General features: G+C 64.7%; 60 protein-coding genes, 1 tRNA gene and 1 pseudogene (2 of these 62 running past the window's edge). 43 read left to right on the top strand and 19 right to left on the bottom strand.

The window, feature by feature from the left end; genetic code table 11:
- Positions 1-1,144, bottom strand: the 5' portion of a protein-coding gene (locus tag EDC62_RS07475) for a ribulose-bisphosphate carboxylase (protein ID WP_124222251.1). Its footprint begins 236 nt before the window's first position; 1,144 of the gene's 1,380 nt are visible here — the first part of the coding sequence; its start codon is at positions 1,142-1,144; its stop codon lies beyond the left edge, outside the window.
- Positions 1,145-1,290: 146 nt separating this feature from the next.
- Entirely contained in the window at positions 1,291-2,202 is a 912-nt protein-coding gene (locus tag EDC62_RS07470; RefSeq protein ID WP_124222249.1) for a LysR family transcriptional regulator, read from the bottom strand.
- Positions 2,203-2,368: 166 nt separating this feature from the next.
- Here EDC62_RS07470 and EDC62_RS07465 point away from each other — a divergent pair, with 166 nt between their 5' ends.
- The 21 genes from EDC62_RS07465 to soxB all read left to right on the top strand — a co-directional run bounded on the left by EDC62_RS07465 (position 2,369) and on the right by soxB (position 22,657).
- A complete protein-coding gene (locus tag EDC62_RS07465) occupies positions 2,369-3,100 on the top strand; it encodes an HAD-IA family hydrolase (RefSeq protein ID WP_124222247.1) in 732 nt (243 codons plus the stop codon).
- Positions 3,101-3,142: 42 nt separating this feature from the next.
- Positions 3,143-3,835 carry a ribulose-phosphate 3-epimerase gene (gene rpe, locus EDC62_RS07460; protein WP_124222245.1) on the top strand — a complete coding sequence of 231 codons (693 nt, stop codon included), beginning with the start codon at positions 3,143-3,145 and terminating at the stop codon, positions 3,833-3,835.
- Between the two features lie 35 nt (positions 3,836-3,870).
- On the top strand, positions 3,871-4,965 hold the full coding sequence (locus tag EDC62_RS07455) for a class 1 fructose-bisphosphatase (RefSeq protein ID WP_124222243.1): 1,095 nt from the start codon (positions 3,871-3,873) through the stop codon (positions 4,963-4,965).
- 33 nt (positions 4,966-4,998) lie between these two features.
- On the top strand, positions 4,999-5,577 hold the full coding sequence (locus tag EDC62_RS07450; protein WP_124222241.1) for a rhodanese-like domain-containing protein: 579 nt from the start codon (positions 4,999-5,001) through the stop codon (positions 5,575-5,577).
- A 29-nt stretch (positions 5,578-5,606) separates the two neighbouring features.
- Entirely contained in the window at positions 5,607-6,488 is an 882-nt protein-coding gene (locus EDC62_RS07445) for a phosphoribulokinase (protein ID WP_124222239.1), read from the top strand.
- Positions 6,489-6,508: 20 nt separating this feature from the next.
- Positions 6,509-8,602, top strand: a complete 2,094-nt coding sequence (gene tkt / locus EDC62_RS07440) for a transketolase (RefSeq protein ID WP_124222237.1) — start codon at positions 6,509-6,511, stop codon at positions 8,600-8,602.
- Between the two features lie 17 nt (positions 8,603-8,619).
- Positions 8,620-9,327, top strand: a complete 708-nt coding sequence (locus EDC62_RS07435; RefSeq protein ID WP_245968800.1) for an HAD family hydrolase — start codon at positions 8,620-8,622, stop codon at positions 9,325-9,327.
- Positions 9,328-9,356: 29 nt separating this feature from the next.
- Positions 9,357-10,367, top strand: a complete 1,011-nt coding sequence (gene gap / locus EDC62_RS07430; protein ID WP_124222235.1) for a type I glyceraldehyde-3-phosphate dehydrogenase — start codon at positions 9,357-9,359, stop codon at positions 10,365-10,367.
- 21 nt (positions 10,368-10,388) lie between these two features.
- Complete coding sequence (locus EDC62_RS07425) at positions 10,389-11,588, top strand: phosphoglycerate kinase (protein ID WP_124222233.1); 1,200 nt, start codon at positions 10,389-10,391, stop codon at positions 11,586-11,588.
- A gap of 81 nt (positions 11,589-11,669) precedes the next feature.
- Positions 11,670-12,707: a class II fructose-bisphosphate aldolase gene (gene fba / locus EDC62_RS07420; RefSeq protein WP_124222231.1), complete on the top strand. Its 1,038-nt coding sequence runs from the start codon at positions 11,670-11,672 to the stop codon at positions 12,705-12,707.
- A gap of 363 nt (positions 12,708-13,070) precedes the next feature.
- A complete protein-coding gene (locus tag EDC62_RS07415) occupies positions 13,071-13,391 on the top strand; it encodes a hypothetical protein (RefSeq protein ID WP_124222229.1) in 321 nt (106 codons plus the stop codon).
- A gap of 162 nt (positions 13,392-13,553) precedes the next feature.
- Entirely contained in the window at positions 13,554-14,129 is a 576-nt protein-coding gene (locus tag EDC62_RS07410) for a DUF302 domain-containing protein (protein WP_124222227.1), read from the top strand.
- A 54-nt stretch (positions 14,130-14,183) separates the two neighbouring features.
- Positions 14,184-15,464 (top strand): OmpP1/FadL family transporter, encoded by a 1,281-nt coding sequence (locus EDC62_RS07405; protein WP_211330954.1) that lies wholly within the window; start codon positions 14,184-14,186, stop codon positions 15,462-15,464.
- A 129-nt stretch (positions 15,465-15,593) separates the two neighbouring features.
- Positions 15,594-15,911: an ArsR/SmtB family transcription factor gene (locus EDC62_RS07400; RefSeq protein WP_124222225.1), complete on the top strand. Its 318-nt coding sequence runs from the start codon at positions 15,594-15,596 to the stop codon at positions 15,909-15,911.
- A gap of 136 nt (positions 15,912-16,047) precedes the next feature.
- Complete coding sequence (gene soxC, locus EDC62_RS07395) at positions 16,048-17,334, top strand: sulfite dehydrogenase (protein ID WP_124222664.1); 1,287 nt, start codon at positions 16,048-16,050, stop codon at positions 17,332-17,334.
- The gene (locus EDC62_RS07390; protein ID WP_124222223.1) at positions 17,318-18,397 is read left to right on the top strand and encodes a c-type cytochrome; all 1,080 of its coding nucleotides are present in this window, start codon (positions 17,318-17,320) and stop codon (positions 18,395-18,397) included. The genes soxC and EDC62_RS07390 overlap by 17 nt, the downstream gene beginning before the upstream one ends.
- Before the next feature lie 85 nt (positions 18,398-18,482).
- On the top strand, positions 18,483-18,938 hold the full coding sequence (gene soxY, locus EDC62_RS07385; RefSeq protein WP_124222221.1) for a thiosulfate oxidation carrier protein SoxY: 456 nt from the start codon (positions 18,483-18,485) through the stop codon (positions 18,936-18,938).
- A 57-nt stretch (positions 18,939-18,995) separates the two neighbouring features.
- Positions 18,996-19,307 (top strand): thiosulfate oxidation carrier complex protein SoxZ, encoded by a 312-nt coding sequence (soxZ, locus tag EDC62_RS07380; protein WP_211330953.1) that lies wholly within the window; start codon positions 18,996-18,998, stop codon positions 19,305-19,307.
- Positions 19,308-19,372: 65 nt separating this feature from the next.
- The gene (gene soxA, locus EDC62_RS07375; RefSeq protein WP_124222219.1) at positions 19,373-20,173 is read left to right on the top strand and encodes a sulfur oxidation c-type cytochrome SoxA; all 801 of its coding nucleotides are present in this window, start codon (positions 19,373-19,375) and stop codon (positions 20,171-20,173) included.
- A gap of 17 nt (positions 20,174-20,190) precedes the next feature.
- Positions 20,191-20,853, top strand: a complete 663-nt coding sequence (soxX, locus tag EDC62_RS07370; RefSeq protein WP_124222217.1) for a sulfur oxidation c-type cytochrome SoxX — start codon at positions 20,191-20,193, stop codon at positions 20,851-20,853.
- Positions 20,854-20,917: 64 nt separating this feature from the next.
- Positions 20,918-22,657, top strand: a complete 1,740-nt coding sequence (soxB, locus tag EDC62_RS07365; RefSeq protein ID WP_124222215.1) for a thiosulfohydrolase SoxB — start codon at positions 20,918-20,920, stop codon at positions 22,655-22,657.
- Between the two features lie 64 nt (positions 22,658-22,721).
- On the opposite strand, the gene EDC62_RS07360 is transcribed toward soxB, so the two are convergent.
- Positions 22,722-22,796, bottom strand: a tRNA-Arg gene (locus tag EDC62_RS07360).
- A 142-nt stretch (positions 22,797-22,938) separates the two neighbouring features.
- Here EDC62_RS07360 and EDC62_RS07355 point away from each other — a divergent pair.
- Positions 22,939-23,484: a hemerythrin domain-containing protein gene (locus tag EDC62_RS07355; protein WP_124222213.1), complete on the top strand. Its 546-nt coding sequence runs from the start codon at positions 22,939-22,941 to the stop codon at positions 23,482-23,484.
- A gap of 25 nt (positions 23,485-23,509) precedes the next feature.
- Here EDC62_RS07355 and EDC62_RS07350 read toward each other — a convergent pair whose 3' ends face one another.
- The 3 genes from EDC62_RS07350 to EDC62_RS07340 are packed head-to-tail and all read right to left on the bottom strand — an operon-like array spanning position 23,510 to position 26,164.
- The gene (locus tag EDC62_RS07350; protein ID WP_124222211.1) at positions 23,510-24,697 is read right to left on the bottom strand and encodes a vWA domain-containing protein; all 1,188 of its coding nucleotides are present in this window, start codon (positions 24,695-24,697) and stop codon (positions 23,510-23,512) included.
- Between the two features lies 1 nt (position 24,698).
- Positions 24,699-25,325, bottom strand: a complete 627-nt coding sequence (locus EDC62_RS07345; protein WP_124222209.1) for a GNAT family N-acetyltransferase — start codon at positions 25,323-25,325, stop codon at positions 24,699-24,701.
- Positions 25,322-26,164, bottom strand: coding sequence for an AAA family ATPase (locus EDC62_RS07340; RefSeq protein ID WP_124222207.1), 843 nt, complete (start codon positions 26,162-26,164; stop codon positions 25,322-25,324). Before EDC62_RS07340 ends, EDC62_RS07345 begins: the two co-directional genes overlap by 4 nt.
- Before the next feature lie 107 nt (positions 26,165-26,271).
- Here EDC62_RS07340 and EDC62_RS07335 point away from each other — a divergent pair, with 107 nt between their 5' ends.
- Positions 26,272-26,940, top strand: coding sequence for a c-type cytochrome (locus tag EDC62_RS07335; protein WP_124222205.1), 669 nt, complete (start codon positions 26,272-26,274; stop codon positions 26,938-26,940).
- A 305-nt stretch (positions 26,941-27,245) separates the two neighbouring features.
- On the opposite strand, the gene EDC62_RS07330 is transcribed toward EDC62_RS07335, so the two are convergent.
- A complete protein-coding gene (locus EDC62_RS07330; RefSeq protein WP_124222660.1) occupies positions 27,246-27,680 on the bottom strand; it encodes a DUF1841 family protein in 435 nt (144 codons plus the stop codon).
- Between the two features lie 81 nt (positions 27,681-27,761).
- Here EDC62_RS07330 and pcaF point away from each other — a divergent pair, with 81 nt between their 5' ends.
- Positions 27,762-28,964, top strand: a complete 1,203-nt coding sequence (gene pcaF / locus EDC62_RS07325; protein WP_124222203.1) for a 3-oxoadipyl-CoA thiolase — start codon at positions 27,762-27,764, stop codon at positions 28,962-28,964.
- A 35-nt stretch (positions 28,965-28,999) separates the two neighbouring features.
- On the opposite strand, the gene EDC62_RS07320 is transcribed toward pcaF, so the two are convergent.
- Complete coding sequence (locus tag EDC62_RS07320) at positions 29,000-29,641, bottom strand: trimeric intracellular cation channel family protein (RefSeq protein ID WP_124222201.1); 642 nt, start codon at positions 29,639-29,641, stop codon at positions 29,000-29,002.
- A gap of 104 nt (positions 29,642-29,745) precedes the next feature.
- On the opposite strand from EDC62_RS07320, the gene EDC62_RS07315 reads away from it, so the two are divergent.
- The 4 genes and pseudogenes from EDC62_RS07315 (at position 29,746) to EDC62_RS07305 (ending at position 31,836) form a co-directional block, all read left to right on the top strand.
- Positions 29,746-30,501 (top strand): sulfite exporter TauE/SafE family protein, encoded by a 756-nt coding sequence (locus EDC62_RS07315; RefSeq protein WP_124222199.1) that lies wholly within the window; start codon positions 29,746-29,748, stop codon positions 30,499-30,501.
- Positions 30,502-30,536: 35 nt separating this feature from the next.
- Positions 30,537-30,669: pseudogene (locus EDC62_RS13300) on the top strand (arginase); the annotation flags it as partial.
- Positions 30,670-30,737: 68 nt separating this feature from the next.
- Entirely contained in the window at positions 30,738-31,358 is a 621-nt protein-coding gene (locus EDC62_RS07310; protein WP_124222197.1) for a ParA family protein, read from the top strand.
- 25 nt (positions 31,359-31,383) lie between these two features.
- A complete protein-coding gene (locus tag EDC62_RS07305; protein ID WP_124222195.1) occupies positions 31,384-31,836 on the top strand; it encodes a MaoC family dehydratase in 453 nt (150 codons plus the stop codon).
- A 163-nt stretch (positions 31,837-31,999) separates the two neighbouring features.
- On the opposite strand, the gene trmL is transcribed toward EDC62_RS07305, so the two are convergent.
- Positions 32,000-32,461: a tRNA (uridine(34)/cytosine(34)/5-carboxymethylaminomethyluridine(34)-2'-O)-methyltransferase TrmL gene (gene trmL, locus EDC62_RS07300; RefSeq protein ID WP_124222193.1), complete on the bottom strand. Its 462-nt coding sequence runs from the start codon at positions 32,459-32,461 to the stop codon at positions 32,000-32,002.
- 26 nt (positions 32,462-32,487) lie between these two features.
- The gene (locus EDC62_RS07295; protein ID WP_124222191.1) at positions 32,488-33,198 is read right to left on the bottom strand and encodes a ComF family protein; all 711 of its coding nucleotides are present in this window, start codon (positions 33,196-33,198) and stop codon (positions 32,488-32,490) included.
- Positions 33,199-33,219: 21 nt separating this feature from the next.
- Here EDC62_RS07295 and EDC62_RS07290 point away from each other — a divergent pair, with 21 nt between their 5' ends.
- The 8 genes from EDC62_RS07290 (at position 33,220) to EDC62_RS07260 (ending at position 39,592) form a co-directional block, all read left to right on the top strand.
- Entirely contained in the window at positions 33,220-34,116 is an 897-nt protein-coding gene (locus EDC62_RS07290) for a class I SAM-dependent methyltransferase (protein WP_124222189.1), read from the top strand.
- Positions 34,117-34,214: 98 nt separating this feature from the next.
- Positions 34,215-34,721, top strand: a complete 507-nt coding sequence (locus EDC62_RS07285) for a DUF2244 domain-containing protein (protein ID WP_124222187.1) — start codon at positions 34,215-34,217, stop codon at positions 34,719-34,721.
- A gap of 78 nt (positions 34,722-34,799) precedes the next feature.
- The gene (coxB, locus tag EDC62_RS07280) at positions 34,800-35,975 is read left to right on the top strand and encodes a cytochrome c oxidase subunit II (protein WP_124222658.1); all 1,176 of its coding nucleotides are present in this window, start codon (positions 34,800-34,802) and stop codon (positions 35,973-35,975) included.
- 50 nt (positions 35,976-36,025) lie between these two features.
- A complete protein-coding gene (gene ctaD, locus EDC62_RS07275) occupies positions 36,026-37,651 on the top strand; it encodes a cytochrome c oxidase subunit I (protein ID WP_124222185.1) in 1,626 nt (541 codons plus the stop codon).
- A gap of 8 nt (positions 37,652-37,659) precedes the next feature.
- Entirely contained in the window at positions 37,660-37,773 is a 114-nt protein-coding gene (locus EDC62_RS13060; protein WP_211330952.1) for a cytochrome oxidase small assembly protein, read from the top strand.
- A gap of 36 nt (positions 37,774-37,809) precedes the next feature.
- The gene (locus EDC62_RS07270; RefSeq protein WP_124222183.1) at positions 37,810-38,421 is read left to right on the top strand and encodes a cytochrome c oxidase assembly protein; all 612 of its coding nucleotides are present in this window, start codon (positions 37,810-37,812) and stop codon (positions 38,419-38,421) included.
- A 13-nt stretch (positions 38,422-38,434) separates the two neighbouring features.
- Positions 38,435-38,635, top strand: a complete 201-nt coding sequence (locus EDC62_RS07265) for a DUF2970 domain-containing protein (protein WP_124222181.1) — start codon at positions 38,435-38,437, stop codon at positions 38,633-38,635.
- A gap of 75 nt (positions 38,636-38,710) precedes the next feature.
- Entirely contained in the window at positions 38,711-39,592 is an 882-nt protein-coding gene (locus EDC62_RS07260; protein WP_124222179.1) for a cytochrome c oxidase subunit 3, read from the top strand.
- Positions 39,593-39,741: 149 nt separating this feature from the next.
- Here EDC62_RS07260 and EDC62_RS07255 read toward each other — a convergent pair whose 3' ends face one another.
- Entirely contained in the window at positions 39,742-39,966 is a 225-nt protein-coding gene (locus tag EDC62_RS07255; protein WP_211330950.1) for a twin transmembrane helix small protein, read from the bottom strand.
- Positions 39,967-39,981: 15 nt separating this feature from the next.
- Between EDC62_RS07255 and EDC62_RS07250 the strand changes: the two genes are divergently transcribed.
- From EDC62_RS07250 to cyoE, 4 genes are read left to right on the top strand one after another with little or no spacing between them, the layout of a single operon-like run.
- Complete coding sequence (locus EDC62_RS07250) at positions 39,982-40,713, top strand: SURF1 family protein (RefSeq protein ID WP_245968799.1); 732 nt, start codon at positions 39,982-39,984, stop codon at positions 40,711-40,713.
- Positions 40,664-41,401, top strand: a complete 738-nt coding sequence (locus EDC62_RS07245) for an SCO family protein (protein ID WP_124222177.1) — start codon at positions 40,664-40,666, stop codon at positions 41,399-41,401. The genes EDC62_RS07250 and EDC62_RS07245 overlap by 50 nt, the downstream gene beginning before the upstream one ends.
- 18 nt (positions 41,402-41,419) lie before the next feature.
- Complete coding sequence (locus EDC62_RS07240) at positions 41,420-42,571, top strand: COX15/CtaA family protein (RefSeq protein WP_124222175.1); 1,152 nt, start codon at positions 41,420-41,422, stop codon at positions 42,569-42,571.
- Positions 42,568-43,467 (top strand): heme o synthase, encoded by a 900-nt coding sequence (gene cyoE, locus EDC62_RS07235; RefSeq protein ID WP_124222173.1) that lies wholly within the window; start codon positions 42,568-42,570, stop codon positions 43,465-43,467. Before EDC62_RS07240 ends, cyoE begins: the two co-directional genes overlap by 4 nt.
- A 62-nt stretch (positions 43,468-43,529) precedes the next feature.
- Here cyoE and EDC62_RS07230 read toward each other — a convergent pair whose 3' ends face one another.
- From EDC62_RS07230 to EDC62_RS07220, 3 genes are all read right to left on the bottom strand, one after another.
- Positions 43,530-44,555: a Bug family tripartite tricarboxylate transporter substrate binding protein gene (locus tag EDC62_RS07230; RefSeq protein WP_124222171.1), complete on the bottom strand. Its 1,026-nt coding sequence runs from the start codon at positions 44,553-44,555 to the stop codon at positions 43,530-43,532.
- Positions 44,556-44,626: 71 nt separating this feature from the next.
- Positions 44,627-45,562 carry an RNA polymerase sigma factor RpoH gene (gene rpoH, locus EDC62_RS07225; protein ID WP_124222169.1) on the bottom strand — a complete coding sequence of 312 codons (936 nt, stop codon included), beginning with the start codon at positions 45,560-45,562 and terminating at the stop codon, positions 44,627-44,629.
- A 184-nt stretch (positions 45,563-45,746) separates the two neighbouring features.
- A complete protein-coding gene (locus EDC62_RS07220; RefSeq protein WP_124222167.1) occupies positions 45,747-46,829 on the bottom strand; it encodes a serine/threonine protein kinase in 1,083 nt (360 codons plus the stop codon).
- A 41-nt stretch (positions 46,830-46,870) separates the two neighbouring features.
- On the opposite strand from EDC62_RS07220, the gene EDC62_RS07215 reads away from it, so the two are divergent.
- Positions 46,871-47,305 (top strand): ion channel, encoded by a 435-nt coding sequence (locus EDC62_RS07215; RefSeq protein WP_124222165.1) that lies wholly within the window; start codon positions 46,871-46,873, stop codon positions 47,303-47,305.
- Positions 47,306-47,351: 46 nt separating this feature from the next.
- Here EDC62_RS07215 and EDC62_RS07210 read toward each other — a convergent pair whose 3' ends face one another.
- The 3 genes from EDC62_RS07210 to EDC62_RS07200 all read right to left on the bottom strand — a co-directional run bounded on the left by EDC62_RS07210 (position 47,352) and on the right by EDC62_RS07200 (position 49,267).
- Positions 47,352-47,807, bottom strand: coding sequence for an organic hydroperoxide resistance protein (locus EDC62_RS07210; RefSeq protein WP_124222163.1), 456 nt, complete (start codon positions 47,805-47,807; stop codon positions 47,352-47,354).
- A 52-nt stretch (positions 47,808-47,859) separates the two neighbouring features.
- On the bottom strand, positions 47,860-48,330 hold the full coding sequence (locus tag EDC62_RS07205; protein ID WP_124222161.1) for a MarR family winged helix-turn-helix transcriptional regulator: 471 nt from the start codon (positions 48,328-48,330) through the stop codon (positions 47,860-47,862).
- 88 nt (positions 48,331-48,418) lie between these two features.
- The gene (locus EDC62_RS07200) at positions 48,419-49,267 is read right to left on the bottom strand and encodes a 3-hydroxybutyryl-CoA dehydrogenase (protein ID WP_124222159.1); all 849 of its coding nucleotides are present in this window, start codon (positions 49,265-49,267) and stop codon (positions 48,419-48,421) included.
- Positions 49,268-49,478: 211 nt separating this feature from the next.
- On the opposite strand from EDC62_RS07200, the gene EDC62_RS07195 reads away from it, so the two are divergent.
- Positions 49,479-51,080, top strand: coding sequence for a GMC family oxidoreductase (locus tag EDC62_RS07195; protein ID WP_124222157.1), 1,602 nt, complete (start codon positions 49,479-49,481; stop codon positions 51,078-51,080).
- 327 nt (positions 51,081-51,407) lie between these two features.
- Here the strand turns inward: EDC62_RS07195 and EDC62_RS07190 are convergent, their stop codons facing one another.
- The gene (locus tag EDC62_RS07190; RefSeq protein WP_124222155.1) at positions 51,408-52,256 is read right to left on the bottom strand and encodes an ABC transporter permease; all 849 of its coding nucleotides are present in this window, start codon (positions 52,254-52,256) and stop codon (positions 51,408-51,410) included.
- A 5-nt stretch (positions 52,257-52,261) separates the two neighbouring features.
- Complete coding sequence (locus EDC62_RS07185; protein WP_124222153.1) at positions 52,262-53,200, bottom strand: ATP-binding cassette domain-containing protein; 939 nt, start codon at positions 53,198-53,200, stop codon at positions 52,262-52,264.
- Between the two features lie 75 nt (positions 53,201-53,275).
- On the opposite strand from EDC62_RS07185, the gene asd reads away from it, so the two are divergent.
- A protein-coding gene (asd, locus tag EDC62_RS07180) for an archaetidylserine decarboxylase (protein WP_124222151.1) crosses the window boundary here: on the top strand, positions 53,276-53,589 show its 5' portion. 541 nt of this gene lie beyond the right edge of the window; only the first 314 of its 855 coding nucleotides appear in the window; its start codon is at positions 53,276-53,278; its stop codon lies off the right edge, out of view.

Below are 53,589 nucleotides of genomic sequence, written 5' to 3'. Positions count from 1 at the left end.
TCTCGAAGAAGCCGGGCAGGCGCAGCGCGTTCATGCCGCCCGAGATGATCGGCGTCGTGGGCTTCATGCCGTACCACTTCTGGTAGTAGGCCGGGCCTTGATACTCGTCGCGCTCGATGATGTAGGCAATCGCCCGGTCGTCTTTCTCGCCTTCCATCTTGCCAAAACCCATGGTTCCGACGTGGATGCCCGAAGCACCTTGCAGACGGCTCATTTTGGCGAGCACATAGGCGGTGTAGCCGCGCTTGGATTGCGGGCTGGTCACGGCCCCGTGACCGGCGCGGTGGTAGTGCAGGTACTGATTGGGGAACCAGCGGCGGGCGGTGGTGATCATGCCGGGGCCGCCGACATAGCCGTCGACCAGGAAGGCCACCTTGTCGGCGTCGGGCCCGAAGGTCTCGAGGATGAACTCGCCGCGCGCGAGCATTTCGTCGTGGTCGTCGGCGGTGATGTTGGCCGAGAAAATCTTGGCTTCGCCGGTTTCGTCCATCGCGCGCTTCATCGCGTCGTAAACCAGCGGAATGGTCTTCTTCATCGGCGCGAATACCTGGTTGCCCTGCGGCTCGTCGTTCTTGATGAAGTCGCCGCCGAGCCAGAACTCATAGGCCGCCTTGGCGAAGGGCTCGGGCCGCAGGCCGAGCTTGGGCTTGATGATGGTGCCTGCGATGTAGCCGCCGTCCTTGATCGGGCGGCCCAGGATGCGCCAGAGGTCGGAAATGTCCTTGCTCGGGCCGTCGAACAGCTCGATGGCGCGGCGCGGCATGTAGAAGTCGTACATCTTGGCGTACTCGATGTCGCCCATGCCCTGGTTGTTGCCGATGGTGAGCGTCAGGAACGACACGATCATCATCCGGCCGTCGGTGATGTTGCGGTCGAACAGCTCGATCGGGTAGGCGATGCGCATTTCCTCGGTCGCCTCGTCGATGTGGTAGACGAGGGCGTCGACGCCTTTGGTGAACTCGTCGGTCGTCGAGACTTCGACGTTGGTTCCGGTCGACGACTCGGCGGCAAAGTGCGCCGCGCTGGCCAGGTAGCCATAGCCCGCCTTGGGCTTCATCTTGTAGGCCACGAGGATGTGGCGGCCACCATTGATCAGGTCTTCCTCTTTGAGGCTGAGGTCGGCGTAGCGGTTGGATTGGTCCATGTGCGGGCTCCGGGTGTTGAGGACGAAAACGGGATCAGCGAGCGAACTATAGGAACCCAAACCCATAAAGAAAAGTAAAAAAAACTTTTTCCGAAATTAGAAAACTTGATGAATCGGCGGCTGTCGGTGAAGCTTCGGGTCGAGCGTCAGCTCCAGCTGTCCATCAGCCCGCTGCCTTGTTCGATGAGGAACTCCTTGAATGCGCGCGCCGCCGGCGAGAGCTTCTTGCTGCTCAGATGGGTGATGTACCAGTGGCCGATCTGCGGCATGCCCTCGACGTCGATGAGCGCCATGTGGCCGCTGGCGAGCTCGTGCCGCACCGTGCGTAAAGACAGAAACGACAGCCCCATGCCCGCCATGACGGCTTGTTTGATCGTCTCGTTGCTCGGCATCTCCATCGCTACCTTCAGCGCCGTATGGTGCTCGGCGAACAGCCGCTCCATCGCCGCGCGCGTGCCCGAGCCGGGCTCGCGCACGACGAAGGGGTAGTCAGCCAAGGCCGCGAAGCTCAGATGCTTGCGGCGCACCAGCGGGTGATTGGGGGCTGCGAGGATCGCCATCGGGTTGGTTGCAAACGGCGAGGCTTCGCAGTCCAGGTCGGCCGGCGCGCGGCCCATGACCACGAGGTCGACCTCGCTACGGGCCAGCCAGCCCAGCACGTTTTCCCGGTTGTCGATCCGCAGCTGAACTTCGATGCCCGGGAACTGCTTCGAAAAGCGCACCAGCAACATCGGGATGAAATACTTGGCCGTGCTCACCACGGCGAGCTCGATGCGGCCGCGCCGCATGCCGAGGTGGTCGGCCATCACGGCCTCGAGGTTGCGCATTTCGGCGAGCACTCGATGCGCTTGCTCCAAAAACGCCTCGCCTGCGGCCGTCAGACGGATGTTGCGCCCGATGGGCTCGGTCAGCGGCAAGCCGACCGCTTCTTCGAGCTGGCGCAGTTGCATCGAAACCGCCGGCTGCGTGATGAACAGCTTTTCGGCCGCCCGCGAGACCGATCCCTGGCGAGCCACCTCTGCGAAGGTTTGCAGTTGCTTGAGCGTGTACGGGCGCATCGATGGCTCCAAAACATCAGAAACACTGATGAAAAATTCAAAAAACGTGATTTGAGTTTATGGATCAGCGCGTCTACAGTCAAACCTCCGCAGCCGCCTGACCTGCATTTTTAGGGTCAATCGGCGACGGCGGATCGATGGTCGCCCTTCGTTTCAGGAGCCCTACATGACGACGCAACCGCTGCAGGCATTGATTTTCGACGTCGACGGCACGCTCGCCGACACCGAGAGTGTGCACCGTGCTGCCTTCAACCAGGCGTTTGCCGAACTCGGGCTCGACTGGCACTGGGACGAAGCGCTCTACACCGAGTTGCTCGAGGTTTCGGGCGGCAAGGAGCGCATCGCGCATTACTGGCGCCAGGTCCACCCTGATGTCAAGCCGCTCGACGGCATGGCGCTCGACGAGACGATCGCGCACATCCACGAACTGAAGACCGCCGCCTACGAGCGGGCCGTGCAGGAAGGCGCCATCGCGCTGCGCCCGGGCGTGCTCAAGCTCATCGAGGCCGCGTACAACGAGGGCTTGGCATTGGCGATCGCCACGACCACCTCGCCGGTCAACATCGCTGCACTGTTGCGCGGGGCGATCGGGCCGGACTGGCGCAGTTTTTTCCAGGTCGTCGAAGACGCCTCGACCGCGCCAAAGAAGAAGCCGCATCCGCAGGTGTATCTGCAGACCCTCGAAGGCTTGGGGCTGCCGGCCGAAGCTTGCCTGGCGTTCGAAGACTCGGGCAACGGTCTCAAGGCCGCGCGGGCGGCGGGGCTCGATACCATCGTGACCCCCAACGCGTTCACGGCCCACCACGATTTCACGGGGGCGCTGCGGGTGCTGCCGAGCCTCGAGGGGGTCGGCGTCGCGCACCTGCGGGCCTGGAAAGCCGACGCCCCGGCATCCTGAGTGGTCGAACGCACCCTTCATCCGTCTGAGAACGAGCCCACCATGACCCAAACCCTGCGCATCGCCCCGTCCATCCTGTCCGCCGACTTCGCCCGCTTGGGTGAAGAGGTGCGCGCCATCGAAGCCGCCGGCGCCGACCTCGTGCACTTCGACGTGATGGACAACCATTTCGTCCCGAACCTCACCATCGGCCCCTTGGTGTGCGAGGCGATCCGCCCGCACGTGAAGATCGGCATCGACGTGCACCTGATGGTCGAGCCGGTCGATGCGCTCGTGCCCATGTTCGCCAAGGCCGGCGCGAACATCATCACCTTCCACCCCGAGGCAAGCCGCCATGTCGACCGCACGCTCGCGCTGATCCGCGACCACGGCTGCAAGGCTGGCCTGGTGTTCAACCCGGCCACGCCGCTCGACTGGCTCGACCACGTCATGGACAAGCTCGACATGGTGCTGCTCATGAGTGTCAACCCGGGCTTTGGCGGGCAGAAGTTCATCGAATCGACGCTGCCCAAGCTCGCCGCGGCGCGTGCGCGCATCGACGCCCACATGGCCGCCGGTGGCCAACCGATCTGGCTCGAAGTCGACGGCGGCGTCAAGGTGGACAACATCGCGCGCATCGTCGCGGCCGGCGCCGACACCTGCGTCGCGGGCAGCGCCGTCTTTGGTGCTCCCGACCCCGATGGCGGCTATCGCACCGTCATGCAAGCCCTGCGCGACGCGGCCGCGGCGCGCTGAAACCCTGTTTTCCCTCACCCTGCACTGGATCTGCCATGCCTTTGTCCCGCCGCTTCACGCTCACCCAGTACCTGATCGAAGAACGCCGCCGCTTCCCCGGCGCCAGCGGTGACTTCAACGCGCTCATCCTCGACGTCGCCTTGGCGTGCAAGGCGATCGCGCGAGCCGTGGCCTTTGGGGAGCTCGGCGGCGTGCTGGGCAACCACAACGGCGAAGCGGGCGGCAGCATCAATGTGCAGGGCGAAACGCAAAAAAAGCTCGACGTCATCAGCAACCAGTATTTCACCCGCCTCAACGAGTGGGGTGGCCAGCTCGCGGGCATGGCGTCCGAGGAAATGGATGAGCCCTATCAAATCCCCAAGCAATACCCGCGCGGCAAGTACCTGCTGGGGTTCGATCCGCTCGACGGCTCGTCGAACATCGACGTCAACGTGTCGGTCGGCAGCATTTTCTCGGTGCTGCGCGCGCCGCAGGACGTGATCGACAGCGGGCGCGACGTGGTCGAGGCCGATTTCCTGCAGCCCGGCACGAAGCAGATGGCGGCGGGCTATGCGCTCTATGGCCCCACGACCATGTTGATTCTCACCGTGGGCAATGGCGTGGCGGGCTTCACGCTCGATCCCAACCTCGGCGAATTCATGCTCACCCACCCGAACATGCATGTGCCCGAGGACACGCATGAGTTCGCGATCAACGCGTCGAATGCGCGCTTCTGGGAGCCGCCGGTCAAGCGTTATGTCGACGAATGCCTCGCCGGCAAGACCGGGCCGCGCGGCAAGGACTTCAATATGCGTTGGATCGCCTCCATGGTGGCCGAGGCGCACCGCATCCTCATGCGCGGCGGCGTGTTCATGTACCCGCGCGACACCAAGGACCCGTCCAAGCCCGGCCGGCTGCGTCTGCTGTACGAGGCCAACCCGATCGGCATGGTCATGGAACAGGCCGGTGGCCGCGCCAGCACCGGCCGCGAGCCGATCTTGAGCGTGCAGCCCACCTCGCTGCACCAGCGCATCGGCCTGGTGTTCGGCAGCAAGAACGAAGTCGAACGCATCGAGCGCTACCACCGCGAACCGGTCGCCTTCAAGGACGACAACCCCTTGTTTGCCGAGCGCTCGCTGTTTCGCGATTGATCCGCTTTTGAACCACTATTGCCAGGAATCGCCATGAAGTCATTGGTTTCTCTCGTACTCGGTCTCGTCGTCGGCTGCGGCGCCTACGCCCAGGCCGCATTCGTCCCGGTCGGAACACCGCTCAACATCATCGGTGACCAGAAGGAGTTCACGGTCAAAACCAAGAATGGGCCGCTGGTGATCACCCGCAAGATGACCGCCTGCGCCAAGAATGGCGGCTCCCTGCAGGAAGTGGTGCCGGTGGCCGGTGTGCACCCAGTCGGCGAGATCGAGATCCTTCACGCGCTGAACGATCCCGAGGCGCTGGTGGTCGACATGCGCGACAGCAACGACCGGGTCAAGGGCACCATCCCCGGCTCCATCGGCATTCCTTACACCGAGGTGGTTGCCCGCATGGGTGAACTGGGTTGCAGCAAGACGGGTGACAAGTGGAACTGCGACAAGGCCAAGAAGGTGTACGCCTTCTGCAACGGCCCGGTGTGTCCGCAGAGCCCGATGGCCATCAAGGCCATGACCCGCGAAGGCTTCCCCGCAGAGCGGATTTACTACTACCGCGGCGGCATGCTCGACTGGGACGCCCTGGGTTTCCCGTCGATCAAGGACGAATTCTGAATCTGCGCATCCATCTTTGAGGACCTCCCATGTCTGAACGTCATCCCATCATCGCCATCACCGGCTCGAGCGGTGCCGGAACCACCTCGGTGACCCGCACCTTCGAAAACATTTTCCGGCGCGAGGGCGTCAAGGCCGCCATCATCGAAGGCGACAGCTTCCACCGCTATGACCGCAAGGAGATGAAAGTCAAGGCGGCTGAAGCCGAGGCCGCGGGCAACAAACATTTCAGCCATTTCGGCCCCGAGGCAAACGAACTCGACAAGCTCGAGGCCTTGTTTCGCACCTACGCCGAGACCGGCACCGGCAAGCGGCGCAAGTACCTGCACGACGCTGAAGAAGCCGCGCCGTACCGCCAGGAGCCGGGCACCTTCACGCCCTGGGAAGATGTGCCGGCGGATACGGACCTGCTTTACTACGAAGGCCTGCACGGCGCCGTCGTCACGCCGGATGTGAACGTGGCGCAGTACCCCGATCTGCTCATCGGCGTCGTTCCGGTCATCAACCTCGAGTGGATCCAGAAGCTCTACCGGGACAAAAAGCAACGTGGCTACAGCACCGAAGCGGTGACGGACACCATCCTGCGCCGCATGCCCGACTATGTGAACTACATCTGCCCGCAGTTCCAGCACACGCACGTCAACTTCCAGCGCGTGCCGCTGGTCGACACCTCGAACCCCTTCATTGCGCGCGACATCCCCACGCCCGACGAGAGCATGGTCGTGATCCGCTTCGCCAAGCCCAAGGGCATCGACTTCCCTTACTTGCTCAGCATGATCGACGGCAGCTTCATGAGCCGCGCCAATACCATCGTCGTGCCTGGTGGGAAAATGGAGCTTTCCATGCAACTCATCTTTACCCCCTTCGTCTGGCGCATGATGGAGCGACGCAAGCGCGCGCTGGCCGCCTGACTCTCGAGGAGAACCGATCCATGACCTTGCCGCGTCCCGCCCCCAGCCCCGAATTGGCACGCCAGATGGCCAACGCCATCCGCATGCTTGCCGTCGATGCCGTTGAAAAAGCCAAGTCCGGCCACCCCGGCGCCCCGATGGGCATGGCCGACATTGCCGAGGTGCTCTGGAACCGTCATCTGAAACACAACCCGGCCAACCCGCACTGGCCCGACCGTGACCGCTTCGTGCTGTCCAACGGCCATGGCTCGATGCTGATCTATGCGCTGTTGCACCTGACCGGCTACGACCTGCCGATGGAAGAGATCCAGCGCTTCCGGCAACTGCACAGCAAGACGCCGGGCCATCCGGAAGTTGGTGTGACGCCCGGTGTCGAGACGACGACCGGCCCGCTGGGGCAGGGGATTGCGAACGCGGTCGGCATGGCCTTGGCGGAAAAACTGCTGGCGATGGAGTTCAACCGCGAAGAAGAAGGGGTGCGCTACGACATCGTCGACCACTACACCTACGTCTTCCTGGGCGACGGCTGCATGATGGAAGGCATCAGCCATGAGGTCTGTTCGCTCGCGGGCACGCTGCGCTTGTCCAAGCTGATTGCGCTCTACGACGACAACGGCATTTCCATCGACGGCCATGTCGAAGGCTGGTTCACCGACGACACGCCCAAGCGTTTCGAGGCCTATGGCTGGAACGTCATCCGCAACGTCGATGGGCATGACCCGGCGGCGGTCGATGCGGCCATCGAAGCGGCGCGGGCGCAAGCGGTGCGCCCGGATGGCAAGCCAACCCTGATTTGCTGCAAGACCGTGATCGGCATGGGCTCGCCGAACAAGGCCGGCACCCATGATGTGCATGGCGCAGCGCTGGGGGCTGCCGAGGTGGCCGCAACGCGCGAGGCGCTGGGCTGGACCGCGCCGCCGTTCGAGATTCCCGAACCCATCCGCAAGGCCTGGGATGCGCGCGAGCGCGGCCGTGCCGCCGAAGCCGCTTGGCAAGAGCGTTTCGAAGCCTACCGCGCGCAGTACCCGCTCGAAGCCGCCGAATTCCAGCGCCGCATGGCGGGCATTTTGAGCACCGACTACCGGGACCGTCTGGCTTCGGTGTTCGAGACGGTCGCGGCTCGGGCGGACGCCGTGGCCACGCGCAAGGCGAGCCAAAACGCGCTCGACCTCCTCGCGCCGCTGATCCCTGAGTTCTTCGGCGGCAGCGCCGACCTCACGGGCTCGAACCTCACGAACTTCAAGGGCTGTGTCAAGGCGGGCCGCGACACCTGGGGCAACCACCTCTCCTACGGTGTGCGCGAGTTCGGTATGGCGGCCATCATGAACGGCATCGCCTTGCACGGCGGTTACCTGCCGTACGGCGGCACCTTCCTGACGTTCTCGGACTACAGCCGCAATGCCATCCGCATGGCCGCGTTGATGAAGCAGCGCGTCGTGCATGTGCTGACGCACGACTCGATCGGGCTGGGCGAAGACGGCCCGACGCATCAGCCGGTGGAGCATGTGCCCTCGCTGCGGCTGATTCCGGGGCTCGATGTGTGGCGTCCGGCCGATGCGCTCGAAACCACGGTGGCTTGGGCGAGCGCGATCGAGCGTCGCGATGGCCCGAGCGCCCTGTGCCTGTCGCGCCAGAACTTGCCGCGCCTCACGCGGCTCGAGCAGGTCGAGCAGATTCGCCGCGGCGGTTATGTGCTGATCGACACCCCCCATCCTCAGGCGATCATCATCGGCACCGGCTCGGAAACCTCGATCGCCGTGGCCGCGCATGAGCAGCTCAAGGCCGCTGGCATCGAAACCCGCGTGGTTTCCATGCCCTGCACCGACGTATTCGACCGCCAGCCCGAGGCGTACCAGGAAATGGTTTTGCCGCGTGAACTGCCGATGGTGGCGATCGAAGCGGCGCAGCCCGATCTCTGGCGCAAGTATGTCGGCCGTGCCGGCATCGTGATCGGGATGACGACTTTTGGCGAGTCGGCGCCAGCGCCAGAGCTTTACGCGCATTTCGGCCTCACCGCCGAGCGCATCTGCGAAGCCGTGCGCACGCTGGTGCATCGGGCGGCCCACCGTAAAGAGCAGCCGCTGCCCGAGCAGATCATCCCTTCCACCAACTAAGCCTCTGAGAGTTCGCCGTGCCCCAAGCCCCCTTGCGTCGTTACGACCTCATGCTGTTCGATCTCGACGGCACGCTCGTCGAGACGGCGCCCGAAATCTGTGATGCGGTCAACGACACACTGCTTCAATTCGATCTCGAGCCCGTGACCCAGCAGCAGGTCAACGACTGGATCGGTCACGGCACGCGCGAACTGCTCATCCAGGCCTTGGCCGACCGCGGACAAACGTCGCCGGAGGCGGTGCGCCATTCGGACGTGTTCAAGCTCATCGAGGCGGAGTTCGCCAAGCACTACCAGCGCCGCTGCGGCACCCGCAGCCATCTCTATCCGCACGTGCGCGAAGTGCTCGAAGCGCTGCGCGCGCATGGCGTGAAGCTCGCGGTCGTCACGAACAAGGAAGGCCGCTACACCCAAACCGTGCTCGACGCGCACGCGCTCACGCCCTTGTTCGACCGCGTCATCAGCGGCGACACGCTGCCGGTGAAAAAACCCAACCCCGCGGCCGTGCACAGCTGCATGGCGCAATGGTCGGTGCCGGCTGAGCGCACGCTGTTCGTCGGAGATTCTTCGATCGATGCGGCCACGGCGCGCCAGGCAGGCGTTGCGATTTGGCTGTTGCCTTACGGCTACAACATGGGCCAGCCGATCGAAGCCTGCGGCCCGGACCGCGTGATCGAAGATTTTCGCGCCTTGCTCTCGACGCTGGCTCAGCCGGCATGGGTCTGATTTTTTTGTCTCCACTGAAGGAAACCACCATGGCACTTAAAATTGGTATCAACGGATTCGGTCGCATCGGTCGCATGGTCTTTCGCGCCATCGCGAAAGAAGCGGAGTTTTCGGATCTCGAAGTCGTCGCGATCAACGACCTGCTCGAGCCCGAGTACCTGGCCTACATGCTCAAATACGACAGCGTGCATGGCCCGTTCAAGGGTGACATCGCCGTCGACGGCAAGGACCTCGTCGTCAACGGCCGCCGCATCCGCCTGACCGCCGAGAAAGACCCGGCTGCCCTCGCCTGGGGTGCCGTGGGCGCCGACCTCGTGATCGAGTCCACCGGCCTTTTCCTCACCGAAGAAAGCTGCCAGAAGCATCTCGCCGCTGGCGCGAAGAAGGTTGTGCAATCCGCGCCGTCCAAGGACGACACGCCGATGTTCGTCTATGGCGTGAACCACCAGACCTACGCCGGCCAGGCGATCGTCTCGGCCGCATCCTGCACCACGAACTGCCTGGCGCCCGTCGCCAAAGTGCTCAACGACCGCTTTGGCATCGTGCGCGGCCTCATGAGCACGGTGCACGCCGCCACCGCCACGCAAAAGACGGTCGACGGCCCCTCGAGCAAAGACTGGCGCGGTGGCCGCGGCATTCTCGAGAACATCATTCCTTCCTCCACGGGCGCCGCCAAGGCTGTCGGCAAGGTGATTCCTGAGCTCAACAAGAAGCTCACCGGTATGGCGTTCCGCGTGCCCACTTCGGATGTCTCGGTGGTGGACCTGACGGTCGAACTGGCCAAGAGCACGAGCTATGCCGACATTTGCGCCGCCATGAAGGACGCAAGCACCAGCGGCCCGCTCAAAGGCGTGCTGGGCTACACCGACGAAAAGGTCGTCTCGACCGATTTCCGCGGCTGCCCCTTGCCTTCGATCTTCGACAGCGAAGCCGGCATCGCGCTCGATGGCACCTTCGTGAAGGTCGTTGCTTGGTACGACAACGAATACGGCTACACCTGCAACATGCTGCGCTTTGCACAGCACGTGGGTCGCGCCTGAGTCATCCGAGGAGCCGCAACCATGACTGGACCTTTGCGTTTTGCCGATTTGTGTGCCCGCGGCGACGTGCGCAGCAAGCGGGTGTTCATCCGCGCCGACCTCAACGTGCCGCAGGATGAGACGGGCGCCATCACCGAAGACACGCGCATCCGCGCGAGCGTGCCCTGCATCCGCATGGCCCTCGACGCGGGTGGCGCGGTCATGGTGACGAGCCACCTCGGTCGCCCGACCGAGGGCGTACTGCGCCCCGAGGACAGCCTCGCCCCGGTGGCCAAGCGCCTGGGCGAGTTGCTCGGTCGCGAGGTGCCGCTGATCCAAAACTGGGTCGACGGCGGCTTTACCGTTGCGCCCGGGGAGGTGGTTTTGCTCGAGAACTGCCGCGTCAACCCGGGTGAGAAAAAGAACGACGATGCGCTGGCCCGCAAGATGGCGGCGCTCTGCGACATCTACGTCAACGACGCCTTCGGCACCGCGCACCGCGCGGAAGCCACGACCCACGGCATCGCCAAGTACGCGCCCGTGGCCTGTGCGGGCCCGTTGCTCGCGGCTGAGATCGACGCGATCACCAAGGCGCTCGCGCACCCCGATCGGCCCCTGGTGGCCATCGTCGCGGGCTCCAAGGTCAGCACCAAGCTCACCATCCTGAAGTCCTTGTCCGAGAAGGTCGACCAGCTCATCGTCGGTGGCGGCATTGCCAACACCTTCATGCTCGCCGCGGGCCTGCCGATCGGCAAGAGTCTGGCCGAGCCCGACCTCGTGCCCGAGGCCCGGGCCGTGATCGACGCCATGGCGGCACGCGGCGCCGAGGTACCGATTCCGACCGACGTGGTGGTCGCCCAAGAGTTCAAGGCCGACGCCAAGGCCACGGTCAAGAAGGCCAGGGAGGTCGAGGCCGACGACATGATTCTCGACATCGGCCCTGAAACCGCCGCCCGCTTGGCGGCCCAGCTCAAATCGGCCGGCACCATCGTCTGGAACGGCCCGGTCGGCGTGTTCGAGTTCGCGCCCTTCGAGCAAGGCACCAAGGCCATTGCGCATGCGATTGCCGAGTCCAAGGCCTTCTCGATCGCTGGCGGTGGCGACACGCTCGCGGCGATCGCCAAATACGGCATCGAAAAGCAGATCGGCTACATCTCGACCGGTGGCGGGGCATTCCTCGAAATGCTCGAAGGCAAGACCCTGCCGGCGATCGAAGTCCTGCTGCAGCGCGCTTCTAAATAAGTAGCAACCAGTGACCGACTGACGCCGGGATTCGGCGGTTTTCATTCGGATTTTTGACCTCAAAACCCTACGGAGAGTCTCATGGCCCTGATTTCCCTACGCCAACTGCTCGACCATGCCGCCGAGCGCGGCTATGGCGTGCCCGCCTTCAACGTCAACAACCTGGAGCAGATCCAGGCCATCATGGAGGCGGCCCAGGAAACCGACAGCCCGGTGATCCTGCAAGCCTCGGCCGGCGCGCGCAAGTACGCGGGCGAGCCCTTCCTGCGCCACATGGTGTTGGCTGCGGCCGAGATGTACCCGGACATCCCGATCGTGCTGCACCAGGACCATGGCGCAACGCCCAAGGTCTGCCAGCAGTCCATCCGCTCGGGTTTCACTAGCGTCATGATGGACGGCTCGTTGCGCGAAGACGCCAAGACCCCTTCGAGCTACGAGTACAACGTCGAGGTGACCGCCAAGGTCTGTGAAATGGCCCACGCCGTGGGCGTCTCGGTCGAGGGCGAACTGGGCTGCCTGGGCTCGCTCGAAACCGGCGACGCGGGTGAAGAGGATGGCGTCGGCGCAGAAGGCAAGTTGAGCCATGACCAGATGCTCACCGACCCCGTGCAAGCCAAAGACTTCGTGGCCAAAACCGGCGTGGATGCTCTGGCGATCGCGATCGGCACGAGCCACGGTGCTTACAAATTCACGCGTCCGCCCACCGGCGACATCCTCGCCATCGATCGCATCGCGCAGATCCACGCGGCGATTCCGAACACCCACCTCGTCATGCACGGCTCGTCGAGCGTGCCGCAGGAGTGGCTCGAAATCATCCGCAAGTACGGCGGCGACATCAAGGAAACCTATGGCGTGCCGGTCGAGGAAATCGTGCGCGGCATCCAAAGCGGCGTGCGCAAAGTCAACATCGACACCGACATCCGTCTCGCCATGACCGGGGCCATGCGGCAGGTGTTCTTTGAGAAGCCGTCGGAATTCGACCCCCGCAAGGCGCTGGAAGCCGCGCGCAAAGCGGCCAAAGGCATCTGCAAGCAGCGCTTCGAGGCCTTCGGCTGCGCGGGCAACGCCTCACGCATCAAGCCGATCTCGCTCGAGGTCATTGCTGCGCGTTACGCCTGAGGCAAAACGGACTCCGTTCCCGTGATCGGGTGCAGCCAGGGTCGGCTCGCGCATGGATCGGGGACGGGTTCACGGCTGCGTCTCTCCGCCTCGGGAAAACACCGATCCAAGATGGAAGCTCCGTAGGGATAATCGTCCATAATTCAGCAGTTGCTGATTTAGTGATTCAGAGCCCGCCGTCGTTGCGTCGACGGGCCAGGTTCATGGTCTCCAGGGTCGGAACGGGTAACCGAACCGATTCGTGGAACGGGAAGCGCGATTGGTACTCGCCGCTTTCTTTGCACCCGCCGCAGGTTTCTGTGGCGGGTTTTTTTTATTTCTGCAAGACTGTGGGCTCATCAACGACCCGACGAGGAGACGAACATGGCGAATCACAGAGGCACGGTCGGCGCCGCCTTGATCGCCCTGGCGAGCGGAGCCGCCGCGACGCCATCGATCTTTCAGGACGCCGATCTCCAGCTGGGCGAGAAACTGATCGCGGCCCATCGCTGCAGCGAATGCCACATCCGCAAGGTGGGGGGCGACGGCTCGGCGATCTACCGGCCGCAAGGTCGGGTGAACACGCCGGGTCTGTTGCGGGGGATGGTCGAGCAGTGCAATACCGAGCTCAACCTGGGGTTGTTCCCCGAGGAAGTCAGCGCCGTTGCCGCAGTGCTCAACCGCGACCACTACCGTTTCAAGTAAGCCATCGACGACGTACCCTCCGGGGTATAGGGAAGATACCGATAGGCCCCGAAGCCATTGCGGGGCATCATGGACACACTCGACAGGAATGTGGTAGGCGACCCGCGTCGCTGCCCCGCTCGGGTCGTGTTTCCGTCATCCCTTGCTTTGGAGTACTCGTTCATGAAATCTTTGACCCGCCTGGCCCATGTGGCTGTGCTCGCTGGCGCCGCCCTGTTGAGCGGCTGCGGCACCCTTTCCACCATCGGCAAGCTGGAGGACGGCGCCGGCGCCGAGGCCAGCCGCATGTGGGACCGTTGGATCGAAGGCAACGGTGACATTGCGGTCGCCACCACCTGGGAGCGCAAGGTCAAGCCTGGCGTCACCATCAACGACATCGAGCAAATCTTCGTGCAGATCGCCTCCGAGCGGAACATGAAGGGCGTGGGCGATCTGCCGCTGTCCAAGGAGCTCGAAGCTCGCTCGGGCAAGAAGGAGAAATTCCTCAAGGTCTATTCCTTCTGCACTCCGAGCACCGCGCGCGAGATGGTCGATTTCAGCCCGCACATGGCCGCCTATCTGCCCTGCCGCATCAGCGTCGTCGAGCATGACGATGGCAGCCTGTGGCTCTACACGCTCAACATGGACATGATGGTGAAGATGGGTCGCAAGCTCCCTTCGCCGCTCAAGGAGCACGCCATGGCTGTGCGCGACACCATCTGGGAAATGATGGAGCGCGCGTCCAAGGGTGAAGTTTGAAGCGCTTCCAAGCGCGCTTGAAAAGCACATCGCATCCAACCGAGGAGACCCCCTTTGAAAAACCGCAAACACGTACGTGCCCTGGCTGTTCTGACCCTCGTCGGCAGCCCCTTCCTGTCGGCCTATGCCACTGATGGTTACTTCCCCCATGGCTTTGGTCTCAAGGCCAAAGGCATGGGCGGTGCCGCCGCCGGCATGAGTGAAGACGCCTTTGCCGGCATCAACAACCCCGCGGCCGCCGCCACGACGGGCAATCGCATCGAGGCGGGCCTGGACGTGTTCAAGCCCAGCCGCGGCATGGAGCGTACCGGCCCCGCGCCCTCGCTCAATGCCAACGTCGACAGCGGCAGCAACACCTTCCTGGTGCCTGAGTTTGGCTACAACAAGCAAGTGAGCGACCGCATCGGCGTCAACGTCACCGTCTACGGCAACGGCGGCATGAACACCGACTACAAAGGTGGGCAAATCAACTGCGGCAGGGGCCCGGCCAACGTCTTGTGCGGCGATGGGCAACTGGGCGTCGACCTGATGCAATTGATCGTCGCTCCGACCGTCGCCTACAAAATCAACGACACGCACTCGGTCGGCGTGTCCCCGTTGCTCGTTTTCCAGCAGTTCAAGGCGTTTGGCCTCCAGGCCTTCAGCCCCATGAGCCAGGACCCGACCAAGCTCACCAACAACGGCTACGCGCACAGCAATGGCGTGGGTCTGCGCCTGGGCTATCTGGGCAAGTTCGGCGACCAGTTCACGCTGGGCGCGACCTATTCGCCCAAGATCAGCATGGGCAAGTTCGACAAGTACGCTGGCCTGTTCGCCGGCAGCGGCAGCTTCGACATCCCCGAGAACTACACCATCGGCGGCACCTTCCGCGTCACACCCAAGGCCCTGGTGGCACTCGACTATCAGCGCATCAACTACGGCGGCGTGCGCTCCATCAGCAACCCCAGCACCAACATGGCGCCGATCGGTTCTTCCGATGGCCCGGGCTTTGGCTGGAAGAGCATCAACGTCTGGAAGCTGGGCGTTCAATGGGAAGCCATGGCGGGCTTGACTCTGCGCGCTGGCATCAACAAGAGCGACAACCCGATCCAGGCGCGTGACGTGAGCTTCAACATCATCGCCCCGGGCGTCATCACCACCCACTACACGCTCGGCGCAACCTACGCGCTCACGCCGACGATGGATCTGACCTTTGCCTATGCCCACGCGAAGGAAAACAAAGTCACCGGTGCATCGATGTTCAACAGCATGATGCCGGCGGGCGCGCCACCCATCCTGGAAACCATCCGCATGCACCAAAACTCGTTCGGCGTGCAGGTCGGCTGGAAGTTCTGATCCACGATCGGGGCAAGGCCGGATCTTTCAACCTTGCTCCGATCGGTCGCGAGGGGGTGTAAACCCTAGTATCGCGTCTTCATAGATCCGTTATATTCGCATAGGCTCATATTTAAACTTTCGGATGCCATGCAAGATGAAGCGGATCAGCGTCAGGCGGTTTTCGAGCGGGCGGCGGAACTTTTTGGTCTGCTGTCCACGCCGATCCGCCTGCGCATCATCAGCGAGTTGTGCAACGCCGAAAAAAACGTGAGCCAATTGCTCGAATCCATTGAAACGGCCCAGTCCAACATGTCCCAACACCTCAACATGCTGTATCGCGCCGGGGTGCTGGCCCGGCGGCGCCAAGGCTCACAGATTTTCTACCGCATCGCGGACGAATCTGCCGGGCTCGTGTGCCGCGCGGTGTGCACCCAGGTGGCGATCGACATGAGCGATTCGGCATGAGGTGGGCCCGAATCCCTGGGGCTCTTGAACGCAGAAATGCACGGAAGGAGATTGTGTGAACCACGAAAACATCAACTCGGGAAGGGTGCGTAAGGCACCGGAAAACTTCCTGAGCCAAGACGGCATTCGGACCGTCATGGAAGAGGCCAAGCGCGGCCGGCGCGACTTCATTCGCACGGCTTTCGCGGCTGCTGCGGCCGGAGCCGCGGTGCCTGCCGCCCTGGCGCAAGGCAACCCCGTCCCGACCGAGGGCGGTGACCCCAACATCCTCAACCTTCCGGAGCACAGCACCGGGTTGGGCCAGGGGGTCAACCCTGAGGGCAGCTACGGCATGCCCTCCAAGTACGAGGCCCACGTCAAGCGCCGCATCAGCCCGGGCCTGACGCAGACAACCCAAGCCTCGGTATCGTTCGCGCCGCTGCAGTCCCTGTTCGGCATCGTGACGCCGAGCGGTTTGCACTTCGAGCGGCACCACCAGGGTTGGTGGGACATCGACCCATCGAAGCACCGCTTGATGATCAACGGCATGGTCAAGCGCCCGATGGTGCTGACCATGGACGAAATCATGCGTCTGCCCTCCGTGTCGCGCTTCCACTTCATCGAGTGCGGTGCGAACACGGCGGCCGAGTGGGGCAACGTCGCGGTCCCCACCGTGCAATACACCCACGGCATGTTGTCTTGCAGTGAATTCACGGGCGTGCCGCTGATCACCCTGCTCGAAATGGCAGGGGCCGATCTCAAGAACGGCAAGTTCGTGCTGGCTGAAGGCGCGGACGGCTCTTCGATGACGCGGACGATCCCGATGAGCCTCATTCTGTCGGGTGAGGTGCTCGTGGCCTACGGCCAAAACGGCGAGATGCTGCGTCCTGAAAACGGCTACCCGTTGCGCTTGGTGGTCCCGGGCGTGCAGGGTGTGAGCTGGGTCAAGTACCTGCGCCGCATCGAACTCGGCGACAAGCCCTATGCCACCAAAGACGAGGCGGTCCACTACATCGACCTCATGCCGGACGGGCTGCATCGCCAGTACAGCAACTTGCAAGAGGCCAAGAGCGTCATCACCACGCCCTCCGGTGGGCAGGTGCTGCTCGACAAGGGCTTCTACAACATCACGGGCCTGGCATGGTCGGGCTTCGGCAAGATCAAGCGCGTCGATGTGTCGGTCGACGGCGGCCGCAATTGGCGCACGGCGCGGCTCGAAGGCCCGGTGCACTCCAAGGCGCTGACCCGCTTCAACATCGACTGGGTCTGGGACGGCAAACCCGCCATCTTGCAAAGCCGCGCCATGGACGAGACGGGTTTCGTCCAGCCGACCTACAAGCAACTTCGGGCGGTGCGTGGCACCCGCTCGATTTACCACAACAACGCGATCCAGTCGTGGCTCGTCCAGGAAAACGGAGAGGTCAAGAATGTCCAGCTTTCGTAAAGCCGCATTGTCGGCGGCCCTGCTCGCCCTCGCGGGCCTGATCCCCGCCCAGGCCGCCGAGAAGTTTCCGGGCGTCGGCCGCACCGCGACGCCGAAGGAAGTCGCTGCCTGGGACATCGATGTTCGACCCGACTTCAAGGGTCTGCCTCCGGGTTCCGGCACGGTCGCCAAAGGTCAGGATATTTGGGAAACCAAATGTGCGAGCTGCCACGGCACCTTCGGTGACTCGAACGAGGTGTTCAGCCCGCTTGCGGGCGGCATCACGCCGGACGACATCAAGACCGGGCGGGTTGCCAAGCTCAAGGACCCGACGGCTGGCCGTACGACCTTCATGAAGGTCGCGACCTTGTCAACGATCTGGGATTACATCCACCGCGCGATGCCCTGGACCCAACCCAAGTCCTTGTCGCCCGATGAGGTGTATTCGGTCGTCGCCTTCCTGCTGAACTTGAACGGCATCGTGCCCGACAACTTCACTTTGTCGGACAAGAACATTGCCGAGGTGCAGCAGCGCATGCCCAACCGCAACGGCATGACGACCAAGCACCACCTGTGGCCTGGCAACGAGTTTGGCGGCACCAAGACGCCCGACACGCACAACGTCGCCTGCATGAAGGATTGCGCGCCAGAGCCCAAGGTCGCCTCGTTCCTGCCGGACTTCGCACGCAATGCCCACGGCAACCTGGCCGAGCAAAACCGCATCATCGGTCCGGTGCGGGGTGAGGACACGACCAAACCCGCGCCCAAGAGCCTTGGGGAAGGGGCCTCGGCGACACCGGCTGTCGCGCCCGCTGCCGCACAAGCCAACGCAGGTCCGAAGGCGCCGACAGAGCTGTTGTCCAAGAACGGCTGCACCGCCTGCCACGGTATCAACAACAAGATCGTTGGTCCGGCCTTCACTGATGTCGCAAAAAAACATGCGGGCAAGGTGGACTACCTTGTCGGTAAGATCAAATCCGGCGGGTCGGGTGTGTGGGGTGCGGTGCCAATGCCGCCCCAGACGCTCAGCGACGCCGACGCCAAGACCATCGCGGCCTGGCTCGCGGCGGGCGCTGCCAAGTAAGGCGGCGAATCAAGCAGTCAGGGTAATACCGGGCGGCGTACCCGCCCATGCACCATTACATTTCATTCACCACAGGAGATTCCTCATGAAAACTCGCCGCGAAGCCCTCAAGCAAAGCGCCCTCGTTGCCGGTCTGCTGGCGTCGACGGGCATGTTCCCCCAGTTCGCCTATGCCTACAACAAGGCCGCGTTCGAAGCCAAGTCGCTCGCCGATGTCGTCAAGGCCGTGGGCGGCAATGCGCCGACCGAAAGCAAAGACGTCACCATCACCGGACCGGACATTGCTGAAAACGGCGCCGTGGTGCCCCTGGGTGCGAGCTGCTCGCTGCCGGGTGTCAAGCAGGTTCTGATCTTGGTCGAGAAGAACCCCGCTGCCCTGGTGGCGCTGTTCAATGTGACCGACGCCGTCGAGCCCAACTTCTCGACCCGCGCCAAGATGGGTCAGTCTTCGGACGTCTACGCCGTGGCCATCATGAACGACGGCAAGGCCTTGTACGCCAAGAAAGAAGTCAAGGTCACCCTCGGCGGTTGCGGCGGCTGATCGGCCGGGCACACCCAGTCCAAATACCTTCAGAATTTTTGAATCAGGAGAATCATCATGGCAGATCCGATGCGTATTCGCGCTCAAGTGTCCGGCGACAAAGCCACCGTCCGTGTGCTGATGAGCCACGAGATGGAGTCTGGTCAGCGCAAAGATGCCGCAGGCAAGCTCGTGCCCGCGCACTTCATCCAGGAAGTCGAAGCCAAGCTCAACGGCAACACGATCATGACGGCCGAATGGGGACCGTCCGTCTCGAAGAACCCGTTCCTGCAGTTCTTCGTCAAGGGCGCGAAGGCCGGTGACAAGATCGCCGTCACCTGGAAGGACAACAAGGGCGAAAGCCGCACCGACGAAGCAACGGTTTCCTAAACCCAGCAGTCGTCACGGGGTGGGGCTCGCCTCACCCCTTTTCCTTTTTTGGACGAGGTCTCCCTATGAAGCGAAACGTTGTGCCGATCGCGATGCTGGCTGCCCTGGCGGGTTCGGTCGCATGGGCCCAAAAGTCGGCGGTCGATTCGATCGAGGAATATCGGGCCATGTTGCAGGACGGCAACCCTGCCGATCTGTTCGAGGCCAAGGGTGAGGATCTTTGGAAAACCAAGCGGGGTCCGAAGAATGCATCCCTGGAACAGTGTGACCTGGGCAAGGGCCCGGGCGTCGTCAAAGGCGCTTTTGTCGAACTGCCTCGGTATTTCCCCGACACCAAGCGCGTTCAGGATTTGGAGTCGCGCTTGCTGACCTGCATGGAAACCTTGCAGGGTTTCAACGCCGCCGAAATTGCCAAGACGCCGTTTGGGAAAGGGGAGAAGGCCAACATCACGGCGCTGGTGACCTGGATTGGTGCGGAGTCCAAAGGGATGCGGTTCAATGTTCCGCAGACCCGTCCCGAAGAAAAGACGGCGTACGAAGTGGGTAAGCGCCTCTTCTTCATGCGGGCGGGCCCTCATGATTTTTCTTGCGCTTCATGCCACGGGGGTGACGGTTGGCGCATTCGCCTGCAGGACTTGCCCAATCTCACGAAGAACCCGGGCGACGGCGTGGGCTTTGCCGCATGGCCGGCGTATCGAGTGTCCAACGGACAGATGTGGAGCATGCAGCATCGCCTGAACGACTGCTATCGCCAGCAGCGATTCCCTGAGCCCGACTATGCTGGCGACGCCACGATCGCCCTGAGCGTGTACCTCGGCGTCAACGCCAATGGCGCGAAGTCCGCGGTTCCGGCCATCAAACGCTGATACGGGAGACATCCAGCATGAAGACGAAACATCTGTTCGCGCTCGTGGGTGCGTCGGTCGCGGTCGCTGCCCTCGTCGGTTGTGCGGGCGGGCCTGGGGCGACGCCGGACTATGACGCCCTGACCGCTCAAATCGTGAAAAAAGACTTTCACGACAAGGGCATCGTGAAGGCTTCGATCCTGCAAGAGATCGACGAAACCCTGCGGCTGTGCAGCGCAGCCGACGTTGCGGGCAAGCCGCTCGACGAAGCCACCGCCAAGCGCTTGGAGGCGGTCAACTTCAAGACCATCCAATGGCCCAAGGACGGGAAATTCCTGGGGGATTGGAAAGAGGGCGAAAAAATCGCCCAAAGTGGTCGCGGCCTGACCTGGAGCGACGACGCCAAAGTGGTCAACGGCGGCAACTGCTACAACTGCCACCAGATCGACAAGAAAGAAATTTCCTACGGCACGATCGGTCCGAGCCTGTGGAACTACGGCAAGCTTCGTGGCGTGACCGACCCGAACAGCCCTGCGGCGAAGGCCATCGTCGAATACACCTGGGGCAAGATCTACAACTCCAAGGCGTATAACGCGTGTTCCAACATGCCGCGTGCCGGCCATAAGGGCATCCTGACCGAGGACCAGATCCGCCACGTTGTGGCGCTGTTACTGGATCCGAAATCTCCGGTCAACCAGTGAGCCCCTTGGAAAGCCCGGCTCCGCCGGGTTTTTCTTCGACGAATCCATTCATCTTTGCTGAATCATGAATCTGACGAAACGCGAATTTTTCCAGGTGCTCGGCGCGGGCGCCGTGGCGGGCATGGGCTTGGGCCGCTGGGCCGAAGCGGACGCCGCGACGGCGTCTCAGGGTTTGTACGACATTCCCCGTTTCGGGAATGTGTCCTTTCTGCACATGACGGACTGCCACGCGCAGCTCAAGCCGATTTATTTCCGTGAACCGCACATCAACCTCGGCATTGGTTCGATGAAGGGCAACCTGCCCCACCTCGTCGGCGAGCATTTGCTGAAGGTGGCCAAGGTGCGCCCGGGCACGGCCGAGGCCCACGCGCTGACCTATCTCGATTTCGAGAAAGCCGCCAAGCGCTACGGCAAGGTGGGTGGGTTTGCGCACCTCGCCACGCTGGTCAAGCGGATGAAGGCGAGCCGACCCGGCGCCTTGCTGCTCGACGGCGGTGATACCTGGCAGGGTTCGGGGACGGCGCTCTGGACGAATGGCCAGGACATGGTCGATGCGTGCAAGCTGCTGGGGGTCGATGTGATGACCGGCCACTGGGAATTCACCCTGGGCATGGAGCGTGTCAAGGAGATCGTCGAGAAAGACTTTGCCGGCAAGGTCGATTTCGTGGCGCAGAACGTCAAGACCAATGATTTTGGTGACCCGGTCTTCAAACCCTATGTGATCCGCGAAATCAACGGGGTTCCGTGCGCCATCATTGGCCAGGCCTTCCCCTACACGCCGATCGCCAACCCGCGCTACATGGTGGCCGACTGGGCCTTCGGGATCCAGGACGAGAACATGCAGAAGATGGTCGATGAGGCCCGCGCCAAGGGTGCACAGGTGGTCGTCGTCATCAGCCACAACGGCATGGATGTGGACCTGAAGATGGCCAGCCGTGTGAGCGGTATCGACGCCATCATGGGTGGCCACACGCACGATGGCATGCCGGTGGCGTCCATCGTCAGCAACAAGGGTGGCAAGACGCTCGTCACCAACGCCGGCTCGAACGGCAAGTTCCTCGGCGTGCTGGACTTCGACGTCAAGGGCGGCAAGGTGGTGGATTACCGCTACAAGCTGCTGCCGGTGTTCGCCAACATGCTGCCGGCGGACAAGGAGATGGATGCGCTCATCACCAAGATCCGCGCGCCCTACGAGAGCAAGCTCAGCGAGCAGTTGGCCATCACCGAGGGCCTGCTCTACCGTCGCGGCAACTTCAACGGCACCGGCGACCAGCTGCTGGTCGACGCGTTGATGGACGTTCAGGGCGCCGAGATCGCATTCTCGCCGGGCTTCCGCTGGGGCACGACGCTGCTGCCCGGGCAGCCGATCACGCGTGAGTGGCTGCTCGACATGACGGCGACGACGTATTCGTATGCCACGGTCACCGAAATGACCGGCGAGACGATCAAGACGGTGCTCGAAGACGTGTGCGACAACCTGTTCAACCCCGACCCTTACTACCAACAGGGGGGTGACATGGTGCGCGTCGGCGGCTTGACCTACAGCTGCAACCCGACGGCCGGCATGGGCAAGCGCATCGATGACATGCGCCTCAATGGCAAGCCGATCGAGGCCAACAAGAAATACAAGGTCGCCGGATGGGCACCGGTGGCCGAAGAGGCGAAAAACCAAGGCAACCCGCAGGTTTGGGAAGTCGTCGAGACCTGGCTCAAGGCCCGCGGCGGCAAGGTGGCGCCGCGCAAACTCAATACCCCCAAACTCGTCGGCGACGTGCTGCCCAATCCGGGATACGCTGCCATCTGATCGCAGCCGGCGTTGCGCCGCTTGCCCCAAAAAGCCGCCAGACCCTCTGGCGGCTTTTTTTTGCTGGTGCCCCCGACAGGAATCGAACCTGTATCTGAGACTTAGGAGGTCCCCGTTCTATCCATTGAACTACGGCGGCCCGAGGGTCGGATGTCGATGCATCCCCTACGCGCGGCAGGGTGTTGCGATTGTAGTGGGCGGGTTTGGGGCCTATGCTCTTCCTTGCGGCGCGTCTCGGGTGATTGCGGCCGCGTCCGTCCGCTTTGGGAAGGCTCTTCAACATGAATACGACGATTTCGTTTCCGGGATTTGCCGCGCCCGTCGCGGGTTTCGATGCGCCCTTCGACATGCTCGAGGGCTGTCACGAGCGGGTGTTGCGCTCGCTCGATCTGCTTGAGCGTTTGGTGGCACACATCGACGCGCAGGGGCATGATGCGGCCTCGCGTTCGGCGGCGAAGGACGTGCTGCGCTATTTCGACCGTGCGGCTCCGCAGCATCATGAGGACGAGGAACGTCATGTGTTCCCCGCCTTGCTGGCCCTGGGAGATGCGCGTTTGCGCGAGGTGGTGCAGCAATTGCAGGCCGAGCACCGCCGGTTCAACGAAGCCTGGCCGCGTCTGCGCGCGCGGCTCGAGGACTGGGTGCACGCGCCGACGCCAGCACCCTTGGACGCCGATGCCCGAGCCGATGCCGCTGCATTCATTGCGATGAACCGCGCGCATGTCGCGCTCGAAGAGCAAGCGGCCTATCCGGCGGCAAGGCCGCTGTTTTCGGACGCGGAGTTGGCCCGCATGGGGGCGGAGATGCAAGACCGACGGCGCGGCTGAATGCCGCTCCGAGCCGAGGCCAGTTTCATTTACTCAGCAGCCGCATGGCCTCTTCGAGTCCTTTGAGGGTCAGCGGGTACATGCGGTTGCCCATGAGTTGGCGGATGATGGCGATGCTCTGGCGGTATTCCCAGACGCCTTGCGGTTCGGGATTGATCCAGGCGAATTTGGGGAAGGCGTGGGTGAGCCGCTGCAGCCACTCGGCGCCGGCTTCTTCGTTGTTGTATTCAACGCTGCCGCCAGGTTGCAGGATTTCATAAGGGCTCATCGTCGCGTCGCCGACGAAGATGAGTTTGTAGTCCTTGTTGTACTTGCGGATGATGTCCCAGGTGGGGAACTTCTCCGCGAAGCGCCGGCGGTTGTTCTTCCACAGGAAGTCGTAGACGCAGTTGTGGAAGTAATAGAACTCGAGGTGCTTGAACTCGCTCTTGACGGCGGAAAACAGTTCCTCGACGCGCGCGATGTGCTCGTCCATCGTGCCGCCGACATCCATGAGCAGCAGCACTTTGACGTTGTTGTGCCGCTCGGGGATCATCTTGAGGTCGAGATAACCCGCGTTCGCCGCGGTGGCCCGGATGGTGTCGGGCAGGTCGAGCTCGAGCTCATGGCCTTCGCGGGCGAACTTGCGCAGGCGGCGCAAGGCGACCTTGATGTTGCGGGTGCCGAGCTCCTGCGTGTCGTCGTAGTCCCGGTAGGCGCGCTGGTCCCAGACCTTGACCGCGCTCTTGTTGCCGCCCTTGCCGCCGATGCGGATGCCTTGCGGGTTGTAGCCGCCGTGGCCGAAGGGGCTGGTGCCGCCGGTGCCGATCCACTTGTTGCCGCCTTCGTGCCGCTCTTTCTGCTCTTCGAGCCGTTTTTTGAGCGTCTCCATGAGCTCGTCCCAGCCCATTTTCTCAATGGCGGCCTTCTCTTCGGGTGAGAGTTCGCGCTCGAGCAGCTTGCGCAGCCAGTCCTGCGGGATCTCCTTGGTGAAGTCGGTGAGCAGCTCGACGCCCTTGAAGTAGGCGGCGAACGCACGGTCGAACTTGTCGTAGTGCTTCTCGTCTTTGACGAGCGTGGCACGCGCGAGGTAATAAAAGTCGTCGAGGCTGCAGGCGTCCTCGGTGCGCGGGCCGACCACGTCGGCCTGCAAGGCCTCGAGCAGGGTCAAGAATTCCTTGACCGAGACGGGCAGCTTGGCGGCACGCAAGGTGTAGAAGAAGTCGATGAGCATGTCAGGACTCCCGGGCAGCGGCGTCGTGGCGGCGCAGCCGGTCGAGCAGCTGGGCGCGCGATTCGGGCCATTCGAATGCGCTCAGGCTGTACATGACGGTGTCGCGGATGGTGCCGTCGCGCCGCAGGGCCTGGCCGCGGATCACGCCGTCCTTCTTCGCGCCCAGGCGCTCGATGGCGCGCTGCGAGGCGAAGTTGAAGTTGTCGGTGCGCCAGCCGACGATGCGCGCGCCCAGCGTTTCGAAGGCGTGCTGCATCAGCATCAGCTTGCAGACCGTGTTGACATGGGTGCGCTGCACCCGCTGCGCGTACCAGGTCCAGCCGATTTCCAGCCGCTTCACGGCCGGCAGGATGTCGTGGTAACTCGTGCTGCCGAGCACCTGGCCGCTGGCCTCGTCCACCACCGCGAAGGCAAGGCGGCTGCCTTCGGCGCGCTGGGCGAGGGCGGTTTCGATGTAGGCAGCGGTCTGCTCCGGCTCAGGCACCGAAGTGACGCGCAAGTTCCACAGCGCGCCGTCGGCCGCGGCCGCGCGCAAACCAGCTTCGTGCGCCCGCTCGAGCGGCTCGAGGCGGATGCCGCGGTCGCACAGCACCACCGGCTCGACCCAGCGCTTCGTGCCCTCGCTCATCGGTTCCTCTGGTTCATGAACACGAGTTTCTCGAACAACGTGACGTCCTGCTCGTTCTTGAGCAAAGCGCCCACCAGCGGCGGCACGCTGACCTTGCCGTCGGCGCTGTGCAGGGCTTCGGTCGGAATGTCCTCGGCCACCAGCAGCTTGAGCCAATCGAGCAGTTCGCTGGTCGAGGGTTTTTTCTTCAGGCCGGGCAGGTTGCGCACGTCGTAGAAGGTCTTCATGGCGGCGGTGAGCAGTTCGCGCTTGAGGCCAGGGAAGTGCACGTCGACGATTTGCCGCATGGTGTCGGCGTCGGGGAACTTGATGTAGTGGAAGAAGCAGCGGCGCAGGAAGGCGTCGGGCAGCTCTTTTTCGTTGTTCGAGGTGATGAACACCAGCGGGCGGTGCCGGGCGCGGATCATCTCGCGGGTCTCGTAACAGTAAAACTCCATGCGGTCGAGTTCGCGCAGGAGGTCGTTCGGGAATTCGATGTCGGCTTTGTCGATCTCGTCGATCAAGAGGGCCACCGGCTGCTCGGACACGAAGGCCTGCCAAAGCACGCCCTTGACGATGTAGTTGTGGATGTCTTTCACCCGCTCGTCGCCGAGTTGGCTGTCGCGCAGGCGGCTCACGGCGTCGTATTCGTAGAGCCCTTGCTGGGCTTTGGTCGTGCTCTTGATGTGCCACTGCAGCAGCGGCAGGTTCAGCGCAGCGGCGACTTCCTCGGCCAGCATGGTCTTGCCGGTGCCGGGCTCGCCCTTGACCAGCAGCGGGCGCTTGAGCGTGATGGCGGCGTTGACGGCCAGCATGAGGTCTTGCGTGGCGACGTAGTTGGAACTGCCTTTGAATTTCATGGATGCAAGCGGTGTCGTAGTGGAAAACGCGGATGCCGAAGCGCGTGAGTCGGTCGATATAATCCAGCGTTGATATTTATCAAACCTCGAACGATTCTGCGCGCAAAATGAACCTTCTGCTGACTTCGGTAGCCGCCCTCTCTGTCGCGTTCGTGACGTCTTTTTCAGCCCACGCCCAAGAGGTTTCCGGCAACGCCGAAGCCGGCGCGAAGAAAGCCGAAATGTGCATCGGCTGCCACGGGATTGTCGGCTACAAAGCCACCTTCCCCGAGGTCTACCGCGTGCCCATGATTTCGGGCCAGAATGCCAAGTACATCGAGGCTGCGCTGCGCGCTTACCAAAAGGGCGAGCGCCACAACCCGACGATGCGCGGCATTGCGGCCAGCCTCACCGAGCAGGACATGGCCGACCTGGCAGCCTTCTACGCGAAGAACGGCGCTCCGTTCCCCACTGCGCCGGAACAGCCTCGCGTTCAGCCCGACGCGAAGGTGGCGGAATTGCTGGCCAAGGGGGCGTGCGCGTCTTGCCACGGCGCGAATCTCTCCAAGCCCATCGACCCGAGCTATCCCAAGATCGCGGGCCAGCCGGCCGACTACCTCTACGTGGCGCTCAAGTCCTACAAGGACGACACCCATGCCACCTGGGGTCGGAGCAACGCCATCATGGGCGGCATTGCCAAGCAGTTCGAGTTGGGCGAACTCAAGGCGCTCGCCGGCTACATCAGCAAGCTCGACGGCGAACTCAAGACCCAGCCCGAGCCGCGCTTCCGCCGCTGATCGGCGTGCGCCAGTAAAAAAAAACCCGCCGCCGCGGGTTTTTTTGTGCCCTGTCGGTGGGTTTGCGAACGAAAACGCCAGAACGCCGGCGTGAATTGGGCGTTATGCGCTATTGAAAACGTAGCATAAACCGCTTCAACCTAAATCCGGCAGTTGGGCGCACCCGGGCGGGTCGCCCCCGCGCCCGAGGGCGACTCGAACGGGTGCGCAGCGCTCACCCAAATGGTGAACGGCCGCCGCACCGAAGATTGTTGAAACATCAATACCTTCTTTTCACGAGAAGCGGTCAACTGCCGGATTTAGGTTCAGTCCGCCGTGGCACGCCGTTGCACGCAATCCACATAGGCTGCGCCGTCGGGCATGCGCCCGGCGCGTTGGCTTTCCCAGATCATGCGGCCGAGGCAGTCCATGACCTCGTGGTGCGCTTCATGCAGGCTGCCGCGGCGCGCTGCCAGCAGTTCGACCGCCTGGCGGATGCCGCGCGGCTGGTCGATGCTGCACTGTTCGCTGATCGACAGGTGCATGGATAGATGCAAAAAGGGGTTCTCGCGCGCGGGGTTGGCGTCGTGCATGGCGGCGAGAGCGGCATCGACATCGGCGAGCGTCGCGTGGTATTCGGGGTGTTCATCGATCCACAGCCCCGCCAGCGTCTCAATGGCTTCCATCGGCTCGCCCGAGCGTTGTTTGGCATAGACCCCGCAAAAAAAGCGCCGCACATCGGCCTGGGAGGGTTGAATCAGCATGGCTGCGATTGTCGCGCAGCGTCGGGCTACGGCGTGGCGCGGGTACAGTTGCGGGATCTGACGACCGGAGGAGACCTTATGAACACTGCGTACATCTGCGACGCCATCCGCACCCCCATCGGCCGCTATGGCGGCGCGCTCAGCAGCGTGCGCACCGACGATCTCGGTGCCATTCCCATCCAGGCCTTGATGGCGCGCAATCCGAAAGTCGACTGGCAGGCCGTCAGCGATGTGCTCTACGGCTGCGCCAATCAAGCCGGCGAAGACAACCGCAACGTCGCGCGCATGGCCAGCCTGCTCGCGGGCTTGCCGCCCGAGGTGCCTGGTGCCACCATCAACCGCCTGTGTGGCTCGGGGCTCGACGCACTCGGGACCGCCGCACGGGCCATCCGCGCGGGCGAAGCCAGCCTGATGATCGCCGGCGGCGTGGAGAGCATGAGCCGCGCGCCCTTCGTGATGCCCAAGGCCGAAGCGGCGTTCAGTCGCGCCGCAGCCATTTACGACACCACCATCGGCTGGCGTTTCGTGAACCGCTTGATGAAGGAAAAATACGGCGTCGACTCGATGCCCGAGACGGCCGAGAACGTCGCCGCCGAGTTTGGCATCGAGCGCGAGGCGCAGGACCGCATGGCCTTGGCGAGCCAACTCAAGGCGGTCGCAGCGCAAAAAGCCGGGCACTTGGCGCGCGAAATCTGTCCCGTGACGATTCCGCAGAAAAAGGGCGACGCGGTCGTGGTCGACACCGATGAACATCCGCGGGAAACCAGCCTCGAGGCGCTGGCCCGACTCAAGGGGGTGGTGCGGCCCGATGGCACGGTGACGGCGGGCAATGCCAGCGGCGTCAACGACGGCGCCTGTGCGCTCCTGCTGGCCGACGAAGCCACGGCGGCCCGGTACGGCCTGAGCCCGAAGGCGCGGGTGGTCGGCATGGCCTGTGCGGGTGTGCCGCCGCGCATCATGGGCATCGGGCCGGCGCCGGCCACGCAGAAGGTGCTGGCACTCACCGGGCTCACGCTCGACCAGATCGACGTCATTGAACTCAACGAAGCCTTCGCCGCGCAGGGGCTCGCCGTGCTGCGCCTGTTGGGCCTGGCCGACGACGACGCCCGCGTCAATGCCTGGGGTGGGGCGATTGCGCTCGGTCACCCGCTGGGGGCGAGCGGCGCGCGGCTGGCGACGACGGCGGTCAACCGCTTGCACGCCACTGGCGGCCGCTACGCGCTGTGCACCATGTGCATCGGCGTGGGGCAGGGGATTGCGGTGGTGCTCGAGCGGGTGTGAGGGACGGCCGGGCGCGGGCCGTCATCAGCCTGGCCTCAAGGCTGCCACTGCGGCAGCCGCCAGTTGCGCCACAGGGCGAGGCCGCGCAGGCCTGCCGTGACCAGCACGCAGGCCGTCAAGGCGGCCCAGCCGGGCGCATCGGAGCGCCACAGCCCCACATAGACCCAGCCGCCGGCGAACGCGCACACGGCATACGGCCGGTGGTCGCGGAAGGCGGTCGGGATTTCGTTGCAGACCACGTCGCGCAGTACGCCGCCAAAAACGGCGGTCAGCACGCCCATGAGCACGGCGACGAGCGCGGGCATGCCTTCGAGCAGCGCGCGGTGCGTGCCCGCCGCGGTGAACAGCCCCAGGCCCAGTGCGTCGGGCCACTGGATCGCGCGTTCGGTGGGTTCCAGATGTTGGTGGCGCAGCCACAGCATGGCTGCAACGGCCAGCGCCAGCACCGCCCACAGCACCTCGACATGGGCCACCCAGAAAAACGGTCGCTGGTCGAGCAGCAGGTCGCGCAGCGTCCCGCCGCCAAAGGCCGCGAGGAAAGCCACCACGCACACGCCCACCGCGTCGAGTCGCTTGCGGGCGGCTTCGAGGATGCCCGAGAGCGCAAACGCCGCCGTCGCCAGCCATTCCACCAGCAGGCGCAGCTCTTCGCCCCAATGTTGGAGGTTCGGATTCATGGTGCGATTGTCGCCGCTGGCCCGCCGCGGCCGAGCCGACGACCCCGGGCGGTCGCGTGTATCGTCGCGTTCCAGAAACCCGCCCCCTGCTGACAGGCCCTCGGATGCCGTTCCAACCCATCACTGATCCCGTGTTCTACGCTTTCTCCATCCCGGCGGTGTTGCTGCTGGGCCTCAGCAAGAGCGGCTTTGGCGCGGGCTTTGGTTCGCTGGCGGTGCCGATGATGGCCCTGGTCGTGACCGTGCCCGAGGCCGCGGCGATGTTGATGCCGGTACTGCTGGTCATGGATCTGTTGGGCATGGCGGCATTCCGCAAAGACTTCGACGCAAAGCTCCTGCGCTTTCTGCTGCCGTTTGGCCTCTTGGGAATCGTCGTCGGCGCCATGTTGTTTCAAGGGCTGTCGCCTCGTTGGGTCGCCGGCATCGTGGGCGTGGCGACGCTGGTGTTCGTCGCGCAGCGGCTGTTGTTCCCGCCGCGGCCGCGGCAGCCCCCGCCGCCGCGTTGGGTGGGCGCGCTGTTGGCAGCGACCTCGGGCTTCACGAGCTTCATCGCCCACGCGGGCGGGCCGCCAATCAATGCCTACGTCATTCCGCTCAAGCTCTCGCCCGTGCGCTTCACCGGGACGATGGCTTTCTTCTTTTTCGTCATCAACCTTTCGAAATGGGTTCCATACGCGATGCTGGGTCTGTTTGACGCGCGCTTGCTCTCGACCGCGCTGGTGCTGCTGCCGTTCGCGCCCTTGGGCGTGTGGGCCGGGGTGCGGATTGCGCGGCGCATCGACGCGGCACTGTTCTACCGCCTCGTGCTCGCGGGCATGGCGCTCACCGGGGTCAAGCTGGTGTGGGATGCGCTGCCGTGACTACCAAAATAAGAGCAAAGAAGCAGCATTTCACGCCGGGCTATCGGGAAAAGCGACCGTGCGGAAGGCTCATGCGGCCGCAGCCTGCTCGGCTCGCTCGATATCGTCGAACTCAACCCGGCGCTCGACCTCGTGGAAAGCCTGTTTGGCACGAGCACGCGGATGCGTTGCGTCGCAGCGGCCTTGAGGGACTCCTGGGCAGCCGTTAGCATCGCTGGAGAACGGAGGGTGCCATCATGCCGGTCATCGTCGTCGCCAACCCCAAAGGCGGGGTCGGAAAGTCCACCCTGGCCACCCAGGTGGCGGGGTATTACGCGCGGCAAGGCCATGCGGTGATGCTCGGGGATCTGGACCGCCAACAGTCCGCGCGGCTGTGGCTGGGCCTGCGGCCGCCGCAGGCCGCGGCGATTGCGGCTTGGGACCTGGGCGAGGACGAAGTGCTGCGTCCGCCGCGCGGCACCACGCATGTGGTGATCGACACACCCGCGGGGTTGCACGGCAAGCGGCTCAAAGAAGTGCTCAAGCGGGCGGACCGCGTGCTCGTGCCTTTGCAAGCCAGCGTGTTCGACATCTATGCCACGCGCGCCTTCGTCGACGAACTGCTCGAATCGCGGCATGCGGGGCGGTTCGAGGCCGCCGTCGTGGGCATGCGCGTGGACGAGCGCACGCACGCCGCCGAGCAGTTTCGCCGCTTCGTCGAAACACTGGGTCTGCCGCTGCTCGCCACACTGCGCGACACGCAAAACTACGTGCACCTGGCCGCGCACGGCCTCACGCTGTTCGACGTCAACCCGTCGCGGGTGGAGAAAGACCTCGCACAGTGGCAGCCGCTGTGTCGCTGGCTCGACAAAGCCTGAGGCGGCGCGCCGCTACAGTCGGCGCATGAAAGTCTTTCGCACCCTCGGCGAACTCGCCGCCTGCGCCGGCCAGGAAGTGGCCGTGAGTGACTGGGTCGAAATCACCCAGGCGCGCATCGACCTCTTTGCCGAAGCCACCGACGACCGCCAGTGGATCCACGTCGACGTCGAGCGCGCGCGGGCGGGCCCCTTCGGCGCGCCGATTGCGCATGGCTTTCTCACCCTGTCGCTGCTGCCAAAGTTCTTCGAGTCGAGCTTCGAAGTGACCGAATCGAAGCTGGGCGTGAACTACGGCCTCAATAAAGTGCGCTTCACCGCGCCCGTGCCGGTCGGCAGCCGCCTGCGCGCACGTATGCGCCTGGATCGCGCCGAGCCGCTCGAAGGCGGCGGGCTGCAGATGGCTTGGACCGTCGTCATCGAGCGCGAGGGTGCCGAGCGCCCGGTGTGCATCGCCGAGGCGCTGGTGCGGCGCTACTGAGCCCAAGGCAACGCTGAACAAGCCGCCCGCGCGTCGCGCATCCCAGCTGCGGGCCGGCACGCTCGGGCCCCACGCGGGCCAGCGGGCGTTCATCGGCGTACTTTGGAGTCTTTTTGCCCGGATGCCGGCGTGAATCGGTCAGGTTCTGCTCTTAAAAAGAGAGTCACCGGAAGCCATTCTGTCGCCAGGCTTCGAACACCGTGACCGCCACCGCGTTCGAAAGGTTGAGGCTGCGCTGGCCTTCGCGCATCGGCAGGCGCAATTGCTGCTCGGGCGCAAACTGCCCGCGCACGGCCTCGCTCAGCCCGCGGGTTTCCGCGCCAAAGACCAGCCAATCGCCAGCCTGGAAGGCCACGTCATGCACGCGGCGTGTGCCGCGCGTGGTCAGGGCAAACATGCGCGCGCGGTCGGGCTGCGCATTTTGGAGGAACGCCGCCCAGCTCGCGTGGCGCTGCACCGGCGCGTACTCGTGGTAGTCGAGCCCCGCGCGCCGCAGTTGCCGGTCATCCATGGAAAAGCCCAGCGGCTCGATCAGGTGCAGCGCACAGCCGGTGTTGGCCGCGAGGCGGATCACGTTGCCGGTGTTCGGGGGGATCTCCGGCTCGACGAGGACGATGTGAAACATGGGCCGCGATTGTCGCTGCAGGCCGATCAGTCCGAGTCGGTGCGTGCAAACACCAGCGCCGCCACGCGCGCGGCGCCCGCGCTGCGCAAGGCGCGCGCGGCTTCGAATACGGACGCGCCGCTGGTCATCACGTCGTCGATCAGTAGCACCGAACGGCCTTGAACGCGCGGCGCCAGCCGTGGATCGACCGCATACGCGCCGCGGACGTTGTGTTGCCGCTGCGTGCGGGACAGCCCTTCTTGTGGCGGCGTCTCACGCACCCGTTGCAGCCAAGCGTGCTCCACCCGACGGGGCGCGAGCGCCCGAGCCAGCAGCAGCGCCTGGTTGTAGCCGCGTTCCAGCAGCCGCGCGCGGGCCAAGGGCAGAGGCACGAGCGCATCGACACCCTCGAGCCAGGGCTGGACACCGGGGCTGGCCCGCATCAACTCGGCAAAAGTGCGCGCCCAGGCCGTTTCGCCGCCGTACTTGAAGCGCAACACCGGTTCGGACCAAGGCCAGTCGTAGTCGACCGCGGCGAAGCTCGCATCGACTGGCGGGGGTTCGATGAGGCAGCGCCCGCACTGCGCCACGGCCGCTTTCAGCGGCGCAGCACAGGTGATGCACCGGGCGCGCGCGGGGGCAAAGTGCGCCGTGCAGGCGCCGCAAACCGGTGCCGCTGGCCAGGCTCCGCAGACGGCGCAGCGGGCCGGCAAGCGGTTCGAAAGCCATGCGGCCAACGCTGGAATCGCCTCGAGCATGGGCTCAATATACTGCCCGCCATGTCCCCCGATCGCCCACCAACGCTCGATCCGCGTGCCGCTGCGCGTTGGGCACGTCTCGTCGCCCCTCAGCCACCCTGGTTGCACGAGGAGGTCGGGCGGCGCATGGAGCCTCGGCTGGGCTGGATCACGCGCGCGCCGCGGACCTGGGTGCACTGGGAGCCCTGGCGCGGCGGCATGGAGACCCACGCGGCCCTGCTGCGCCGCTATCCGGCTGCCACCGTGCACATCGTCGAATCGAGCGCGCAGGCGCAAGCGCAGGTGCAGCAGCGCTTGCGCGGTCGCTGGTGGCAGCCGCAGGCCTGGCGCACGCCGCCGCATCGCTGGACGCCCCCGCCCGAAGGCGGCGTCGATCTGCTGTGGTCCAACATGGGCTTGCACGCCCATCCCGAGCCGCAGGCCTTGCTCCAGCATTGGAGCCGGCTGCTCTCGCCAGACGGCTTTCTGATGTTTTCCTGCTTCGGCCCGGACACGCTGCGCGAGCTGCGCGCCCTCCACGAGGCCGAGGGCTGGCCGCCGCCCGCGCAGGCCTACACCGACATGCACGACTGGGGGGACATGCTCGTGCACAGCGGCTTCGCGGAACCGGTCATGGACATGGAACGCATCACGCTCGCCTTCCCGACAGCCGAGCGGCTGCTCGAGGAACTGCGCGGTCTGGGCCGCAACCTGCATGGCGATCGCCATCCCACGCTGCGGGGCCGAGGCTGGCGCACGCAGTGGCTGCGCGCCGTCACCGAGGCGCTGGCCAACCCGGCCGAGGGTGGGCAGTTGACCCTCACGTTCGAAATCGTCTACGGACACGCCTTCAAAGGGGAGCCTCGCACGCCCCGATCGGCCGAATCCGTGATCCCCGTGACCGATCTTCGACGCCAGTTGAGTCAGCGCAAACCCTAATGCGCGAAAGGTTGAGAATTGTCAAAACCTTGGGTCGGTCGGGTTAAAATAAGTCAAGCCCGATATATCTCGTCGGGGTTTCGGCCACCGATCCACCCATGTCTGCAGCTCCCGTTCTCGCGCAAAGCTCCCCGAAAGGTCTGGAGTGGTGCTTGCGGCGCAACTGTTCGATCACGCCGCGCCAACTGCTGTGGCTCTACGCCTCCTTGTGCGTGGTCTCGGGCGGCTTGTCTGGGTTTTTCTGGTGGCACGGGGCGCCGTTCGTCGCGGGTTTTTCCGGTTTGGAACTGCTCGCCGTGGGGGTGGCCTTCGTGTGCTACGCCCGGCACGCGGCAGATCGCGAGCGCTTGGTCTTCGATGGCCGAGTCCTCTCGGTCGAGGTCGAGCTGGCCGGTCGTGTCGAACGCCTCGAGTTCGATCGCTCGTCGGTGCGCGTCGATGCGTCGGCGGCCGAGGCCGGTGCGCTCGTCGTGTTGCAGGCGCGCGACCGCTCGATAGCCATCGGTCGTCATTTGCGGCCCGAGCATCGGCGGGTGCTGGGGCGGGAAATTCAAAGCGCTCTGTGCGGCCAATGGCTGGGACGCGGAGTCGCTTCGGCGGTGTAAGGGTGGTTCCCGCTTTCGGGTACCCGTTCAGGAATCGGTAACAAGCTTAATGGAGCAGAGGCAAACGTGGTGTACATGATGAACAGAAAGCTCGAGCAATCCGCCCAGTGGTTGCAGCGCGTCGGCGTGGCTTCGGCTGCATGGCTCTCCACGGCGGCCTGGGCGGTCAACGACCTGCCCGGCGGCCCTGCGGTCCGTCAGTTGAACTTGCCCGAGCCGGCCACCAAGATTGCCGCCGAAATCAATTGGCTCAACTGGATGATGCTCATCCTATGCACCGCCATCTTCATCGCGGTCTTCTCGGTGATGTTCTATTCCATCTGGAAACACCGCAAGTCGGTCGGTCACAAGGCGGCCAACTTCCACGAGTCCGTCACCGTCGAAGTGGTGTGGACTGTGATCCCCTTCATCATCGTCATCCTGATGGCGCTTCCCGCCACCAAAGTGCTGATTGCCCAGAAGGACACCTCCAATGCAGACCTGACCATCAAGGTCACCGGCTACCAGTGGAAGTGGGGCTACGACTACATCCGCGGTGAGGGCGAGGGCATCGGCTTCATTTCGACCCTCGACACCAATCAGCGCATTCTGTCCGCCGAAGGCAAGCCCGCGGGCGACGACTACCTGCTGAAGGTGGACAACCCGCTCGTCGTGCCCGTGGGCAAAAAGGTGCGCATCATCACCACCGCCAACGACGTCATCCACGCCTTTGCCGTGCCGCAATTCGGCATCAAGCAAGACGCCATCCCCGGCTTCGTGCGCGACACCTGGTTCAAAGCCGAAAAAACCGGTGACTTCTACGGCCAGTGCCAGGAGCTGTGCGGTAAAGAACATGCCTACATGCCGATTCATGTCAAGGTGCTGCCGCAGGCCGAATACACGCGGTGGGTCGAGGATCAGAAGAAAAAAATGGCCGCTGCTGCCGATGATCCGAACAAGGTCTGGGCGCTCTCGGACCTCGTCGCACGCGGTGAGAAGGTGTATGCGGCCAATTGCGCCGCCTGCCACCAGCCCAACGGCAAGGGTGCGGGCCCGATCAAGGCGCTCGACGGCTCGCCCAAGGTGCTCGACGCGGACAAGATGACGCAGATCCACGTGCTGCTCAACGGCCAGAACAACGGTGCCATGCCGGCGTGGAAGCAGCTTTCGGACACCGAAATCGCCGCCGTCGTCACCTACACGAAAAACGCCTGGTCCAACCAAACCGGACAGGTGGTGCAGCCCGCTGAAGTGGCCGCTGCACGCAAGGGATAACGATAAGACTCGACTGAACCGTACCGAAACCGTCTGACAAGGAACCCGAGATGAGTGCCGTTCTCGACCATCACGCCGCGGGCGATCACGCCCACGACCACCACGACCACGCGCCCACCGGTTGGCGCCGTTGGGTGTTCGCCACCAACCACAAGGACATCGGAACGCTGTATCTGCTCTTCAGCTTCACGATGCTCATGATCGGCGGGGTGCTGGCTTTGGGCATCCGGGCCGAGCTGTTCCAGCCGGGGCTGCAGATCATGAACCCCGAGTTCTTCAACCAGCTCACCACCATGCACGGCATCATCATGGTGTTCGGCGCTATCATGCCGGCCTTCGTGGGCTTCGCGAACTGGATGATCCCGCTGCAAATCGGGGCTTCGGACATGGCGTTTGCCCGGATGAACAACTTCAGCTTCTGGCTGATGGTGCCGGCAGGCTTGATGTTGGTTGGTTCCTTCTTCATGCCGGGCGGCGCGCCCGCAGCCGGCTGGACGCTCTATGCCCCGTTGACGCTGCAGATGGGCCCCTCGATGGACGCCGGCATCTTCGCCATGCACATCCTGGGCGCGTCGTCGATCATGGGCTCGATCAACATCATCGTCACGATCCTCAACATGCGCGCCCCCGGCATGACGCTGATGAAGATGCCCATGTTCTGCTGGACCTGGCTCATCACCGCGTACTTGCTGATCGCCGTGATGCCCGTGCTGGCCGGTGCCATCACGATGACGCTGACCGACCGTCATTTCGGAACCAGCTTCTTCAACCCGGCGGGTGGTGGTGACCCAGTCATGTACCAGCACATCTTCTGGTTCTTCGGTCACCCCGAGGTCTACATCATGATCTTGCCGGCCTTCGGCATCATCAGCCAGGTGGTGCCGGCCTTCTCGCGCAAGAAGCTCTTCGGCTATGCCTCGATGGTCTACGCCACGTCTTCGATCGCCATTCTTTCGTTCATCGTGTGGGCGCACCACATGTTCACGACGGGCATGCCGGTCACGGGTCAGTTGTTCTTCATGTACGCAACCATGCTGATCGCCGTTCCGACGGCCGTGAAGATCTTCAACTGGATCGCTACGATGTGGAAAGGGTCGCTAACCTTTGAAACTCCAATGCTGTTTGCGGTGGGCTTCATCTTCGTGTTCACGATCGGCGGCTTCACCGGTTTGATGCCCGCGGTCGCGCCGCTGGACATCCAGTTGCAAGACACCTACTTCATCGTTGCGCACTTCCACTATGTGCTCGTCGCCGGCTCGCTGTTCGCGCTGTTCGCGGGCTTCTATTACTGGTCCCCGAAATGGACGGGCGTGATGTACGACGAAGCGCGCGGCAAGATTCACTTCTGGTGGTCCATCCTTTCGTTCAACCTGACCTTCTTCCCGATGCACTTCCTCGGCCTTGCCGGTATGCCGCGCCGTTACGCGGACTATCCGATGCAGTTCGCCGATTTCAACGCCATTGCCTCGGTCGGTGCCTTCCTCTTCGGCCTGGCGCAGGTTTATTTCTTCTTCTTCATCGTGTTGCCGGTGATGCGCGGTCAAGGCCAAAAGGCGCCCCAGAAACCCTGGGAAGGCGCTGAGGGTCTGGAGTGGGAAGTGCCGTCGCCGGCACCGTTCCACACCTTCGAGACGCCGCCCAAGCTCGATGCGACCGCAACCCGCGTGATCGGCTGAGGGAAGCCATGAGCGAATCGGATCTGAAGCGCCGCAACCAGCGTCTGGGCTGGATCCTCGCGTCCATCGCCTTGGTGTTCTTCCTGGGCTTTGTTGCGAAGATGTGGCTGCTTCGATCCTGAGCCGTACCCCGCCCGAGTCCGCAGAGTCAGTCGCCCATGGTCGCTGTACGAGACAACCGCCGTATGCTCGGCAAGCTCGCCGTCGTTGCGGTCGGGATGTTCGCGTTCGGCTATGCGCTGATCCCGATCTACCAGCGGATCTGCGAGGCCACGGGCATCAACATCTTGTCCTTGTCGGAGCGACAGGTGCCTGGTGTGGGCGCGGCCGGAAAAGATGCAAAGCTCCCGGCCAATACCCAGATCGACTACAGCCGCACGATCACCGTCGAGTTCGACGCGAACGCGCGCGGCCCCTGGGAGTTCAAGCCTGAGAAGCGCTCGATCGTGGTTCACCCCGGCGAGTTGGCGACCGTGATGTACGAGTTCCGCAACGTCCAGAGTCGCCGCATGACAGCGCAGGCGATTCCGAGCTACGCCCCCAATCAGGCTTCGGCGCATTTCAACAAGCTCGAATGCTTTTGCTTCAACCAATACACGCTCGAGCCGGGTGAGACCAAGCGCTGGCCAGTCGTGTTCTACATCGACCCGAAGTTGACGAAAGACGTAAAAACCATCACGCTGTCCTACACCTTCTTCGAGGTTGGAGGCAAGGCGCCGGCGGCTCCGGCGGGTTCCGTGGCGCTGGCAGCGGGCCAGCGCCTGTCTTGAAAGTAGGCCCGACATGTCGCGTTCCGAGTCCACCAGTTTTTTGCGAACGCTGCGTACCGTCGCGTGGTCGTTTCTCGGGATCCGGCGCCGCAGCGGCCTCGAAGAAGACTTTCAGCAGCTCAATCCGTTGCACGTCATCTTGGTCGCGGTGATTGCGGTGCTGTGCTTCATCGTCGGCCTGGGCTTCTTCGTGCGTTGGGTCGTCGGCACTTGAGGGCCAGCGACCTCTGAAATCTGCCTACTGCGTTCGGCCATTCGTTTTTCTATCCATGATTCATCAGGAGCACCCATGAGTACCCATGCCCAAGGCGCGACGCCGTACTACTACGTCCCCGGTCCATCGCGGCATCCGGTGATGGCCGCCGCCGGCCTTCTTTTCGTCATCTACGGCGCGGCGCAATGGATCAATGGCGCCGACTGGGGCAAGTTCGTCTTGTTCGCGGGTTTGGCTTGGTGGCTTTTCGTGCTCTACCAGTGGTTCAGTGACGCGATTCACGAAAGCGAAGGCGGTCTCTACAGCCGAAAAGTCGATCTCTCTTTCCGCTGGAGCATGAGCTGGTTCATCTTTTCGGAGGTGATGTTCTTCGGCGCGTTCTTCACCGCGCTCTGGTGGGCTCGGACCCATTCGGTGCCGGCGTTGGGCAGCCTCGACAACGCCTTGCTGTGGCCTGATTTCAAGCCGGCATGGCCGTCGGTCGTCCCGGGGGCGACGACTTCGCCCGCCGGCACGGTCGAACCCTTCCAGGCCATGGGTCCGTTCTGGCTGCCGACGATCAACACCGCCTTGCTGCTCACCTCGGGCGTGACCTTGACGATCGCACACCATGCACTGCAGGCAGGGCAGCGCACGAAGACGATCGCCTTTATGTGGATGACCGTGCTCCTCGGCGCGATCTTCCTGGGGGTGCAAGGCTATGAGTATTTCCATGCCTACACCGAGATGAACCTGAAGCTCTCGTCGGGCATTTATGGCTCGACCTTCTTCATGCTCACGGGCTTCCATGGCTTTCACGTGTTCGTCGGCATGTTGATGCTGCTGTTCATCACGTTGCGGCTGATGAAGGGGCATTTCACGCCGCAGCGCCATTTCGGCTTCGAAGGCGCGGCTTGGTATTGGCACTTCGTCGACGTGGTCTGGTTGGGTCTCTACATCCTGGTCTACTGGATGTGATCGCTCAGGGCAAGGCTGGATAAGTTTCCGTGATGGCGCGCGCCCAGCTGCGGGATGGGATGCGCGGCGCGCGAGGGACCTGTTCAGCGCTGCCTCAGAGCATGGCCCAACAAAAAAGCGCCGCAAGGCGCTTTTTTGTCGGCTCTGGTTTACTTCCCAGCGGGAATCCCGGTCGGCTGGATCCAGCCCAACTTCCATGCGGCCAAGATGCAGAGAAACAGCGCAACGGAGAACCCGACGCGAAATGCCAGCGCCCGCGCCATGTTGCGCGAGCGCGCTTGTTCGTCGCCCCCGCTGCGCTTGAGCATGAAATACAGCGCGGCGCCCAGGCTGGCGAGAATTGCGGCGAAAGCGAGCGGAACCAAGATGTTCATGCTGGGGATTATCGATTGAAAACCAAGCTGCGCGCCAGACGCGATTGGCTGCTCACCGCGGCGGCGGTATTCGGCTTTGCCCTCACGCTCGGCTTGGGAGTGTGGCAACTCTCGCGGGCGCACGAACGCGAGGCACTGGCCGCGCGCCAGGCAGAAGCCGATCGCTTGCCGGAACTGACCCTCGAGGAGGCCCTCGAGGGCCGCGAATCGACCGGCCGGCGGGTGCGCTTGCAGGGCCGTTGGCTCACGGGCTACACGGTCTATCTCGATAACCGACAGCGCGACGGGCGGCCGGGCTTCGAACTGGTCACGCCGCTCGAAGTGCCGACCCGAAACGGCGGGGTCGCGGTTTTGGTCGTCCGCGGATGGGCGCCGCGGGACTTTCGCGACCGTCAGGCTTTGCCCCGGATCCCGACGCCCGAAGGGGACGTCACGGTCGTCGGTCGCGTCGTCCCGCGGATTCCGCGGCTATACGAACTCGGATCCGCGCCCTCAGGGGCGATCCGGCAGAATCTGGACATCGCTGGTTTTCGTCAGGAGACGCACTTGCCGCTCGTGGATTTCGCGGTCTTGCAGACCGATCCTGCGCCGGCAGATGGGCTGCGCCGGGACTGGCCGACACCGGCGGTCGGCGCCGAGCGCAACTATGGCTATGCCGCGCAGTGGTTTGCGCTCTCGGGCTTGATTTTCATTCTCTATGTGGGATTCCAAATTGTCCGCTTCCGCTCCCTCCGCAACCAGGACTGACGAGCCTCTCGGCCTGACGGTTCATGAAGTTCCGCTGAGTCTGCCGCCCGGCGCTGTCGGGGCCGACCCCGCTTTGATCCGCCGTGGGCGGCTCCAGATGTTGTTGCTCTTTCTGGTCTGCGCGGCGCCGGTGATCGCGTCTTACCTGACGTATTACGTGTTTCGCCCTGAAGGCCGGCGGAACTACGGGGACATCATCGAGCCGCAGCGGCCGCTGCCGGCCTGGGTCGCGCGGGGGCTCGATGGAACGCCGGTGGACCTGCGCAGCCTCAAAGGGCAGTGGTTGCTGCTGGTGGTGGCGCCGGCGGGCTGCGACCGCGCGTGTCAGGACAAGCTCTACCTGCAGCGGCAGCTGCGCGAAGCGCTCGGCAAGGACAAGGACCGCGTCGACCGTGTGTGGCTGATCAGCGACGAGGGTGAAGTGCCGCCAGCGCTGTTGCCGGCGTTGGCGCAGGCGACCGTGCTGCGGGTTCCGGCCGATGTGCTCAGCCGCTGGCTCGAGCCTGCGCCCGGACATGCGCTCGAGGATCATCTCTACTTGGTCGACCCGCTCGGGAACTGGATGATGCGTTTTCCGGCGGGGCTGGACCTCGCCAGCGCCACCAAGGCGCGTCGCGATCTGGAACGGCTGCTGCGCGCCTCCGCGTCCTGGGACCAGCCGGGTCGGCCCACGCCGGCGCAGCACTGACGAAGCCGGGGCACGATCATGGCGCTCGTCGACCTCTCGCCGCTGCTGCAGTTGCTGCTCGTGGGTGCCGCCGTGGCCACTCCATTGCTCGGCTGGACGCTATGGCGCCAGCGCTGGGCGGAGCCGCGGGACCGCCTGGCGGCCTTGACGGTTCTGACCGTTTTTCTGACCTTCGATCTGGTCTTGTTCGGCGCCTTTACGCGGCTCACCGATTCCGGGCTGGGCTGCCCGGACTGGCCCGGCTGCTATGGCCACAGCAGCCCGATCGGGGCGCGCGCGGCGATCGAAGCCGAGCAGGCGGTCATGCCGACCGGGCCCGTGACCCATGGCAAGGCCTGGATCGAGATGGTGCATCGCTACCTGGCGACCGGCGTGGGTGCGCTCATCGTCGCGCTGCTGGCGCTGCGCTGGCGTTGGCGCTCCGCATTGGATGAGGGGCCCGGAGGGCTGCGTTGGGCCGGGTTGACGCTGCTGTGGGTTTTGGCTCAGGGGGCGTTTGGCGCCCTGACGGTCACGATGAAGCTGTTTCCCGCGATCGTGACGGCGCACTTGCTCGGTGGGGTAGGGCTGCTGGCCTTGCTGGCGGCCCAGTGGGCGCAGCTGGCGCCGCTGGCCGCCGCAGGAATGCCGCATCGCTGGCGACCGAGCCAGCGGCGCGCGGCCGCGTTGTTGTTGGGCCTGGTCGTGTTTCAGGTCGCCTTGGGCGGGTGGACGAGCACGAATTACGCGGTTTTGGCCTGCTCGGAATTTCCGCGCTGCCAGGGCAGTTGGTGGCCGGCGATGAATTTCTCTGAGGGTTTTTCGGTTTGGCGGCCGTTGGGGCTTACCGCTGCCGGTGAGCCGATTTCATTCGCCGCGCTGACGGCCATTCACTACGTGCATCGCTTGTACGCCTACGCGCTGCTGCTGCTGCTCTGGGGCATGGCGTTTTGGCTGTATCGCACCGACCGTGAGCCGCGGCTGGCCAAGGGGCTGGCGCTGCTCGGACTCTGGCAGTTGCTCACGGGTTTGTCGAATGTGGTGCTGGGCTGGCCGCTGCTGGCGGCCGTGGCGCACACCGGGGGTGCAGCTGCCCTGGTGGCTTTGCTCGCCTTCCATCTCGCCCGGCCCGAACCTCAGTTCGCGAGCGCGCGCAGCGCCGCCTTGCACCCCTCGAATTTGCCCGCATGAGCACCCTTGCTACCGCCTCTCCCGCACTGTCCGTCGTTCGACAGTATTACGCGCTGACCAAGCCGCGCGTCGTGCAGTTGATCGTCTTTTGTGCCCTCATCGGCATGGTTCTCGCCGTTCCCGGAATGCCCAGCGCTGCCCAGTTTCAGCGCATGCTGGTCGCCTCGGTGGGCATCTGGCTGGTGGCGGGCGCGGCTGCCGCCTTCAATTGTCTGGTCGAGAAAAGCATCGACGCCCGCATGCGCCGCACCTCGTGGCGACCGACGGCGCGCGGGGAGTTGAGCAACACTCAGGCGCTGGTTTTTTCGGCCGTGCTCTGCGCGCTGGGATCCTGGGTGCTCTATGTCTGGGTCAATCCCTTGACGATGTGGCTCACGCTGGCGACGTTCGTTGGCTACGCCGTGATTTACACGCTGGTGCTCAAGCCGCTGACGCCGCAAAACATCGTCATCGGCGGCGCTTCCGGGGCCATGCCGCCGGTGCTGGGTTGGGCAGCGATGACCGGGGACGTCGGCCCCGAGGCGATGATTTTGTTTCTCATCATCTTTCTGTGGACGCCGCCGCATTTTTGGGCGCTTGCGCTCTACCGGGTCGAGGACTACCGCAAGTCGGGCTTGCCCATGCTACCGGTGACGCACGGCAACGAATTCACGCGGCTGCAAATCCTGCTCTACACGCTGGTGCTGTTTGCGGCGTGCCTGCTGCCGTTTGCTTATGGCATGAGTTCCTGGCTCTATCTGGCAGCGGCGGTGGTGCTCAACGCCGGTTTCGTGGGCTACGCGGTGGCGCTGTGGCGGAACTACTCCGATGCGCTGGCGCGCAAGACGTTTCGGTTTTCGCTGATCCACCTGAGCTTGCTGTTTCTCGCGCTGCTGCTGGATCACTACCTGATGTAGAGGCAACGCAGACCCAGTCCCTCGCGCGCCATCGCGGGAAGGAATTCAGGGTTGCCTAAAGCTCACTCGAGCCGAATGTGCTCGCGCTCGATGATGCGGGCGAGTACTTCGGTGTCGGCCCGCATGCGCTGCGCGAGGCCTTCGGGGGCCGTGGCCGCGACCTGCCAGCCTTGTTGAAAGAGTGTGGCCCGGATTTCGGGGGTGCGCGCGACGTCGATGAGCGCGCTGGCCAGGCGTTGAGCATAGGCCTGGGGCATGGCCGCCGGGGCGACCGCGGCGTTCCAGATCTCCAGCGTCAAGTCGCGCACGCCCCATTCGGCAAGGCTGGGCACCTCGGGTGCGAGGGTGCTGCGGCCACTGCTGGTGACGGCGAGCGGGCGCAGCCGAGCTGTCTTGGCCTGGGCCATGGCGAGTCCCGGCGGCAGCATGGCGAGCTGGATTTGCCCTGCCAGCAAGGCGCTGACGACCTGGGGATTGCCGGGGTAGGGAATGTGCACGGCCCGCAGTCCGGTGCGCGACTGCAGCCATTCCATACCGAGATGCGCGAGGGTGCCCACGCCCGGGGAGCCGTAATTCCAGCGGTCGCCCGCGCGGCGCGCTTCGGCGAGGAAGGCCGCCCCGGTGAGCGCAGGCGTGTCGCGTCCGGCGGTCAGCACCAGCGGGGCGGTGGCGAGGAGGCTCAGCGGCGTGAAGTCGCGTGCGGGGTCGAAGGGCAACTGTGGGTTGAGCTGCCGCGCGATGGTCAGGTTGCCGTTGATGAGGATGCCAAAACTGTGGCCATCGCGCGCCTGAGCCAGGGCAGCCGCGGCCAAATTGCCCGAAGCGCCGGGCCGATTCTCGACGACGACCGCTTGGCCGAGTCGCCGGCCCAGCGGCTCGGCCAGCGCACGCGCCAGCAGGTCGGGCGAGGAGCCCGGTGGAAAGCCCACGAGGAGGCGCAACGGCCGGCTGGGCCAGGGTTCGGCGGGGGCAGCGTGGGTTGCCGGCGTGGCCCATAGGCTCAGCAAGGACCAGCCCGAGAGGGCGCCAAGCAGCGAGCGGCGGCTCAAGCAGCGGGCTGGGTGGTTTGAACGATTTGGATGGTGCATAGGCCAGAGGATCGGGGCGCCGTGAACGTGAAACCGGCCGCAGAAGCGGCCGGTTGGGGAGCGGAGTGGAATCAGGCGTACGCGGCGAGCGACTGGCGCATCTTCTTCATGGCCGCCGCCTCGATTTGGCGGATGCGCTCGGCGCTGACGCCGAATTCCGCCGCCAGCTCATGCAGCGTCATGCCGCCCGAGCCGTCGTCTTTGACGTTGAGCCAGCGCTGCTCGACGATGCGGCGGCTGCGCGGGTCGAGCGCGGCCAAGGCGTTCGCCAAGCCAACGCTCGCGAGCGCGTCGCGCTGCTGCGCCTCGAGCACGGCGGTCGGCTCGTTTTGCGTGTCGGCCAAGTAGGCGATCGGGCCGAAGGCCTCTTCGCCGTCGGCGGCCGGGGTCGGGTCGAGCACGACGTCACCGCCTGCCATGCGCGACTCCATCTCCACGACTTCTTCGGGCTTGACCTTGAGTTCCCGGGCCATGGCCTCGATTTCGCGGGTGCTGAGGGTTTCGCGGTGCGACTCGTGCTCGGCATCGTCCTTGAAGCCTTGCTTCATCGAACGCAAGTTGAAGAAGAGCTTGCGCTGAGCCTTGGTCGTCGCGAGCTTGACCATGCGCCAATTGCGCAGGATGTACTCGTGAATCTCGGCTTTGATCCAGTGCAGCGCGTAGCTGACGAGGCGCACACCACGATCCGGGTCGAAGCGGCGCACGGCTTTCATCAGACCGACGTTGCCTTCCTGAATCAGGTCGGCTTGCGGCAAGCCATAGCCCAGGTACTGCCGCGAGACCGCCACGACCAGCCGCAGGTGCGAGAGCACGAGCTTGGCGGCGGCTTCGAGGTCGCCCTCGTCGCGTAGCTTGCGCGCATAGCTGACCTCTTCCTCAGGCGTCAGCATGGGCATGCGGTTGACGGCCGTGATGTAGGCGTCGAGATTGCCCAACGGCGGAATCGTCAGCGCCTGGCTCCAGGTGGTTGGTGCAGGAAGCGTCGTTGCGTTGGCCGTTGGGTTCATGTTGGGGTTCCTCCGTATGTTGTTCATATTAGCACTCGCTTCGATCGAGTGCTAAACGAAAAAGTTCCCAAGATTCGTAGGGAATTGAGGGCGTCGCGTGCCTCGGCATAGGTGTCCGCAAGGCCAATATGCGCGCGGCGCAGGGGCTGGAGTTTGACGGAGATCAAACGTCGGCCGGCTGGGGTCAGGGCTCGAGTGGCGGTTCCTCCATGGCCTCGATCTGCTCATTCAGCGTGTCGATCTGGCCGCGCCAGTAGTCGGGCGTGCCGAACCAGGGAAAGTTGATCGGGAAGATGGGGTCTTGCCAGCGGCGGGCGAGCCAGGCGCTGTAGTGGATCAGGCGCAGGGTGCGCAGCGGCTCGATCAGGGCGAGCTCGCGGCGGTCGAAGTCGCGCAGTTCGGTGTAGCCGTCGAGCAGCGCGCCGAGCTGTGCGGTGCGCTGGCGTCGGTCGCCCGAGAGCAGCATCCAAAGGTCTTGCACGGCTGGGCCGGTGCGCGCGTCGTCGAGGTCCACGAAGTGCGGGCCCGGCTCGGGGCGGTCGGCAGGCGTCCAGAGGATGTTGCCTGGGTGGCAGTCGCCGTGGAGGCGGATCCGCGTGATTTGGGCCATTTTTGGGTCGTATGCCGGCATCAAAGCGTCATGCTTAGCTATCAAAGAAATAGCGCGGTTGACGGCTTCGAGCCAGGCGCCGCGCACCTCCAGCGGCACCGCCTCGTGTGCCAGCAGCCAGTCGCGGGGTTCGAGCGCGTAGCGCTGCAGGTCGATGGCGGGGCGTGTTTCGAAGCGACGCGCCGAGCCGACCTGGTGCAGCCGGGCGAGGAAGCGGCCAATCCACTCGAGCACCTCGAAGTCGTCGAGCTCCGGCCCGCGCCCGCCGCGCCAGGGGCTGAGGGTGAAGTCGAAGCCCGCATGGTGGTGCAGCGTCTGGCCGGCGAGCGCGATCGGCGCCACCACCGGCACTTCGGCCTTGGAAAGCTCGGTGGCAAAGGCGTGCTCTTCGAGAATCTGCGCTCGGCTCCAGCGCCCAGGCCGGTAAAACTTCGCGACGACGACGCGGTGGCCCAGCACCGGCTCGTCGAGATGGACTTGATAGACCCGGTTTTCGTAGGAATTGAGCGCGGTGAGCCGGCCGTCGCCGTAGCAGCCCACCGCGGCCAGTGCGTCGAGCACGCGATCGGGCGTGAGCGCCGTGTACGGGTGCGGGGCGCCGCCGGTGTCTAGAGGCTCGGCGGCATCGGGCGGTTGGGGCTTTGGAGTGAGCGGCATGCCGGCATTGTCGCTGGCCTCGGTTGCGTCAAAATGGCTAGATGAGCAAACAGAACCGTCTGCGTCGTGTGCGCTTGGTGCGCCGTGGCCTGCTGTATTCCCTGGCCTTGGCTGTGGCGATTCTCGTCCTGGGCGGCGTGGGCTTTTGGCTGCTGGACCCGCATGTCCATAGCTTGAGCGATGGCCTTTGGCTGGCGTTCGAGACGGCAGCCACGGTGGGCTATGGGGACATCGTGCCGACGACGCCCGCCTCGCGTTTGTTCTCGGTGGCGGTGGTGCTGCTGGGGCTCGCCGTCCTGTCGCTGACGACGGCCTCGCTCTCGGCGATCTTCGTCGACGAGGAGGTCGAGGTCGAAGAACGCCAGATCGAGCGCGACCTCATGCGCGAGATCGGCGCGCTGCGCGATGAGGTGGCGCTGCTGCGCCGCGAACTCGCGGCCCTGTCCGAGCAGGTCGGCGCGCGGCGAGCCTCCTAGGCTAGGTCGCTGTGAAGTGTGACCCTGGCCCTCGGCCAGGGTTGCCTCATTCCGACAGCGCGATTTGCACGTCGATGTTCCCGCGCGTGGCGTTCGAGTAGGGGCAGACCCGGTGCGCGGCTTCGACCAAGGCGGCGGCGGTTTCACGCTCCATGCCGGGTAGGTGGACCGTCAGCGTCGCCTGCAGACCAAAGCCTTGCGCGATCGGGCCGATGCCCACGCTACCGTGCACGGCTGCATCGGCGGGGACGGCGAACTTCTGCGCGGCCGCGACATGCCGCAGCGCGCTCAGGAAACAGGCGGAGTAGCCTGCGGCGAAGAGCTGCTCCGGGTTGGTCGCGCCGCCCATGCCGCCGAGTTCCTTCGGGGGCGCGAGCTTGACATCGAGCAGGCCGTCGGAGCTGACGGCGCGCCCGTCACGGCCGCCGGTGGCGGTGGCGTGGGCCTGGTAGAGGATCTTCGCGGGGCGAACGGGGGTGGCGGTTGCGGTGGATGCGTTCATGGTCTTCTTTCTTTCGTGGAACAGGCTTCGCGGGGAAGCGGGGGGGGGGAAATCAGCGGGCCGCGCCGGCCTGAACCAGCCGGTCGCGCAGCGCCTGAAGCTCGGCGGTGAGGGCTTGGACCTCGTCGAGCGAACATTGCGTGGCCGCCAGCACACAGCCCGGCACCCGCACGGCTCGATCGCGCAGGGCCAGGCCCTGGGGCGTGAGGTGGATGTGCACGCGGCGCTCGTCGGCGGTGTCGCGCACCCGTTCGACCCAAGCAGCCGCTTCGAGGCGCTTGAGCAGCGGCGTGAGCGTGCCCGAATCCAGGAACAGGCGCGCGCCGAGCTCCGAGACGGTGACCCCGTCACGCTCCCAGAGCGCCAGCATCACGAGGTATTGCGGATAGGTCAGGCCCAGCGTGTCGAGCAGGGGCTTGTAGAGCTTGGTCATCGCGAGCGAGGCCGAATACAGGGCGAAGCACAACTGGTGGTCGAGCAAGAGCGCCTGCTTGGGATCCAGGGTTTGAGCGGTCGGCGGCATGGACGAAGTATAGCGCGCAATTCGATTGTGTGCAATCGAGTTCGATTGAAGAGAGCCGCCCGAAGGCGGCCCCGTGTGTGGCAGTCGATCAGTAGCTGTAGACGCCGCGCCCGGTTTTGCGGCCCAGGCGGCCCGCGGCGACCATCTCCTTGAGCAGCGGGCAGGGGCGGTATTTGCTGTCGCCGAACTCGCGCAGATACACCTCCATCACGGCCAGGCACACGTCCAGCCCGATCATGTCGGCCAGCGCCAGCGGCCCGATGGGGTGGTTGCAGCCGAGCTTCATGCCCGCGTCGATGTCCTCGGGCGTGGCCAGCCCCTCGGCGAGCACAAAGAAAGCCTCGTTGATCATGGGCACGAGGATGCGGTTGACGACGAAACCGGGCGAGTTCTTCACCGTGATCGGCGTTTTTCCGAGCTGCAGCGCCATCGCCTGTACCGCCTCGTGCGTGGCGTCGCTGGTCTGCAGGCCGCGGATGATCTCCACCAGCGCCATCATGGGCACGGGGTTGAAGAAGTGCATGCCGATGAAGCGGTCGGGCCGGCTGGTGGCCGCGGCGAGCTGGGTGATGGAGATCGACGAGGTGTTGGAGGCAATGATCACCTCGGGCGCGAGCAGCGCGTCGACCTGCTTGAGGATTTTGACTTTGAGCTCGTGGTTTTCGGTCGCGGCCTCGATGACGAGCTGAGCAGCCTTGAGGTCGTCGTAGTTGGTGCTGCCGTGGATGCGCGCCAGCGCTGCGTCTCGGTCGGCGGCGCTGATTTTCTCCTTCTTCAGCAGCCGCTCGAGGCTGTTGGCGATGGTGCCCATGCCGCGCGCGACTGCGGCGTCCGAGATGTCGACCATGACGACATGCAGTCCCGCGACCGCGCAGGTCTGTGCAATGCCGTTGCCCATGGTGCCGGCGCCGATGATGCCGACGGTGGTGATGCTCATGATGTGGTTCTCCAAAAAACGACGTTGAAAAAGCTGCGCCGGCGATGGTAAGGCAAGGCCTGGCGAGTCCCTCGGATGGCGTGGCGGATGGCGAGGCAGCGAGGCCGACTCGGGGTAAATCCCGATCCGGAGCCGCGCGCGAGCGACAGGGCGGGGCGCTCGGCTGGGGTAAGGTTCGCTGCTGTTTTTACGCTCGTCGGAGTGTCCATCGATGCAAGCCTCGGAAGTCGACTATTTGATCATCGGTGCCGGCTCGGCCGGCAGTGTGCTGGCGGGGCGGCTCAGCGAAGACCCAGGCACGCAGGTCACGCTGATCGAGGCCGGGCCGGCCGATCGCAGTGTGCTCATCCACTGCCCGGCTGGGCTTGCGCTCATGGCCAAGAGCCGCCAGCTCAACTGGGGTTTCGAAACCGTGCCACAGCCCGGGCTCAATGGCCGGCGCGGCTACCAGCCGCGCGGCAAGGTGCTGGGGGGCTCGAGCTCCATCAACGCCATGATCTACATGCGCGGCCACCGCGCCGACTACGACGCCTGGGCAGCCGAGGGCAACGCCGGCTGGTCGTACGAGGAGGTCTTGCCGTATTTCAAACGCAGCGAGCACAACGAGCGCGGTGCCGACGCCTTCCACGGCACCGGCGGCCCACTCAACGTGATGGACTTGCGCAGCCCCAACCCGTTTGGCCCTCGTTTCGTCGAAGCCGCCAAGGAAGCGGGCTTTGCCGCCAACCCTGACTTCAACGGCGCCGAGCAAGAGGGCGTGGGCCTGTACCAGGTCACGCACAAGAACGGCGAGCGCTGCTCCGCTGCCAAGGCCTACCTCACGCCCAACCTCGGCCGGCCCAACCTGCAGGTGCGCACGGGCGCGCTGGTGACGCGCATCGTGCTCGAAGGCAGGCGGGCGGTGGGCGTGGAACTGCTCGAGGGCGGGCAGACCGTGACGCTGCGCGCGCGCCGCGAAGTGTTGCTGTGCGCCGGCGCGTTCCAGTCGCCGCAGCTGTTGATGCTCTCGGGCATCGGGCCGGCCGACGAGCTGCGCCGTCATGGCATTGCGGTGCGGCACGAGCTGCCTGGCGTCGGCGCGCATCTGCACGATCACCCCGACGTGGTGCTGGTGTACGACCTGCCCGGCGCGACCGACCTCTTTGGCCTGTCGCTCGCGGGCGCGGCGCGCGTGTGGCGCGGCATCGGCGAATGGCGGCGGCAGCGCAGCGGCATGCTCACCACCAACTTTGCCGAGGCGGGCGGCTTCATCAAGAGCGACGCCGCCGAGCCCATCCCCGATCTGCAATTGCATTTCGTGATCGGCAAGCTCGTCGATCACGGCCGCAAGACCGTGTTCGGCCATGGCTTCTCGTGCCATGTCTGCGTGCTGCGCCCCAGAAGCCGCGGCAGCCTGCGCCTGGCGAGCGCCGATCCCCGTGCCGCACCCCTGATCGACCCCGCGTTCCTGCAAGACCCGGATGACCTGCGCCGCATGGTGCTCGGCTTCAAGCAGATGCGCGACATCCTCAACCGTCCCGCGCTGGCCCGTTTTGGCGGCCGTGAACTGCCCGCCTCGGCCAGCGCCCGAAGCGATGCCGAGATCGAGACCTTCATCCGCAACCACGCCGACACCATCTACCACCCGGTCGGCACCTGTCGGATGGGCACGGGCGCGCTCGATGTGGTCGACACGACGTTGCGCGTGCGCGGGATCGAGGGCCTGCGGGTGGTCGACGCCTCGGTGATGCCCTCGGTTGTGGGCGGCAACACCAACGCGCCGGTCATCATGATCGCGGAGAAAGCCGCCGACCTGATTCGCGCACAGGCGTGACGCGTCGGCGTTCCACGCCTCATTTGGGGCAATTTAGCCAGGACGCCAGCGTGAAATGGCGCTTTTCTGCTATCGAAAAAAGACCACTCAGCCTAAATCCGGCAGTTGAGCGCGCCCGGGCGTGCCGTCATCGGGCGCGCGGGCAAGGCGCAAACCGCAGACATGGCGGGTGCCATGGCGAGGATTTGCAACGCCGCCCCCGTGCCTGAGGGCGGCTCGACTGGGTGCGCAGCGCTCACTCGAGCGGTGAACTGTCTCCGCAGCAAAAACCATCGCAATAACAACACCTTGCATTCAGCGAGAAGCGGTCAACTGCCGGATTTAGGCTCAGCGCGCGAAGCGTTTGCGCGTGAGTGCGAGGGCGAGCCAGAAAGCTGCTGTGCTGTAGCCGGCGAGCACCGCGGCGTGGCGCAGCGCGTGTTCGGGCCAGCGGTCGAGGAACAGCGGGCGCACCAGTTCCACCGCGGCGGTCAGCGGCAGCCACTGCGCGATCTCGCGCACCAGCGCGGGCAGCTGCGACTGCGGAAAGAAGATGCCCGAGAGGAACATCATCGGCGTGAGAAACAGCGTGAAGTAGTAGGTGAAGAAGTCGTAGCCCTTGGCCAGCGCGTTGAACACCAGCGCGATGCACGAGAAGGTGACGCCCACGCCCAGCAGCACTGGCCAGGCCAGGAGCAGCTTGGGACTGTGGCTGATGCCGAGCGCCAGCATCACGCCGAGGATGGCGGTGATGGTGAACAGCGACTTGAACGCCGCCCAGAGCATTTCGGCGAGTACCACGTCGTCGAGCTGCACCGGCGCATTCAAGATTCCGTCCCAGGTCTTTTGCACATGCATGCGCGAGAAGGCCGAATACAGCGCCTCGAAGCTCGCCGCGTTCATCGCGCTCATGCAGATGCTGCCGCTGGCGAGAAAGAGGATGTAGGGCACCGCAGCACCCTCGACCTGCACTTGGCCGACCAGCGCACCGAGCCCGTAGCCAAAGGCGACGAGCCACATCAGCGGCTCGGCGATGTTGGCGAGCAGGCTCGGGATCGCCAGCTTCTTCCACACCAGCAGGTTGCGCAGAAACACCGGCCACCAGCGCATCGACAGGCGCGGCGGGGCCCAGGGCGAGGGCAGCGCGGGCGATGCGGGCGCTCGGGGCGACGGGGCAGAACTGAGGGGCGGGGTCATGAGCGTCAACCTTCTTCGCGGATTTGCCGTCCGGTCAGCTTCAAAAACAGGTCTTCGAGGTTGGCCGGACGGTGCAGCGTGCGCAGGCCTGGCCAGGCGTCGAGCGCGAGGAGCAGCGGGTGCGCGTCGGCGGTGTAGAAAAACACCGTCTCCCCGCTCGTCTCCACGCGCGCGGCGAGCGAGCGCAGCGTGGCGTCCTGCGCCAGCGCGAGCGCCCCGTTGCCGTAGACCTCGACCACGTCGGGCTCGAGATGCTGCTCGATCAGCGCACGCGGCGTGCCCTCGGCGATCTTGCGTCCGTGGTCGAGCACCAGCAGCCGGTGGCACAGGCGTTCGGCCTCGTCCATGAAATGCGTGGTCAGCAGGATCGACTTGCCCTGTTGCAGCAGCAGTTGCAGCCGCTCCCACATCAGGTGCCGGGCTTGCGGGTCGAGGCCGGTGGTCGGCTCGTCGAGCAGCAGCAGTTCGGGGTCATTGACCAGCGCGCGCGCGAGACTCAAGCGCCGCTTCATGCCACCCGAGAGCTCACCCGGCTTGGCACGCGCCTTGTGGGTGAGCGCCGCAAACTCCAGCAGCTGCGGGATGCGCTCTCGGATGGCCGCGGTCGGCAGCCCGAAGTAGCGGCCATAGACCAGCAGGTTTTCCGCCAGGTCGAAGTCCGGGTCGAGCGTGTCGAACTGCGCGACCACGCCGAGCCGTGCCTTGATCGCCAGCGCATCGGTCGGCATGCGCAGCGCCGCGCCGCCAAAACGGTACTCGATGCGCCCCTCGTCGGGTGCCGTCTGCCCGAGCAGCGTACGGATGGTCGTGGTCTTGCCCGCGCCGTTGGGCCCGATGATGCCCAGACATTCGCCGGGTGCAATGTGAAAAGCCAGCCCATCGACGACGGTGGCCGCTCCGTAACGCTTGCGCAGGGATTGAACTTCGAGCAGGGGCGAGGTCATGCGCCCGATTGTCGCTGCAGTGGCGTCCGCTCGCCCCTCCTACAATCGGCCACCCCTTCGTCCACAGGAGTTGGCTTGCTCGACCGTCTCGCGGTACTGCCGCAATATCTGCTGCCCCAACGCGCGCTGACCGAGTTCGCGGGCTGGGCGGCGCGCTGCACTGCTCGCGGCTGGACGCGGCGGGTGATTCCCTGGTTCATACGCCGTTACCGGGTGGACATGAGTGAAGCCGCGGTGTCCGACCCGGCGGCCTACGCGAGCTTCAACGACTTCTTCACCCGCGCGCTCAAGCCCGGCGCGCGGCCGCTGGCGGCGAGCCCCTGGATCTGCCCTGTCGACGGCGCGGTCAGCCAGTGCGGCCCGATCGAGGGCGAGCAGATTTTTCAGGC

The organism is Tibeticola sediminis (assembly GCF_003843835.1).
GTDB classification, from domain to species: Bacteria; Pseudomonadota; Gammaproteobacteria; order Burkholderiales; family Burkholderiaceae_C; genus Tibeticola; species Tibeticola sediminis.
The sequence above is the reverse complement of the archived record's forward strand: the minus strand, read 5'-3'. Positions and strand labels throughout refer to the sequence as shown.

Excerpts from the sequence above, each read along its gene's own strand:
- EDC62_RS07470 (WP_124222249.1), bottom strand. The coding sequence starts at position 2,202 with ATGCGCCCGTACACGCTCAAGCAACTGCAAACCTTCGCAGAGGTGGCT.
- EDC62_RS07465 (WP_124222247.1), top strand. The coding sequence starts at position 2,369 with ATGACGACGCAACCGCTGCAGGCATTGATTTTCGACGTCGACGGCACG.
- rpe (WP_124222245.1), top strand. The coding sequence starts at position 3,143 with ATGACCCAAACCCTGCGCATCGCCCCGTCCATCCTGTCCGCCGACTTC.
- EDC62_RS07455 (WP_124222243.1), top strand. The coding sequence starts at position 3,871 with ATGCCTTTGTCCCGCCGCTTCACGCTCACCCAGTACCTGATCGAAGAA.
- EDC62_RS07450 (WP_124222241.1), top strand. The coding sequence starts at position 4,999 with ATGAAGTCATTGGTTTCTCTCGTACTCGGTCTCGTCGTCGGCTGCGGC.
- EDC62_RS07445 (WP_124222239.1), top strand. The coding sequence starts at position 5,607 with ATGTCTGAACGTCATCCCATCATCGCCATCACCGGCTCGAGCGGTGCC.
- tkt (WP_124222237.1), top strand. The coding sequence starts at position 6,509 with ATGACCTTGCCGCGTCCCGCCCCCAGCCCCGAATTGGCACGCCAGATG.
- gap (WP_124222235.1), top strand. The coding sequence starts at position 9,357 with ATGGCACTTAAAATTGGTATCAACGGATTCGGTCGCATCGGTCGCATG.
- EDC62_RS07425 (WP_124222233.1), top strand. The coding sequence starts at position 10,389 with ATGACTGGACCTTTGCGTTTTGCCGATTTGTGTGCCCGCGGCGACGTG.
- fba (WP_124222231.1), top strand. The coding sequence starts at position 11,670 with ATGGCCCTGATTTCCCTACGCCAACTGCTCGACCATGCCGCCGAGCGC.
- EDC62_RS07415 (WP_124222229.1), top strand. The coding sequence starts at position 13,071 with ATGGCGAATCACAGAGGCACGGTCGGCGCCGCCTTGATCGCCCTGGCG.
- EDC62_RS07410 (WP_124222227.1), top strand. The coding sequence starts at position 13,554 with ATGAAATCTTTGACCCGCCTGGCCCATGTGGCTGTGCTCGCTGGCGCC.
- EDC62_RS07400 (WP_124222225.1), top strand. The coding sequence starts at position 15,594 with ATGCAAGATGAAGCGGATCAGCGTCAGGCGGTTTTCGAGCGGGCGGCG.
- soxC (WP_124222664.1), top strand. The coding sequence starts at position 16,048 with ATGGAAGAGGCCAAGCGCGGCCGGCGCGACTTCATTCGCACGGCTTTC.
- EDC62_RS07390 (WP_124222223.1), top strand. The coding sequence starts at position 17,318 with ATGTCCAGCTTTCGTAAAGCCGCATTGTCGGCGGCCCTGCTCGCCCTC.
- soxY (WP_124222221.1), top strand. The coding sequence starts at position 18,483 with ATGAAAACTCGCCGCGAAGCCCTCAAGCAAAGCGCCCTCGTTGCCGGT.
- soxZ (WP_211330953.1), top strand. The coding sequence starts at position 18,996 with ATGGCAGATCCGATGCGTATTCGCGCTCAAGTGTCCGGCGACAAAGCC.
- soxA (WP_124222219.1), top strand. The coding sequence starts at position 19,373 with ATGAAGCGAAACGTTGTGCCGATCGCGATGCTGGCTGCCCTGGCGGGT.
- soxX (WP_124222217.1), top strand. The coding sequence starts at position 20,191 with ATGAAGACGAAACATCTGTTCGCGCTCGTGGGTGCGTCGGTCGCGGTC.
- soxB (WP_124222215.1), top strand. The coding sequence starts at position 20,918 with ATGAATCTGACGAAACGCGAATTTTTCCAGGTGCTCGGCGCGGGCGCC.
- EDC62_RS07355 (WP_124222213.1), top strand. The coding sequence starts at position 22,939 with ATGAATACGACGATTTCGTTTCCGGGATTTGCCGCGCCCGTCGCGGGT.
- EDC62_RS07350 (WP_124222211.1), bottom strand. The coding sequence starts at position 24,697 with ATGCTCATCGACTTCTTCTACACCTTGCGTGCCGCCAAGCTGCCCGTC.
- EDC62_RS07345 (WP_124222209.1), bottom strand. The coding sequence starts at position 25,325 with ATGAGCGAGGGCACGAAGCGCTGGGTCGAGCCGGTGGTGCTGTGCGAC.
- EDC62_RS07340 (WP_124222207.1), bottom strand. The coding sequence starts at position 26,164 with ATGAAATTCAAAGGCAGTTCCAACTACGTCGCCACGCAAGACCTCATG.
- EDC62_RS07335 (WP_124222205.1), top strand. The coding sequence starts at position 26,272 with ATGAACCTTCTGCTGACTTCGGTAGCCGCCCTCTCTGTCGCGTTCGTG.
- pcaF (WP_124222203.1), top strand. The coding sequence starts at position 27,762 with ATGAACACTGCGTACATCTGCGACGCCATCCGCACCCCCATCGGCCGC.
- EDC62_RS07320 (WP_124222201.1), bottom strand. The coding sequence starts at position 29,641 with ATGAATCCGAACCTCCAACATTGGGGCGAAGAGCTGCGCCTGCTGGTG.
- EDC62_RS07315 (WP_124222199.1), top strand. The coding sequence starts at position 29,746 with ATGCCGTTCCAACCCATCACTGATCCCGTGTTCTACGCTTTCTCCATC.
- EDC62_RS07310 (WP_124222197.1), top strand. The coding sequence starts at position 30,738 with ATGCCGGTCATCGTCGTCGCCAACCCCAAAGGCGGGGTCGGAAAGTCC.
- EDC62_RS07305 (WP_124222195.1), top strand. The coding sequence starts at position 31,384 with ATGAAAGTCTTTCGCACCCTCGGCGAACTCGCCGCCTGCGCCGGCCAG.
- trmL (WP_124222193.1), bottom strand. The coding sequence starts at position 32,461 with ATGTTTCACATCGTCCTCGTCGAGCCGGAGATCCCCCCGAACACCGGC.
- EDC62_RS07295 (WP_124222191.1), bottom strand. The coding sequence starts at position 33,198 with ATGCTCGAGGCGATTCCAGCGTTGGCCGCATGGCTTTCGAACCGCTTG.
- EDC62_RS07290 (WP_124222189.1), top strand. The coding sequence starts at position 33,220 with ATGTCCCCCGATCGCCCACCAACGCTCGATCCGCGTGCCGCTGCGCGT.
- EDC62_RS07285 (WP_124222187.1), top strand. The coding sequence starts at position 34,215 with ATGTCTGCAGCTCCCGTTCTCGCGCAAAGCTCCCCGAAAGGTCTGGAG.
- coxB (WP_124222658.1), top strand. The coding sequence starts at position 34,800 with ATGAACAGAAAGCTCGAGCAATCCGCCCAGTGGTTGCAGCGCGTCGGC.
- ctaD (WP_124222185.1), top strand. The coding sequence starts at position 36,026 with ATGAGTGCCGTTCTCGACCATCACGCCGCGGGCGATCACGCCCACGAC.
- EDC62_RS13060 (WP_211330952.1), top strand. The coding sequence starts at position 37,660 with ATGAGCGAATCGGATCTGAAGCGCCGCAACCAGCGTCTGGGCTGGATC.
- EDC62_RS07270 (WP_124222183.1), top strand. The coding sequence starts at position 37,810 with ATGGTCGCTGTACGAGACAACCGCCGTATGCTCGGCAAGCTCGCCGTC.
- EDC62_RS07265 (WP_124222181.1), top strand. The coding sequence starts at position 38,435 with ATGTCGCGTTCCGAGTCCACCAGTTTTTTGCGAACGCTGCGTACCGTC.
- EDC62_RS07260 (WP_124222179.1), top strand. The coding sequence starts at position 38,711 with ATGAGTACCCATGCCCAAGGCGCGACGCCGTACTACTACGTCCCCGGT.
- EDC62_RS07255 (WP_211330950.1), bottom strand. The coding sequence starts at position 39,966 with ATGAACATCTTGGTTCCGCTCGCTTTCGCCGCAATTCTCGCCAGCCTG.
- EDC62_RS07245 (WP_124222177.1), top strand. The coding sequence starts at position 40,664 with ATGTGGGATTCCAAATTGTCCGCTTCCGCTCCCTCCGCAACCAGGACT.
- EDC62_RS07240 (WP_124222175.1), top strand. The coding sequence starts at position 41,420 with ATGGCGCTCGTCGACCTCTCGCCGCTGCTGCAGTTGCTGCTCGTGGGT.
- cyoE (WP_124222173.1), top strand. The coding sequence starts at position 42,568 with ATGAGCACCCTTGCTACCGCCTCTCCCGCACTGTCCGTCGTTCGACAG.
- EDC62_RS07230 (WP_124222171.1), bottom strand. The coding sequence starts at position 44,555 with ATGCACCATCCAAATCGTTCAAACCACCCAGCCCGCTGCTTGAGCCGC.
- rpoH (WP_124222169.1), bottom strand. The coding sequence starts at position 45,562 with ATGAACCCAACGGCCAACGCAACGACGCTTCCTGCACCAACCACCTGG.
- EDC62_RS07220 (WP_124222167.1), bottom strand. The coding sequence starts at position 46,829 with ATGCCGCTCACTCCAAAGCCCCAACCGCCCGATGCCGCCGAGCCTCTA.
- EDC62_RS07215 (WP_124222165.1), top strand. The coding sequence starts at position 46,871 with ATGAGCAAACAGAACCGTCTGCGTCGTGTGCGCTTGGTGCGCCGTGGC.
- EDC62_RS07210 (WP_124222163.1), bottom strand. The coding sequence starts at position 47,807 with ATGAACGCATCCACCGCAACCGCCACCCCCGTTCGCCCCGCGAAGATC.
- EDC62_RS07205 (WP_124222161.1), bottom strand. The coding sequence starts at position 48,330 with ATGCCGCCGACCGCTCAAACCCTGGATCCCAAGCAGGCGCTCTTGCTC.
- EDC62_RS07200 (WP_124222159.1), bottom strand. The coding sequence starts at position 49,267 with ATGAGCATCACCACCGTCGGCATCATCGGCGCCGGCACCATGGGCAAC.
- EDC62_RS07195 (WP_124222157.1), top strand. The coding sequence starts at position 49,479 with ATGCAAGCCTCGGAAGTCGACTATTTGATCATCGGTGCCGGCTCGGCC.
- EDC62_RS07190 (WP_124222155.1), bottom strand. The coding sequence starts at position 52,256 with ATGACCCCGCCCCTCAGTTCTGCCCCGTCGCCCCGAGCGCCCGCATCG.
- EDC62_RS07185 (WP_124222153.1), bottom strand. The coding sequence starts at position 53,200 with ATGACCTCGCCCCTGCTCGAAGTTCAATCCCTGCGCAAGCGTTACGGA.